The organism is Novosphingobium sp. SG720 (genome assembly GCF_012275365.1).
Lineage (GTDB): Bacteria > Pseudomonadota > Alphaproteobacteria > Sphingomonadales > Sphingomonadaceae > Novosphingobium > Novosphingobium rhizosphaerae.
On sequence record NZ_JAAZQN010000001.1, the window covers coordinates 169,844 to 223,558 of the forward strand.

General features: G+C 67.0%; 59 protein-coding genes (2 of these 59 only partly in view). 30 read left to right on the top strand and 29 right to left on the bottom strand.

The window, feature by feature from the left end; translation table 11 throughout:
• The 4 genes in view from fliG to FHW94_RS00795 are tightly spaced (at most 3 nt apart) and all read right to left on the bottom strand, a layout consistent with a single transcriptional unit that may run on beyond the window.
• On the bottom strand, positions 1-374 hold the start of the coding sequence (gene fliG, locus FHW94_RS00780; protein ID WP_168553905.1) for a flagellar motor switch protein FliG. 640 nt of this gene lie to the left of the window's left edge; only the first 374 of its 1,014 coding nucleotides appear in the window; it begins with the start codon at positions 372-374; its stop codon lies beyond the left edge, outside the window.
• A gap of 1 nt (position 375) precedes the next feature.
• Positions 376-2,115, bottom strand: a complete 1,740-nt coding sequence (gene fliF / locus FHW94_RS00785) for a flagellar basal-body MS-ring/collar protein FliF (protein WP_168553906.1) — start codon at positions 2,113-2,115, stop codon at positions 376-378.
• A 3-nt stretch (positions 2,116-2,118) separates the two neighbouring features.
• The gene (fliE, locus tag FHW94_RS00790) at positions 2,119-2,481 is read right to left on the bottom strand and encodes a flagellar hook-basal body complex protein FliE (protein WP_168553907.1); all 363 of its coding nucleotides are present in this window, start codon (positions 2,479-2,481) and stop codon (positions 2,119-2,121) included.
• Complete coding sequence (locus FHW94_RS00795) at positions 2,478-3,755, bottom strand: sigma 54-interacting transcriptional regulator (protein ID WP_246865835.1); 1,278 nt, start codon at positions 3,753-3,755, stop codon at positions 2,478-2,480. Before FHW94_RS00795 ends, fliE begins: the two co-directional genes overlap by 4 nt.
• 244 nt (positions 3,756-3,999) lie before the next feature.
• Between FHW94_RS00795 and FHW94_RS00800 the strand changes: the two genes are divergently transcribed.
• Positions 4,000-4,893, top strand: coding sequence for a flagellin (locus tag FHW94_RS00800; protein WP_168553908.1), 894 nt, complete (start codon positions 4,000-4,002; stop codon positions 4,891-4,893).
• Between the two features lie 115 nt (positions 4,894-5,008).
• On the opposite strand, the gene FHW94_RS00805 is transcribed toward FHW94_RS00800, so the two are convergent.
• Positions 5,009-5,581: a TetR/AcrR family transcriptional regulator gene (locus FHW94_RS00805; RefSeq protein ID WP_168553909.1), complete on the bottom strand. Its 573-nt coding sequence runs from the start codon at positions 5,579-5,581 to the stop codon at positions 5,009-5,011.
• A gap of 174 nt (positions 5,582-5,755) precedes the next feature.
• Between FHW94_RS00805 and FHW94_RS00810 the strand changes: the two genes are divergently transcribed.
• From FHW94_RS00810 to FHW94_RS00820, 3 genes are all read left to right on the top strand, one after another.
• Entirely contained in the window at positions 5,756-7,222 is a 1,467-nt protein-coding gene (locus FHW94_RS00810) for an efflux transporter outer membrane subunit (protein WP_210425430.1), read from the top strand.
• Between the two features lie 62 nt (positions 7,223-7,284).
• Positions 7,285-8,466 carry an HlyD family efflux transporter periplasmic adaptor subunit gene (locus tag FHW94_RS00815; RefSeq protein ID WP_168553910.1) on the top strand — a complete coding sequence of 394 codons (1,182 nt, stop codon included), beginning with the start codon at positions 7,285-7,287 and terminating at the stop codon, positions 8,464-8,466.
• Between the two features lie 19 nt (positions 8,467-8,485).
• Entirely contained in the window at positions 8,486-9,982 is a 1,497-nt protein-coding gene (locus tag FHW94_RS00820; protein WP_246865836.1) for a DHA2 family efflux MFS transporter permease subunit, read from the top strand.
• Positions 9,983-10,008: 26 nt separating this feature from the next.
• Here the strand turns inward: FHW94_RS00820 and FHW94_RS00825 are convergent, their stop codons facing one another.
• The 13 genes from FHW94_RS00825 to flgB all read right to left on the bottom strand — a co-directional run bounded on the left by FHW94_RS00825 (position 10,009) and on the right by flgB (position 20,030).
• On the bottom strand, positions 10,009-10,845 hold the full coding sequence (locus FHW94_RS00825; protein WP_168553912.1) for a flagellar motor protein MotB: 837 nt from the start codon (positions 10,843-10,845) through the stop codon (positions 10,009-10,011).
• A gap of 12 nt (positions 10,846-10,857) precedes the next feature.
• Positions 10,858-11,721 (bottom strand): flagellar motor stator protein MotA, encoded by an 864-nt coding sequence (motA, locus tag FHW94_RS00830; protein WP_168553913.1) that lies wholly within the window; start codon positions 11,719-11,721, stop codon positions 10,858-10,860.
• Positions 11,722-11,809: 88 nt separating this feature from the next.
• Positions 11,810-12,736 (bottom strand): flagellin, encoded by a 927-nt coding sequence (locus FHW94_RS00835; RefSeq protein WP_168553914.1) that lies wholly within the window; start codon positions 12,734-12,736, stop codon positions 11,810-11,812.
• A 7-nt stretch (positions 12,737-12,743) separates the two neighbouring features.
• On the bottom strand, positions 12,744-14,081 hold the full coding sequence (flgK, locus tag FHW94_RS00840) for a flagellar hook-associated protein FlgK (RefSeq protein ID WP_168553915.1): 1,338 nt from the start codon (positions 14,079-14,081) through the stop codon (positions 12,744-12,746).
• Between the two features lie 5 nt (positions 14,082-14,086).
• Positions 14,087-14,440: a rod-binding protein gene (locus tag FHW94_RS00845; RefSeq protein WP_168553916.1), complete on the bottom strand. Its 354-nt coding sequence runs from the start codon at positions 14,438-14,440 to the stop codon at positions 14,087-14,089.
• Positions 14,440-15,534 carry a flagellar basal body P-ring protein FlgI gene (locus FHW94_RS00850; RefSeq protein ID WP_179506704.1) on the bottom strand — a complete coding sequence of 365 codons (1,095 nt, stop codon included), beginning with the start codon at positions 15,532-15,534 and terminating at the stop codon, positions 14,440-14,442. Before FHW94_RS00850 ends, FHW94_RS00845 begins: the two co-directional genes overlap by 1 nt.
• Positions 15,535-15,645: 111 nt before the next feature.
• Positions 15,646-16,419: a flagellar basal body L-ring protein FlgH gene (locus FHW94_RS00855; protein WP_168553917.1), complete on the bottom strand. Its 774-nt coding sequence runs from the start codon at positions 16,417-16,419 to the stop codon at positions 15,646-15,648.
• 21 nt (positions 16,420-16,440) lie between these two features.
• Positions 16,441-17,229 carry a flagellar basal-body rod protein FlgG gene (gene flgG / locus FHW94_RS00860; RefSeq protein ID WP_168553918.1) on the bottom strand — a complete coding sequence of 263 codons (789 nt, stop codon included), beginning with the start codon at positions 17,227-17,229 and terminating at the stop codon, positions 16,441-16,443.
• 25 nt (positions 17,230-17,254) lie between these two features.
• A complete protein-coding gene (gene flgF, locus FHW94_RS00865; RefSeq protein ID WP_168553919.1) occupies positions 17,255-18,010 on the bottom strand; it encodes a flagellar basal body rod protein FlgF in 756 nt (251 codons plus the stop codon).
• 15 nt (positions 18,011-18,025) lie between these two features.
• Positions 18,026-18,838, bottom strand: coding sequence for a flagellar hook basal-body protein (locus tag FHW94_RS00870; RefSeq protein ID WP_168553920.1), 813 nt, complete (start codon positions 18,836-18,838; stop codon positions 18,026-18,028).
• Positions 18,839-18,872: 34 nt separating this feature from the next.
• Positions 18,873-19,247 (bottom strand): flagellar hook capping FlgD N-terminal domain-containing protein, encoded by a 375-nt coding sequence (locus FHW94_RS00875; RefSeq protein ID WP_168553921.1) that lies wholly within the window; start codon positions 19,245-19,247, stop codon positions 18,873-18,875.
• A 1-nt stretch (position 19,248) separates the two neighbouring features.
• A complete protein-coding gene (flgC, locus tag FHW94_RS00880) occupies positions 19,249-19,665 on the bottom strand; it encodes a flagellar basal body rod protein FlgC (protein WP_168553922.1) in 417 nt (138 codons plus the stop codon).
• Positions 19,666-19,667: 2 nt separating this feature from the next.
• Complete coding sequence (flgB, locus tag FHW94_RS00885; protein WP_168553923.1) at positions 19,668-20,030, bottom strand: flagellar basal body rod protein FlgB; 363 nt, start codon at positions 20,028-20,030, stop codon at positions 19,668-19,670.
• Between the two features lie 253 nt (positions 20,031-20,283).
• On the opposite strand from flgB, the gene FHW94_RS00890 reads away from it, so the two are divergent.
• The 8 genes from FHW94_RS00890 to FHW94_RS00925 all read left to right on the top strand — a co-directional run bounded on the left by FHW94_RS00890 (position 20,284) and on the right by FHW94_RS00925 (position 27,059).
• Positions 20,284-21,033 (top strand): MotA/TolQ/ExbB proton channel family protein, encoded by a 750-nt coding sequence (locus tag FHW94_RS00890; protein ID WP_168553924.1) that lies wholly within the window; start codon positions 20,284-20,286, stop codon positions 21,031-21,033.
• A complete protein-coding gene (locus FHW94_RS00895) occupies positions 21,030-21,497 on the top strand; it encodes a hypothetical protein (RefSeq protein ID WP_168553925.1) in 468 nt (155 codons plus the stop codon). The genes FHW94_RS00890 and FHW94_RS00895 overlap by 4 nt, the downstream gene beginning before the upstream one ends.
• A gap of 63 nt (positions 21,498-21,560) precedes the next feature.
• Positions 21,561-22,115 (top strand): flagella basal body P-ring formation protein FlgA, encoded by a 555-nt coding sequence (locus tag FHW94_RS00900; RefSeq protein WP_168553926.1) that lies wholly within the window; start codon positions 21,561-21,563, stop codon positions 22,113-22,115.
• Between the two features lie 119 nt (positions 22,116-22,234).
• Positions 22,235-22,570 carry a flagellar biosynthesis anti-sigma factor FlgM gene (gene flgM, locus FHW94_RS00905; protein ID WP_168553927.1) on the top strand — a complete coding sequence of 112 codons (336 nt, stop codon included), beginning with the start codon at positions 22,235-22,237 and terminating at the stop codon, positions 22,568-22,570.
• A complete protein-coding gene (locus FHW94_RS00910) occupies positions 22,567-22,935 on the top strand; it encodes a flagellar protein FlgN (RefSeq protein WP_168553928.1) in 369 nt (122 codons plus the stop codon). Before flgM ends, FHW94_RS00910 begins: the two co-directional genes overlap by 4 nt.
• 241 nt (positions 22,936-23,176) lie before the next feature.
• Positions 23,177-24,169, top strand: a complete 993-nt coding sequence (locus FHW94_RS00915; RefSeq protein ID WP_349237476.1) for a lytic transglycosylase domain-containing protein — start codon at positions 23,177-23,179, stop codon at positions 24,167-24,169.
• A gap of 6 nt (positions 24,170-24,175) precedes the next feature.
• Positions 24,176-26,281: a flagellar biosynthesis protein FlhA gene (locus FHW94_RS00920; RefSeq protein WP_168553929.1), complete on the top strand. Its 2,106-nt coding sequence runs from the start codon at positions 24,176-24,178 to the stop codon at positions 26,279-26,281.
• A 46-nt stretch (positions 26,282-26,327) separates the two neighbouring features.
• Positions 26,328-27,059 (top strand): sigma-70 family RNA polymerase sigma factor, encoded by a 732-nt coding sequence (locus FHW94_RS00925; protein ID WP_168553930.1) that lies wholly within the window; start codon positions 26,328-26,330, stop codon positions 27,057-27,059.
• A gap of 34 nt (positions 27,060-27,093) precedes the next feature.
• Here the strand turns inward: FHW94_RS00925 and FHW94_RS00930 are convergent, their stop codons facing one another.
• Complete coding sequence (locus FHW94_RS00930; RefSeq protein WP_210425509.1) at positions 27,094-27,717, bottom strand: L,D-transpeptidase family protein; 624 nt, start codon at positions 27,715-27,717, stop codon at positions 27,094-27,096.
• Positions 27,718-28,123: 406 nt separating this feature from the next.
• Between FHW94_RS00930 and FHW94_RS00935 the strand changes: the two genes are divergently transcribed.
• A complete protein-coding gene (locus FHW94_RS00935; protein ID WP_168553932.1) occupies positions 28,124-28,771 on the top strand; it encodes a TIGR02281 family clan AA aspartic protease in 648 nt (215 codons plus the stop codon).
• Here FHW94_RS00935 and FHW94_RS00940 read toward each other — a convergent pair.
• Both FHW94_RS00940 and FHW94_RS00945 read right to left on the bottom strand, forming a co-directional pair.
• A complete protein-coding gene (locus FHW94_RS00940; RefSeq protein WP_168553933.1) occupies positions 28,743-30,002 on the bottom strand; it encodes a DUF418 domain-containing protein in 1,260 nt (419 codons plus the stop codon). The genes FHW94_RS00935 and FHW94_RS00940 overlap by 29 nt on opposite strands.
• 46 nt (positions 30,003-30,048) lie before the next feature.
• Positions 30,049-31,266, bottom strand: a complete 1,218-nt coding sequence (locus tag FHW94_RS00945; protein ID WP_168553934.1) for an SPOR domain-containing protein — start codon at positions 31,264-31,266, stop codon at positions 30,049-30,051.
• Positions 31,267-31,539: 273 nt separating this feature from the next.
• Here FHW94_RS00945 and FHW94_RS00950 point away from each other — a divergent pair, with 273 nt between their 5' ends.
• The 3 genes from FHW94_RS00950 to FHW94_RS00960 are packed head-to-tail and all read left to right on the top strand — an operon-like array spanning position 31,540 to position 34,285.
• The gene (locus FHW94_RS00950) at positions 31,540-32,283 is read left to right on the top strand and encodes a ParA family protein (protein WP_168553935.1); all 744 of its coding nucleotides are present in this window, start codon (positions 31,540-31,542) and stop codon (positions 32,281-32,283) included.
• Positions 32,284-32,300: 17 nt separating this feature from the next.
• The gene (locus tag FHW94_RS00955) at positions 32,301-32,855 is read left to right on the top strand and encodes a hypothetical protein (RefSeq protein WP_168553936.1); all 555 of its coding nucleotides are present in this window, start codon (positions 32,301-32,303) and stop codon (positions 32,853-32,855) included.
• A gap of 20 nt (positions 32,856-32,875) precedes the next feature.
• Positions 32,876-34,285: an SPOR domain-containing protein gene (locus FHW94_RS00960; RefSeq protein WP_168553937.1), complete on the top strand. Its 1,410-nt coding sequence runs from the start codon at positions 32,876-32,878 to the stop codon at positions 34,283-34,285.
• 51 nt (positions 34,286-34,336) lie between these two features.
• Here the strand turns inward: FHW94_RS00960 and FHW94_RS00965 are convergent, their stop codons facing one another.
• The 3 genes from FHW94_RS00965 to FHW94_RS00975 form a co-directional block, all read right to left on the bottom strand.
• Complete coding sequence (locus tag FHW94_RS00965) at positions 34,337-34,822, bottom strand: DUF4440 domain-containing protein (protein WP_168553938.1); 486 nt, start codon at positions 34,820-34,822, stop codon at positions 34,337-34,339.
• 122 nt (positions 34,823-34,944) lie between these two features.
• On the bottom strand, positions 34,945-36,087 hold the full coding sequence (locus FHW94_RS00970) for an acyltransferase (protein WP_168553939.1): 1,143 nt from the start codon (positions 36,085-36,087) through the stop codon (positions 34,945-34,947).
• 163 nt (positions 36,088-36,250) lie between these two features.
• On the bottom strand, positions 36,251-37,306 hold the full coding sequence (locus FHW94_RS00975; protein ID WP_168553940.1) for a ribonucleotide-diphosphate reductase subunit beta: 1,056 nt from the start codon (positions 37,304-37,306) through the stop codon (positions 36,251-36,253).
• 252 nt (positions 37,307-37,558) lie between these two features.
• Between FHW94_RS00975 and FHW94_RS00980 the strand changes: the two genes are divergently transcribed.
• The gene (locus tag FHW94_RS00980) at positions 37,559-37,816 is read left to right on the top strand and encodes a DUF2171 domain-containing protein (RefSeq protein ID WP_168553941.1); all 258 of its coding nucleotides are present in this window, start codon (positions 37,559-37,561) and stop codon (positions 37,814-37,816) included.
• 131 nt (positions 37,817-37,947) lie between these two features.
• Here the strand turns inward: FHW94_RS00980 and FHW94_RS00985 are convergent, their stop codons facing one another.
• Together FHW94_RS00985 and FHW94_RS00990 are read right to left on the bottom strand one after the other, a co-directional pair.
• Positions 37,948-38,346 carry a PepSY-associated TM helix domain-containing protein gene (locus FHW94_RS00985; protein WP_168553942.1) on the bottom strand — a complete coding sequence of 133 codons (399 nt, stop codon included), beginning with the start codon at positions 38,344-38,346 and terminating at the stop codon, positions 37,948-37,950.
• Between the two features lie 320 nt (positions 38,347-38,666).
• Complete coding sequence (locus tag FHW94_RS00990) at positions 38,667-40,589, bottom strand: ribonucleoside-diphosphate reductase subunit alpha (RefSeq protein ID WP_246865950.1); 1,923 nt, start codon at positions 40,587-40,589, stop codon at positions 38,667-38,669.
• A gap of 849 nt (positions 40,590-41,438) precedes the next feature.
• Here FHW94_RS00990 and FHW94_RS00995 point away from each other — a divergent pair.
• Both FHW94_RS00995 and FHW94_RS01000 read left to right on the top strand, forming a co-directional pair.
• Positions 41,439-41,690 (top strand): GlsB/YeaQ/YmgE family stress response membrane protein, encoded by a 252-nt coding sequence (locus FHW94_RS00995; protein ID WP_168553943.1) that lies wholly within the window; start codon positions 41,439-41,441, stop codon positions 41,688-41,690.
• 2 nt (positions 41,691-41,692) lie between these two features.
• On the top strand, positions 41,693-42,022 hold the full coding sequence (locus FHW94_RS01000) for a YnfA family protein (RefSeq protein ID WP_168555374.1): 330 nt from the start codon (positions 41,693-41,695) through the stop codon (positions 42,020-42,022).
• A gap of 28 nt (positions 42,023-42,050) precedes the next feature.
• Here FHW94_RS01000 and nadB read toward each other — a convergent pair whose 3' ends face one another.
• Positions 42,051-43,643 carry an L-aspartate oxidase gene (gene nadB, locus FHW94_RS01005; protein ID WP_168553944.1) on the bottom strand — a complete coding sequence of 531 codons (1,593 nt, stop codon included), beginning with the start codon at positions 43,641-43,643 and terminating at the stop codon, positions 42,051-42,053.
• A gap of 554 nt (positions 43,644-44,197) precedes the next feature.
• Positions 44,198-45,169: an ABC transporter ATP-binding protein gene (locus FHW94_RS01010; RefSeq protein ID WP_168553945.1), complete on the bottom strand. Its 972-nt coding sequence runs from the start codon at positions 45,167-45,169 to the stop codon at positions 44,198-44,200.
• A 96-nt stretch (positions 45,170-45,265) separates the two neighbouring features.
• Between FHW94_RS01010 and FHW94_RS01015 the strand changes: the two genes are divergently transcribed.
• The 9 genes from FHW94_RS01015 to FHW94_RS01055 all read left to right on the top strand — a co-directional run bounded on the left by FHW94_RS01015 (position 45,266) and on the right by FHW94_RS01055 (position 51,638).
• On the top strand, positions 45,266-45,487 hold the full coding sequence (locus FHW94_RS01015) for a zinc-finger domain-containing protein (RefSeq protein ID WP_168553946.1): 222 nt from the start codon (positions 45,266-45,268) through the stop codon (positions 45,485-45,487).
• 80 nt (positions 45,488-45,567) lie between these two features.
• Positions 45,568-47,010 (top strand): metalloprotease TldD, encoded by a 1,443-nt coding sequence (gene tldD, locus FHW94_RS01020; RefSeq protein WP_168555375.1) that lies wholly within the window; start codon positions 45,568-45,570, stop codon positions 47,008-47,010.
• 83 nt (positions 47,011-47,093) lie between these two features.
• Complete coding sequence (locus FHW94_RS01025; protein WP_179506298.1) at positions 47,094-47,519, top strand: hypothetical protein; 426 nt, start codon at positions 47,094-47,096, stop codon at positions 47,517-47,519.
• A 5-nt stretch (positions 47,520-47,524) separates the two neighbouring features.
• The gene (locus FHW94_RS01030) at positions 47,525-48,073 is read left to right on the top strand and encodes a DUF924 family protein (protein WP_168553947.1); all 549 of its coding nucleotides are present in this window, start codon (positions 47,525-47,527) and stop codon (positions 48,071-48,073) included.
• Positions 48,074-48,105: 32 nt separating this feature from the next.
• Complete coding sequence (locus tag FHW94_RS01035; protein WP_168553948.1) at positions 48,106-48,639, top strand: GNAT family N-acetyltransferase; 534 nt, start codon at positions 48,106-48,108, stop codon at positions 48,637-48,639.
• 54 nt (positions 48,640-48,693) lie between these two features.
• Positions 48,694-49,833: a flavodoxin-dependent (E)-4-hydroxy-3-methylbut-2-enyl-diphosphate synthase gene (gene ispG / locus FHW94_RS01040; RefSeq protein ID WP_168553949.1), complete on the top strand. Its 1,140-nt coding sequence runs from the start codon at positions 48,694-48,696 to the stop codon at positions 49,831-49,833.
• On the top strand, positions 49,830-50,426 hold the full coding sequence (locus tag FHW94_RS01045; RefSeq protein WP_168553950.1) for a DUF4919 domain-containing protein: 597 nt from the start codon (positions 49,830-49,832) through the stop codon (positions 50,424-50,426). Before ispG ends, FHW94_RS01045 begins: the two co-directional genes overlap by 4 nt.
• The gene (locus FHW94_RS01050; RefSeq protein WP_168553951.1) at positions 50,423-50,914 is read left to right on the top strand and encodes a GNAT family N-acetyltransferase; all 492 of its coding nucleotides are present in this window, start codon (positions 50,423-50,425) and stop codon (positions 50,912-50,914) included. The genes FHW94_RS01045 and FHW94_RS01050 overlap by 4 nt, the downstream gene beginning before the upstream one ends.
• A gap of 55 nt (positions 50,915-50,969) precedes the next feature.
• Positions 50,970-51,638, top strand: a complete 669-nt coding sequence (locus tag FHW94_RS01055; RefSeq protein ID WP_246865838.1) for a murein L,D-transpeptidase catalytic domain-containing protein — start codon at positions 50,970-50,972, stop codon at positions 51,636-51,638.
• 19 nt (positions 51,639-51,657) lie between these two features.
• Here FHW94_RS01055 and FHW94_RS01060 read toward each other — a convergent pair whose 3' ends face one another.
• Positions 51,658-51,846, bottom strand: coding sequence for a DUF1674 domain-containing protein (locus FHW94_RS01060; protein ID WP_168553952.1), 189 nt, complete (start codon positions 51,844-51,846; stop codon positions 51,658-51,660).
• A gap of 72 nt (positions 51,847-51,918) precedes the next feature.
• Between FHW94_RS01060 and FHW94_RS01065 the strand changes: the two genes are divergently transcribed.
• The gene (locus FHW94_RS01065) at positions 51,919-53,181 is read left to right on the top strand and encodes a methyltransferase domain-containing protein (RefSeq protein WP_168553953.1); all 1,263 of its coding nucleotides are present in this window, start codon (positions 51,919-51,921) and stop codon (positions 53,179-53,181) included.
• An 80-nt stretch (positions 53,182-53,261) separates the two neighbouring features.
• Positions 53,262-53,715, top strand: partial view of a cation diffusion facilitator family transporter gene (locus FHW94_RS01070; RefSeq protein ID WP_168553954.1) — the start only. Its footprint extends 488 nt past the window's final position; 454 of the gene's 942 nt are visible here — the first part of the coding sequence; the start codon lies at positions 53,262-53,264; its stop codon lies beyond the right edge, outside the window.

Genomic DNA, 53,715 nt, shown 5'->3' on the forward strand with positions numbered 1-53,715 from the left:
GGGATCAGCACTTCGGGATTGAGCCAGCGCGCCAGTTCCAGCGCCGAGGTATCCTGCGCCGCTTCGGGCGCGATGCGGTGCATCAGGTTGTCGGCCTTCACCTCGCCCACGGCGCGGGTCATCAACTCGCGCACCTGGCCGACGCGATCGTGCGCGGTCAGGCCCAGGCGCTCGGTGCGTTCGACGAAACCGGCGATCGACTGGGCGATGGCAACCGGGCCGATTTCGCCCAGGGCACACATCTTTTCGCCCAGCAGGCGCAGTTCCTTGGGTTCCAGCTGGGCGAGAAGGTCGGCCGCCTGCTGGTCTTCCAGCAGCATGACCATGACCGCAGCCAGTTCGGGGTCGGTCAGGGCGTCGAGTTCGTCTTCCATGTCACTCGGCGCCTTCCTCGGTCGGTTCCTTCAGCATCTGGCGCAGAACGGCCACGGCGCTGTCGGGCTTTTCCTGGACGAGGCGCTGGGCCAGGCCCACCTGGCGGCTCAGCAACTCGGTATCGATCGCGCCGGTTTCATCCTGCGCGGGGGCGAGCATCGGCTTGATCACCCCGGTGGTGGGGCCTGGGCCGATGGTGCGGCTGGGGCGCGGGGTGTCCGGATCGTCGGCGGCGTCCTCATCCTCGTCCTCGTCGTCGTCTTCGGCGCCCTTGCGGCTGCGCGCGGCCTTGCTGCCGGCAGCGCCGGGCTCGCGGCGCAGCGCCTTGATCAGCGGGCGCACGCCCAGCAGCAGGGTGAGCAGCACGGCCAAGAGCGCCACGCCGTTGCGCACGGCCATGGCAAACCACGGCTGTTCATAGAACTGGGGCGGGGTAATGTCGGCCGGGTTAAACGCGCGCACCGCCACGGCCACCTGGTCTCCGCGTGCGGGATCGGCACCCACGGCCGCGCTGACCAACTGCTTGATCTGGTCGATCTCGGCCGGCTTGGCCTTGGCCAGCACGGCCGAAGACAGCGCCACGGCCACGGTCAGGCGACGGATCTTGCCGGGCGTGTTGTTGGTCACGGCCACTTCGCGGCCCAGTTCGTAGTTCTTGGAAGACGAGCTTTCGCCATTGCTGGGGGCCGCGCCCGATGGCGTGGGCGAGGGCGTGCCCTGCGGCGCGCCCACGGCGGCCGTGGTGGGCGCGGGTGGGGTGTTGGACAAGACGCCCGGCACACCCACCGCGCCGTTGCCGCTGGTTTGCGATGCGGACTGGGTCTCGCTGCGCACCGCGCCCTGCTTGTCATAGCTTTCGCGTGCAGACGTCACCTGGTCCATGTCGAGATCGACCTGGACTTCGCTGGAGAAGTTGCCTTCGCCCAGCATCGGGGTGAGCAGCTGGGAAACCTGTTCGCGCAGCTTGTCTTCCAGCCGGCCCTGGATTTCCAGGCGATCGGCGTCACCCGGCTTGGCGGCAGAGAGCAGCCGGCCATGCTGGTCGATCACCTTGACCGCATCGATCGAGAGTTCGGGCACCGATCCGGCCACCAGGTTGACGATGGCCGAAACCTGGCTGGTGGCCAGCTGGCGCCCCTTGGCCAGGCGCACCATGACCGAGGCCGATGGCGCCGCCGTATCGCGCACGAACACCGATTTTTCGGGCTGGGCCAGGTGCACGCGCACTGCCTCCACCCCATCGATCTGCATGATCGTCAGTTCCAGTTCGCGCTCGCGCGCGGCTTGCAACCGTTCGCCTTCCAGCGTGCGGCTGGCGCCCATCGGCAGCTTGTCGATCATCTGCTCGCCGGTTTCGGGCGTGGCGACGGCGCCATCCGAAGCGGCGACCATGCGTGCCTTGTAGAGGTCGTTCTCGCCCACGGTGATCGCGCCGGTGGAATTGTCGATGCGATAGGCGATCGCCGCCTTGTCGAGCGCGGCGGTCACTTGCGCGCGTTCGGCGTCCGACAGATCGGAATAGAGCATGCGTTGTGGCGCGGGCGCCATGGTCAGCCACAGCAGCCCGGTCAGGCCTGCGGCGGTAACGCCGCCGAACCACGGCAAGGCGCGGCGCAGCGGTGGCTGGCGCAGGAACGCGCCCATGCGGGCGGGCAAGGTGCCGCCGGCCGGATCGGTCAGCGGCGCCAGGAGCGAAGGTGGCGGGCTGCCGCCGGCCCCGGCGGGAACAAGGTCTGCCATCTATCAGACCCCCATCCGCATGATGTCCTGATAGGCGGTCAACAGCTTGTTGCGCACCTGAAGCGTGGCTTCGAACGCCACGCCGGCTTCCTGGCGGGCGAGCATGACCTTGGCGACATCGACCGTCTCGCCCTTTTCATAGGCTTGCGACAGGCCTTCGGCCTTGGTCTGGCTGGCGTTGACCGTTTCCAGCGCGGATTTGAGCGCATCGGTAAAGCCGCCCGCCGGCGTGCTGCCTTCGGCCGAGGTGCCCGGATCGGGCGTGCGGATCTGTTGCAGCAGGTTGGAACGATCGATGATCTGCTGGCGCATGGCCATGATCTGCTGGATGCCGCCGCCGGCGCCGATGGAACTGATCCCGCTCATCGCCGGCCTCCCGCAACGGCGATGCCGGCTTCACGGAAGCTGGCGAGGCGATAGCGCAACGTGCGTTCGGAAATGCCCAACTGGCGGGCCGCCGCCACGCGGCTGCCGCCGCAGGCCTCCAGCGTGGCCAGGATTGCGCGGGCTTCAGAAAGCTGCACGATGTTGGACAGCTTACCCCCCTGCGGCGCATGCACTTGCGCCAGCGCGGCGTCGCTGGCCGGGCTGCGCGCGGGGCGATCGAACACGATGTGTTCGGGCCCGATCTCGGCCTGGTTGCCGGCGAGCAGCAAGGCGCGGCGCACGACGTTTTCCAGTTCGCGCACATTGCCGGGCCAGCCATGGCAGGTCAGCATGGCCAGCGCCGCATCCGACAGCCAGGGCAGCGGCCGGTCGGCCGGGGCGTGGCGCATCATCAGGGCAAAGGCCAGCGGGGCAATATCGTCGAGCCGCTCGACCAGGGCCCGCAGGGTCAGGGGGAAGACGTTGAGGCGGTAATAGAGATCGGCGCGAAACCGGTTTTCTTCCACTTCGGCGGGCAAGTCGCGGTTGGCGCAGGCAATGATCCGCACGTCCACCTTGATCGGCTGGGTCGCGCCCAGCGGCACCACTTCGCCTTCCTGAAGCGCGCGCAGCAGCTTTGCCTGGAGCGAAAGCGGCATTTCGGCGATTTCGTCGAGCAGCAGGGTGCCGCCATCGGCCGCGCGGAAAAAGCCTTCGCCCGCGGCGCTGGCGCCGGTGAACGCGCCCTTCTGGTGGCCGAACAGCAGCGCTTCGAGCATGGTTTCGGGCATGGCGGCGCAATTGACGGCAATGAACGGCTTGTCGTGGCGCAGGCTGGCGGCGTGGATGAACCGGCTCAACACTTCCTTGCCGGTGCCAGTGGGGCCGTTGATCAGCACGGGAATGTCGCTGGCGGCCAGGCGTTCGGCCAGGGCCAGGATCGACAGGCTTTCCGGATCGGCGGCAATCGGCGCACCGGGCGCGGCAGCGCAGGCGATCACCGCCGCCAGCGCGCTTTCGGAGAGCGGATCGGCATAGCGCACCACGTGCCGCTTGCCATTGGCCATGCGGGCCAACGCCGGATGCGCGCCGCGTTCGAGCACGATGGCGGGGCGGCGCGGATCGAGCGTGGCGACATCGGCCGTATCGGCGAGCATGGGCATCGCCCCCATGCCGGGCGCGGCCAGCACCGATGCAGCGCGCGCAACCAGCGCGCCATGGCGCGCCTTTGCTTCCCCGCTGATCGGCAATCGTTCGCCGCAATCGCTGCTCATCACTTTGACCCCCGTCTTAACCATATCCACGAGGGAGGTTTTCGCGCGAAACCGTCAAATGGTGTGAAACTTTAAGATCAGCGGACCTGCTAAGGGCAAACCACTAGGTCTGGCCGCCGAAAATCCCGCAGGCGGCAAGATTTTGCCCTTAAATTGCCGCCCATCCTGCCGGTCTTTGCCGTGCAGCCGGTCAATCCCTGGACTGGCGGCGATTGGGGTCTATCCCGAAAATCGGAGAAACATCATGGCGGTAATCAATACCAACGTCAGCGCCATCAAGGCAGCCAACGCTTCCAACTCGGCAAGCAAGCTGGCTTCGACTGCGATGGAGCGCCTTTCGACCGGCAAGCGAATCAACAGCGCCAAGGACGACGCTGCGGGCCTTGCCATTTCCACGACCATGACCGCGCAGATCACTGGCATGAGCCAGGGCGTGCGCAACGCCAACGACGGCATCTCGCTGGCGCAGACGGCCGAAGGCGCGCTGAGCGAAGTGACCAACATGCTCCAGCGCGTGCGCGAACTGGCGGTCCAGGCCAAGTCGGCGACCTACCAGGATTCGGACCGTGAAGCGATGCAATCGGAAGTGGGCAACCTCAACGCCCAGATTTCCGACGTGCTCAACAACACCAAGTTCAACGGCAACGCCGTGTTCAAGGTGAACTCGGGCGACGATGTCGACACCACCGACGATGCCAACAACGCCACGTTCTCGATCCAGACCGGTGCGAACACCGGCGATACCGTGACGCTGGTGAGCAAGGGCTTCTCGGGCGACAACCTCTTCGTTGCCGGTGACACTGCCTATGATGCCACGGCCGACGTGGCAGACCAGGCGCTCAACGTGACGGACACGACGTCCGCATCCACCACGATCGACAACGTCGATGCCGCGCTCAAGGAAGTGAACGCGACTCGCGCTACGCTCGGTGCCGGCCAGAACCGTCTGGAATCGGCGGTGAACAACCTGAACGACAACATCACCAACCTGTCCGACGCGCGTTCGCGCATTCAGGACACCGACTACTCGGCCGAAACCACCCAGATGGCCAAGGCCCAGATCCTGGCCCAGGCTTCGACCGCGATGATCTCGCAGGCCAACCAGAACCAGCAGAACGTGCTGACGCTGCTGCGCTGATTGACTGCCAAGTTTTCGGTTCTCCACGTTGCCGGCGGTCCTGCAAGGGATCGCCGGCTCTTGTGTTTCCCGGGCGCTCGGCAGCGTGGATGGGGCTGGCGCAGGGCGCCGTGGTTCAGCGCGCGGGGTTCAGCAGGCCGTGGGCAAAGATCCGCGCGGCATGGGCGGCATGGTGGCGAATCGTTGCCGGATCGGGCGGCGGCATCACGCCGATCGCCACGCGCATGTGCAGCTTGCCGCGCACCATGCCCAGGAACTGGTCGGCCGCAAGGCGCGGATCGGGCAGGGGCACCCCGCGCTGGCTGGCCATGCGCGCTAGGATCGCCGCCAGCGTCGTGCCGGCGCGCTCGGGACCGCAGCGAAAGAACATTTCCGCCGCTTCGGGAAATTGCAGGCCGGCGGCATGCACCATGCGATAGACATCGAGCGAGCGCTGGCTGCACAGGCCGGTCAGGAACTGCGTGCCGAAATCGGCCAGCATCGCTTCCAGATCGTCCGAATCGCTTTGCGCCAGCGCTTCGAGCGCCCGCAGCACCACGCTGCACCCCCGCATCAGCACCGCTTCGAACAACTGCTCCTTGGACGGAAAGTATTTGTACAGCGTGGCTTTCGATCCGCCCAACTCGGCCGCGATGGCCGACATCGACGTGGCGCCAAAGCCGGTCTGGGTGAACACTTGCGTGGCCACGGTCAGGATGTTTTCCCGCCGCTCGTCGGGCGAGCACCGTTTTAGCCGGCAGTTTGACGCGCTAGTGACCATTCCGTACACATAGCTGTTGACAGGCGCAGTGCAAGAGCGCAGTTGGAAGTTAGTGACCGGTCCGTACACGGTCATCCTCTCCCGATTGCGTAAAGGCCCTGCATGACTGCCTTCCCCGCCGGTCTTTTTCGCCGCGCGTCCGTCCTGTCCCTTGCGGTGGCATCGGGCATGCTGACGGGCTGTGCCGCCACGCCCGAACTGGGCCGGACGCCGGCCATGCGCCAGGCCGCTGCCAGTGACCTTGCCGCCAGCGATCTTGTCGCCGCCAATCAGTCCGCAGGTGCCACCATCCCCGCCGATTGGCCGGCAAGCGACTGGTGGCAAAGCCTGGGCGATGCCCAGCTTTCCGCGCTAATCGCCGAAGGTATGGCCAATGCGCCCAGCCTTGCCATTGCCGATGCCCGCCTGCGGGCGGCGCGCGGGCTGGCGCAGGCCAGCGGCGCTGCCTTACTGCCGCAGGTTTCTGCAAGCGGCAGCGTGGCCGAAGCCAAGCAGAGCTACAACAACGGCATCCCCCCCGCCTTCGTGCCCAAGGGCTGGAACGATACCGGCAGCGCCTCGCTCAGCGTCAGCTACGAACTCGATTTCTTTGGCAAGAACCGCGCCGCCCTGCGGGCCGCCACGTCTGAAGCGCAGGCGGCCGGGTTCGAAGCCCAGGCCGCGCACCTGGCCATCGCCACGGGCGTGGCCGATGCCTATGCCACGCTGGCGCGCGCGGCCGCGGCGCGCGATGTGCGGGCGCAAGCGCTGCAACTGCGCGAGGATACCGCGCAATTGGTGCGCCAGCGCGTGCTCAACGGCCTCGATACCCGCGCCGAACAGCGCCAGGCCGAAGCGGCCATTCCCGTGGCCCGCGCCGATCTGGTGGCGGCCGACGAAGCAATCGCATTGGCCCGCCATGCCCTGGCCGTGCTGATCGGCGCGCCGCCTTCGCGCGGCGATGCGATTGCCCTGCCGCAGCCGGCCGCCCTGACCGCGCAGGCGCTGCCGGCCAACCTTGCACTCGACCTGGTCGGGCGCAGGCCCGACGTGGCCGCCGCCCGCGCCCGGGCAGAGGCGGCTGCCGCGCGGGTGCGCGTGGCGCGCGCCGCGTTCTATCCCAATGTCAACCTGATGGGCTTCATCGGCGTGCAGGTGCTGGGCCTGGGCAACCTGACGGCGAGCGGTTCGGAGGCGGGCTCGGTGGGCCCGGCGATCAGCCTGCCGCTGTTTTCGGGCGGGCGCATCACCGGGAACTATCGCCAGGCGCGCGCCGGCTATGACGAAGCCGTGGCCAGCTACGACGATACGCTGCTCAAGGCGCTGCGCGACGTGGCCGACGCGGCCGCATCGCGCCGTTCGGTTGATGCGCAGCTGGCGCAACTGGGCGAAGCCGTGGCCGCTTCGCAAGATGCCTGGCGCATTGCCCGGCGGCGCTATGAAGCCGGCCTTTCCCCTTATCTGTCGGTGCTTTCCGCGCAGGATGCACTGCTCGCCAACCGGCGCTTGCAAGCCGATCTCCAGGCCCGGACGCTGGCCGCCCATGTCGCGCTGGTGCGTGCGTTGGGCGGCGGCTTTCGTGCCGGTTGACGCCGTGCCCGCTGCCCAGCCGTTTTCCTTCCTCATCTCCCTGATGCCGAGACACCCCGCCCATGGCTGATATCGACCCCAAGTTCACCGGTGCTGCCGACAGCGAAGCCGATGCCGATGCGGCGCGCAAGGCCAAGCGCAAGCGTGGCTTCCTGCTCTTTGCCGGCGCGCTGGCGCTGGTGGCGGCGGGCTTTGGCCTTTACGAATGGATCGCGGGCGGGCGCTATGTCGATACCGACAACGCCTATGTCGCGGCCGAAGTGGCGCAAGTGACGCCCCTGGTTTCGGGCCCGGTGCGGCGCGTGGCGGTGAACGACACGCAAGTGGTGCGCCGGGGGGATATCCTGGTTGAGCTTGATCCCACCGACGCCAAGATCGCCCTGGCGGCGGCCGAGGCCGACTATGCCGATGCGCTGCGCAAAGTGCGCCAGACGGTGGCCACCGGCACCGCGCTTTCGGCGCAAGTGGGCGAGCGGCAGGCCGATATCGCCCGCATGGCCGCGCAGGTCCAGGTGGCCACGGCCGATTTCCAGCGCGCCGAGATCGACTTGAAGCGCCGCCAGTCGCTGGTGTCTGACGGCGCGGTGTCCGGTGAGGAACTGACCACCGCCCGCAACGCCTATGCCGCCGCCCAGGGGCAGTTGGCCGCCGCGCGCGCCAGCCTGGCTTCGGCCCAGGCGGCACGCGGCACCGCCAATGGCCAGGAAGCGGCCAATGCCGCGTTGGTGAGCGGTACCACGCCCGAAACCAACCCGCAGGTGCTGGCCGCCAAGGCGCGGCTGGACAAGGCGCGGATCGACCTGGCCCGCACCGTGATCCGCGCGCCGGTGAGCGGCGTTGTCACGCAGCGCAATGTCCAGGTGGGGCAAAGCGTGGCCGTGGGGACAGTGCTGATGACGGTGGTGCCGATCGGCCAGGCGCACGTCGACGCCAATTTCAAGGAAAGCCAGCTTGCCCATGTGCGCCCCGGCCAGCCGGTGACGCTGACGTCTGATCTCTATGGCGACGATGTGGTCTATCATGGCCGCGTGGTGGGCTTTTCGGGCGGCACGGGTTCATCGCAGGCGGTGATCCCGGCGCAGAACGCCACAGGCAACTGGATCAAGGTGGTGCAGCGCCTGCCGGTGCGCGTGGCGCTTGATCCGCACGAGCTGGGCGCGCATCCGCTGCGCATCGGCCTGTCGATGACCGCCACGATCGATACGCGGCCGGAAAAGGACCAGATCGCGCAGGGCGGCAACTGAGATGGCCGGCGGACCGCCCATGGCCTTGGGCGCAGATGGGCCGCCGCCGCTGAAAGGCGCGCGGCTGGCGCTGGGGGGATTTGCCCTGGCGCTGTCCAACTTCGTCGTGGTGCTCGACATCACCATCGCCAATGTCTCGGTGCCGCACATTTCCGGCAGCCTTGCGGTTTCGCCCACCCAAGGCACCTGGGTGCTCACGTCCTACGCCGTGGCCGAGGCGATCTGCGTGCCGCTGACGGGCTGGCTGGCGCGCACCTTTGGTGCGGTGCGCGTGTTCCTGATGGCGCTGATGGGCTTTGGCATCTTTTCCATGCTGTGCGGCATTTCGGGCAGCCTGAGCGCGTTGATCGCGTTCCGCGTCTGCCAGGGGCTGTGCGGCGGGCCGATCATGCCGATGACGCAGACCCTGCTGATGCGCATCTTCCCGCGCGACAAGGGCGGGGCGGCGCTGGGCCTGTGGGCGATGACCACGGTGGTGGCGCCCATCGCCGGGCCGATCTGCGGCGGGATCATTTCCGACAACTGGTCGTGGCACTGGCTGTTCTTCATCAACATTCCGCTGGCGGTGTTCTGCCTGGTCGTGGCGTGGCGGCTGGTGCGCCGGTTCGAAACGCCAACGCAGAAATCCCCGATCGATTTCGTCGGCCTGGGGTTGATGGTGCTGTGGGTGGGCGCGCTGCAGATCATGCTCGACAAGGGCCGCGAGGAAGACTGGTTTTCCAGTGCGTTCATCGTCACCCTCGCCGTGGTCGCGGTGGTCGGCTTCATCGCCTTCCTGATCTGGGAGCTGACCGAGAAGCACCCGATCATCGACCTGTCGGTGTTCCGCAACCGCGGCTTTACCATCGCGGTGGTGACGCAGAGCGTGGCCTATGGCGCGTTCTTCACGTTCATCGTGCTGATCCCGATGTTCCTGCAGACCAACCTCAACTACACCGCCACCTGGGCCGGCCTGGCGATGGGCTGGGTGGGCGTGCTGGCGGTGGTGTTCTCGCCCATCGTGGCAAGGCTGGTGGGCAAGGTGGATACCCGCGCGCTGATCAGCTTCGGGGTGGCCTGGCTGGGCTTTGTTGCCGCGCTGCGCACGGTGTGGGTGACAGACATGGGCTATTGGACCATCGCCTTTCCGCAGATGATCCAGGGCATGGGCATGCCGTTCTTCTTCGTGGGCTCCACGGCGCTGGCCATGGCCTCGGTCAGGCCCGACCAGACCGCGTCGGGCGCGGGGATCCAGAATTTCATGCGCACGATGGCCGGCGCCTTTGCCACATCGATGTCCACCACGCTGTGGGAGCACCAGGCCAAGGTCAACCGCGCCGAACTGGTCGGCCTGGTCCATCCGCCCATGCACACCGGCCTGCCGGTGGCCCAGGCGCGCATGGCCTTGAGCCAACTGGTCCAGACCGAAGCGGTGACGCTGGCCACGCGCCAGGTGTTCCTGTTGTGCACGGTGATCTTCTTCGTGGCGGCAGGCATGATCTGGCTGGCGCCCAAGCCGGGTAAGCGCGAGAATTGAGAGCGCGGGGGGCGGGCGCCGCGGCCTCAATCCAGCAGCAGGATCGACATGCGGCGGTTGCGCGGGTCGTTGGGGCTGTCGGGCACCAGCGGGTCGCGGTCGGCCACGCCTTCGATGCGTTGGAAGCGTTTTTCGCCCACGCCGTTGCGCATCAGGGCCAGGCGGGTGGCTTCGGCGCGGCCGGCGGAGAGTGACCAGTTGTTGGCTGGATCGCCGGGTTTCCATTGCAGCGCATCGGTGTGGCCACGCACCGTCAGGTTGCCCGGATCGGGGGCGATGGCCTGGCCGATGGCACGCACCAGTTCCAGGGCATCGGGCGTGAGGATCGTGGTGCCCAGCCGGAACATCGAGAAATTGGCATCGTCGAGCATGTCGATGCGGATGCCCTCGGGCGTCATCGTCATGTGCACCTGCTTGGCCAGCTGGCGCAGCTTTTCGTTGGCTTCCAGCTTTTCCTTGAGGCGCTGCTGCATCACGGCGGTGCGCTTGACTTTCGATCCGCCGTCCTTGGGGCCGCCGGTGGCATCGCGCGGGATGGTCATCGTGCGCGTGCCGGTCTGCCCGGCACGGTGGGCATAGTTGTCGGCATCGGTCAGCGAGGAGCCGCCAAGCAGCCCGTAAGACCCGGCGCTGCCCTTGCGGGTTTTCACCAGGGTGGGGGTGAAATAGTCGGCGATGCCCTTGCGCTGCTTTTCGGTGGTGGCGCCCAGCAGCCACATCAGCAGGAAGAACGCCATCATTGCGGTCACGAAATCGGCATAGGCCACTTTCCAGGCGCCGCCGTGGTGGCCGCCGGCCACCACGGTGATCTTCTTGACGATGATCGGCTTGGGCGCTTCCTTGCCCTTTGGCGGCTTGGCCATGGCAAACCCTCCTTAGCGGCCGCGCAGCGCGTCGAGCAGTTCCGAAAGGCCGGGACGAAAGGCGTGGCCCAGGCCCGAGCGCGCGCTTTCCACCACCAGCGGCTGCGGCCAGCCATGCAGCGAGGAGACGATCACCTGCTTGACCGCCTGGTAGATCATCGCATCCTGATCGAGCACCTGCTTGAGCCTGCCGGCCAGCGGCGCCACGATGCCATAGGCCAGCAGCACGCCCATGAACGTGCCGACCAGGGCCGAACCGATCATCGCGCCCAGCACCGTGGGCGGCTTGTCGATCGAACCCATGGTTTTCACCACGCCCAGCACGGCGGCCACGATGCCCAGCGCGGGCAGCGCGTCGGCCAGGCCCTGGAGCGCGTGCTGCGCTTCCTCTTCCTCGTGGAAATGGGTCTTCATCGCGTGGTCCATCACGTCTTCCACGGCGTGCACTTCCAGCGTGCCGGAAGACACCACGATGAGCGTGAGCGTATCGCAGATCAGCGAAACCAGCGCGCCATGGGCCAGGATGCGCGGATATTCGGCAAAGAGCGCCGAACTCTTGGGATCGGCTACGTGGCTTTCCAAGGCCACCGGGCCATCGCTGCGCAGGATCTTCATCAGCTTGGCGCACAGCACGATGGCGTCCACATGGTCCTGCTTGTTGTGCTTGGGGCCCTTGAACACCTTGCCCAGGCCCGCGCCGATGCCTTTCAACTCGTGCAGCGAGTTGCCGGTGATGGTGGCGCCCAGGGCGGCGCCGCCGATGATCAGCATTTCATGGGGAATCGCCTCGGCCACCGGGCCGATCGCGCCCCCGGTGATGATGAACCCGCCAAACACCATGGCGAGCAGGACGACGATGCCGATACCAGCGTACATGAAGCGATAACCTTGTCGATAAACCGTGAGGGCCAAAGGCGCTGTTTGCGCCGTGCTGCATTGCAGAACGGCGCAAACACGCCGGCTTTCAGGACATCATGTTGAACAGCGACAGGCCGGATATCTTGGTGAAGCTGGCCTGGCTGGCCTGGAGCACGGTGGCCAGCTCCTGCAGCCGGGTATAGGCGGTGGGAATATCGGTGGCGCCCAGCGTGCTCTGGTCCTGGCTGCGCGCCTCGCTCATCGTGGTCTGCCGCTCGGTGTTGAGGTCGATCCACGACAGGCGCGCACCCACCACGGTCTGCCCGGTGGATACCGAGGTGATCGCATCGTCGAGCGTGGTAAGCGCGGTGCTTGCCGCGCTTTGCGCGCCACTGCCGCCGGCGCTGATCGCGTCGGTGATGGCTTTGAGCGCGGCAAACACGTCGGTGCTGGTGGTGCCGGAGCTGAAATTGAGGAATTCCGGCCCGGTCAGGCTGCGCTTGACGCTTTGCCCATCGCCCAGTTCCAGGCTGCCCGCGCTGCCGCTGCCGACATAGCTGACCACCCCGGTGGTGGCGTCCACGCTATAGGCATCGCCCGAAGCATCGCCGCCGAACAGCGCATTGCCCGCGCTGTCGCGCGTGTTGGCCAGCGAAACCAGGTTGTTGCGCAGTTCGACCAGTTCGTTGCCGATGCTGGTGCGCTGGGCGTTGGACAGCGTGCCGGTGGCGGCCTGGTTGGCCAGCTGGCGTGCGCGCTGCAACGAGTTGATCATCTCGGTCATCGCCGAATCCGTGAGGTTCAGATCGGCCGTCGCGCGGTTTGCCGATCCGGCATCGACCTTGGAGATGGCGTCCTGGCGCTGCAGGTTGCGCAGGCGCGAGGCGGTCAGCGGATCGTCGGACGAAGCCGCCAGGCGGTTGCCGCTCGATATCTGGGTCTGCACCTGCTCCATCTGGGCACGCAGGCTGGTCAGGTCGAGCGAAGACCGCTCGTAAAAGGCGGAAGTCGTGGTCGAGACGCTGGTGGACATGATGGGCCTACTTGATTGCGAGGATGGTGTCGAACAGGTTGCTGGCAACCTGCATGACCCGGCCAGAGGCCTGGAACGCTTGCTGGAACCGGGTCAGGTTAATCGCTTCGGTATCGAGATCGACGCCGGCCTGGGCCGAAAGCGCGGTCTTGGCAGCATCGGAGATGGTCTTGAGCGCATCGCGCGTGGTGGTGCGCGCCTGGACCGTGGCCGAGGTCTGGTACAGCAGGTTGTCCATCGTGCCGGCCGGATCGGCGCTGGTCAGCGCGTTGCGCAAGGCGGTCAGGTTGGTGGTGTCGCGGCTGTTGGCCGTGGCGCCCGCGGCAGCAGTGGCGATGGCGCTGCCATCGGTGGTCGTCAGCGCCATGTCTGCCGCGCCGGTGCCCGAAAGCAGCGCGGCGCCGGCACTGCCGTTCAGCGCGGCGCCATTGCCCTGCGCGGTGTTGACCGTGTCGATCACGGTCTGGGCCAGATCGTCGAGCTGGCTGTGCACATCGGCCACGCGCAGCAAGACCTGCTGCTGCCCGGCGAGCGAGCCGGCCGACAGCGTCACCGCGCCGGCTGCCACGGTGAAGCTGATCGTCCCGTCGCTGGCCGTGGTCATGGCCAGGGTCTGCGCGGTGTTGCCGGTCACCAGCGGCGCGCCCGAGGTGCCGCCCAGCGTCACCCCCACCGTGCCGTCGCTGCCAAAGCTGGTGGCGATATCGGCATAGCCCGACAGCTTCTGCAGCAGCATGTCGCGCTGGTCCATCAGCCCGGTGCGATCGCTGGTGGCATCGGCCATGCGCGATAGCCGGCCATTGACCTTGGCCAGTTCGGCCGACAGCGTGTTGACCTGGGTGACGCCATCGGCCGCGCCGGTCTGCTGGCCCGTGGCCACGGCATCGAGCTGGTTCGAGGCGATGTTGAAACTGTTGGTCATGGTCTGCGCCGCCGCGATCACCGAGGCGCGCAGCGGCGTATCGGTGGGACTTTGCGCCAACTGGGTCAGTGCGGTTTCAAAGCCGGTGATGGCCGAATAGATGCCCGGGTCCTCCAGCGCGGCCTGCACGTCTTCAAGGCCGGTGACTTCGGTATCGACCCGCGCGGTATCGGCGCTGGTGCGGCGCACTTCGGCCTGGCGAAAGGAATCGGCATTGCGCTGCACCCCGGTGACGCGCACGCCCGAAAGCGACACGTCGCGATTGTTGGCGACATAGCCGGGCGTCATCACCTCTTCGGTGGAAACGCTGCGCCGGACATAGCCCTCGGTGCCCGCGTTCGCGATGTTCTGGGCCGTCACGTCGAGCTGGATGCGCGCGGCGCGGGTGGCGCTGCGGGCGATGGACAGAAGATCGGATGCCATGGCGATCAGGCTCCCTTGCCAGTGCTGGTGCCACTATTGGCGCCGGGGCCCGTGGCAGCGGCGCTCTGGCCGGCTGCCTGCGCGAGCTGGCTTTCCAGCCGGGCAGCCAGGCCCAGGGTACCGGCTTGCGCGGCGATTTCGGCAAAGCGTTCATCGCGCATCTGGGTAAAGGTATCGTCCTGTTTCTTGCCGAACAGATCGTCTCCACCCAGGTCGGTATTGCGCGCAGTGCTGAGCATCTGGCGCAGGAACATGGCTTCGAACCCCTGTGCGGCCTTGCGCAGCGCGGCCCGGTCGATCGGCGTCGATGCGGCCGAAGTGCCCGATACGGCAGCGGAATTGAGCGATTGCGCAGTCATCAGATCACCACCATTTCGGCCTTGAGGGCGCCGGCTTGCTTGAGCGCTTCAAGGATCGCCACCAGGTCGGACGGCGAAACGCCCAATTTATTAAGGGCATTGACCAGCGAAGAGAGCGAGGCGCCGGGCTTGAACAGGGCCACGTGGTTGCCTTCCTCGGTCACGCTGATCTGGCTGTTGGGCACCACGGCGGTCTGCCCGTTGGAGAACGGGCCGGGTTGCGACACGCGTGGCTTCTCGTCGATCTTCACCACCAGCTTGCCGTGGCTGATCGCGGCGGGCGACAGGCGCACCGCGCTGTTGATCACCACCGTGCCGGTGCGGCTGTTGACGATCACCTTGGCGGCGGCTTCGGCCGGGTTCACTTCGATCGCCTCGATCGCCGCCATCGCGCTGGCGCGAGCATCGGCGCCGCTGGGCAGGCGCAGGGCCAGGGTTACCCCATCCTCCACGCTCGCGGTCTTGGGAAACTTGGTGTTGATCGCATCGCGCACGCGTGCAGCGTTGAGGAAATCGGCGTCGAACAGGTTCCAGCGCAGCACGTCGGCGCTATCGAACCCGGTATCGACTGCACGTTCCACCGTGGCGCCTTCGGCGATGCGGCCGACGGTGGGCACGTTGACGGTCAGTTGCGAGCCATCCTTGGCCGTGATGCCCAGGCCGCCCACGGCCAGGTTGCCCTGGGCCATGGCATAGATCTGCCCGTCGGCACCATAAAGCGGGGCCAGCACCAGCGCGCCGCCGCGCAGCGACTTGGCCTTGCCGATGGTGGAAACCGTCACGTCGATGCGCTGGCCCGGCTTGGAAAAGGCCGGCAGATCCGCCGTGACCATCACCGCCGCAGCGTTCTTGAGCCCAGGCGCCACGCCGGCCGGCAATTGCACGCCCAGCCGCCCGGACACGCCGCGCATGGCCTGCGTCAGGTATTCCAGGTTGTCGTCCCCCGTGCCGGCCAGGCCCACGACGATGCCATAGCCGGTGAGCTGGTTCGAGCGCACGCCCTGGAATTCGCCCAGATCGCGCACGCGCTCGGCATGGGCGGCCTGGGCCAGCACCGGCAGGGTGGCCATGGCGGCCGCCAGCACCAGCAGCATCGGGCCGGGGCGAAGGATGCGGCGGCGCAACAGCGGCCGCACGGCAAGGCCGGCGAGCGCGGCAGCCGCCAGATCGGCCGCAAAGGGAAATTCCATGATCATGATGAAGGCCTAGAACGGGCTGACAAGGTTGAAGAACTTGGTGAGCCAACCCTGGCGCGCGGCGCGGCTGACATCGCCGTTGCCGGCATAAGTGATGCGCGCATCGGCCACCTGGCCCGACTGGATGCGGTTGGTGGTGTCGATATCGGCCAGGCGCACGATCCCCGAAACCTGCACCCATTCCTGGCCCTGGCTCAACGTCAGGCGCTTTTCGCCTTTGACCAGCGCGGTGCCGTTGGGGCGCAATTGCGCGATCGTCACCGAAACCTCGCCGCCCAGCGTGCTGGTCTGCGAGGCATTGCCGGTGCCGGAAAAGGCGCTGGCGCCCGAATTGTTGATGCCGTTCTGCGATAGGATCGACAGCGGCCCCTTGTTGGGCGGGGTAAACGTGAACGAGGACGACTTGGCCGTCTTGCTGGCCGCCGATTTCGACGTGGTGAGCTGTTCGGCCAGCACGATGACCAGGCTGTCTCCCACGGCATGGGCACGCGCGCCTTCCACCAGGCCGGCATAGCCATTGGCCAGGTTGAGAATGCTGCCATCGGCAGGCTTGGGCGTGCCGGCGGCCGGCAAGGTCGGGTCAAAGCCCGCGCCCGGGCGATTGCGCGCCTTGGCCGGCTGGGCCGCCACCAGCATGGCGGCGGTGATCAGCGCCGGTACGGCCAGAACGGCCAGCAGTTTGAGGCCCAGACCGGGGCGGGGCGCCAGACCGGTGCGGGAAAGTCCGCGCAGCCGTTCGGTGCGCAGGGCCTTGTCGAACAGGGCGTCGAAAGGGGAATCCATACAGATCAGCGCTTTCCCGCCTTACAGCGTCTGGTTGGCGTTCTTGAGCATGTCGTCGATGGCCGAGATCATCTTGGAATTGATCTCGTAGGCGCGCTGGCACTCGATCATGTCGACCAGCTCTTCCACGACGTTGACGTTGGACGCTTCGAGATAGCCCTGCTGGATATGGCCGCGCCCGGCATCGCCCGCATTGCCCACCTGGGCCGCGCCGCTGGCGCCGGTTTCCACCAGGAAGTTGTCGCCAATGGCCTTGAGGCCCTGCGGATTGGCAAAGCTGGCAATGGTGATCTGGCCCAGCGTGGTCGCCTCGGTGGCGCCGGGCAGCGTGGCCGTCACGGTGCCGTCCTGCGCCACGGTGATGGCGCTGGCGCCTTCGGGCACGGTGACCGCCGGCTGCAGGGCATAGCCTTGCGAAGTGACGAGCGTGCCTTCCGATGACCGGCTGAAATTGCCCGCGCGGGTATAGGCCAACTGGCCACCGGGCAGCGTCACCTGGAAAAAGCCGTCGCCATCAAGCGCCAGGTCGAGCGCATTGCCCGTGCTCTGCAACTGGCCCTGGTTTTCCATCCGCGCGGTGCCCTGAAGCGAAACCCCGGTGCCCAGGTTGAGCCCCGTGGCATAGGCGGTTTCGTTGGACGATTGCTGCCCGGCCACGCGCGTGTCCTGATAGGCGAGCGTGGCGAAATTGGCGCGATCGCGCTTGAAGCCGGTGGTGCTGACGTTGGCCAGGTTGTTGGCGATCACGCGCATCCGCGTGTCCTGGGCTTCCAGGCCGGTGCGGGCGACGTGCAGGGCGGAACTGGGCATGGCAGGGTCTCTCCGATTGGATTTTTCAGGTGTTCAGGCGCATCAGGCTGGCGGATTTCTCGTCCACCTCGCGCGCGGTGGAGGCCACTTTGGTGCGCATTTCGAACAGGCGCTGGGCTTCGACCATTTCCACGATCACCTGGGTGGGATCGACGTTGGATTGCTCCAGCGCGCCGGGGGTGAGGCGGGCTTCCTCGTCTTGCGGCAGGGTGCCCATGGTGTTGTTGGCGCCGGTCACGTGGAACAGCCCGTCCAGCCCCTTGCCCACCTGGCTGCCCGCCGTCGAAACCAGCTTGATGCGGGCAACGACCTGGGGCGGGGTGGAAGGGTTCTGCGGGTCGGCGGCCATCACGCTGCCATCGGGCGCGATGGTCACGATCGTGCCGGTGGGCACGGTGATCGGCCCCCCATCGCCGATCACCGGCCGCCCATCGCCGTTTTGCAGCACGCCATCGGCGGTGATCGTCAGATCGCCGCGACGGGTATAGGCCTCGCTGCCGTCCTCGGCCTGTACCGCCAGCATGGTGTCGCCGCTGAGCGCCACGTCGAGCGGGTTGCTGGTGGCGATCGTGGCACCTTGCTTGCTGCTGGACCCCTGCACATAGCCTTGCGTCATCGCGCGCGCTTCGAGCGCTGGGCCCTTGAGCGTGATCGGCGTGGCGCTGAGCATCTCCTGGCGGAAGCCGATAGTCTGCGCGTTGGCCATGTTGCTGGCGATCACGCGCTGGCGCACCATCGACCCGGCCATGCCGGAATAGGCGGTGTAGATCAGCCGGTCCATGGCCGGTTACCCCCCTTAGCTGCGCAGGTTGAGAATGGCCTGGGTGGCCTGGGTGGCAGTGTCGATCGCCTTGGCATTGGCCTGGTAGGCGCGCTGCGCCACGATCAGGCCGACGAGTTCGTCCGACACTTCCACGTTGGAGCGTTCGAGATAGCCCGACATCAACTTGCCGTACTGGCCGTTGGTGGGCTCGCCATAGTTGGCGAGGCCGGACAGGTTGGTGGCGGTCCAATTGGCCGAACCCTGCTGGCGCAGCCCTTGGGCGTTGAGGAACGTGGCGAGGCCGATCTTGCCGATGATGGTGTTCGAGCCATCGGCATAGCTGGCCGCGACATTGCCGTTTTCAGAAACCGTGAATCCGGCAAATTCCGATCCGGCAGCATTGGTTGTAGGCACCAGAGCGTCGGTCATCGTCGTGCTGGTCACGGCGCCGGTGGAGTCGGTGGGAAACATCTGCACGCGATTGCCCTGGGCATCGGTGACATAGCCGCCCGAATCCATCTGGAACGCGCCATTGCGGGTGTACATCGTCTGGCCGGTGGAGGGCGAAACCACGGTAAAGAACCCATCGCCGCTGACTGCCAGGTCCAGCGAAGAGCCGGTGGAATCGAGCGCGCCCTGCTTGAAGTTCTGGGTGATCGCCTCGACCTTGGCACCGATCCCTTCGATCAGGCGCGGGTTGGTAAAGGCCGTGCCGGCGACCACGTCGGCAAAGCTGACGGTGCTTTTCTTGAAGCCGTTGGTTTCCGAGTTGGCGATGTTGTTGCTGACCACGTTGAGATCGGTCTGCGCATTCTTGATGCCGTTGAGCGACGTGTAGAACGACATGGGCTGGTTTTCCTGTCGGTTGGGGGAGGGAGGGTCAGGCGGTTGCCGTGGTGGCTGCCGTGCCGGAGGTAGACGCCGCCGTCTGCGCGGCGCTGATCGCGGCGAGTTGCTGCGAAATCGTCTGCAGCGTCGCGGCGATCTGGCTGTTCGAAGCGTTGGCGGAATTGAGCTGATCGAGCTTGTCGGAAATGTCGGTGAGCGTGCTGTTCATCTCCGTCGAGTTCGACAGCGAGGAAAACTGCGCGAGTTGCGCCACCATCTGGGTGTTGTCCACCGGCGAGGTGGGGTCCTGGTTCTGCAGCTGCGCGGTCAGCATCTTGAGAAAATCGGTGGCGCCAAGGCTGGCCCAACCGGTCTTGGCCGTGTTGGAGGAACCGGTGGTTGCGCTGGTTGATGTTACGGTGGTCATGTCACTTCATCCTCATCGTATCGAGCATCAGCTGCTTGGCGGTCTGCATCGCCTCCACCACGTTCTGGTATTGGCGGCTGGCTTCCATCATCTCGACCATCTCGGCGTTCTCATCGACCGGGGCGGTCCAGACATCGCCGTTGGCGTCTGCCAGTGGATTGTCGGGATCGTGGGTGCGCACGGCGGTGGTGTCGGTGCGGTAGACGCCCTGGACCTTGACCGTGGAAAGGCCGGTACGGCGATCGAGCTCTTCGGCAAAAACGGGGCGCAGCGGGCGATAGGCCGCCGCGTCGCTGCTGGCGACGTTGCCCGCGTTGGCCAGGTTCGATGCCGCTGCGTTCATTCGCACCAGCTGGGCCGACATGGCGCGGCCGGTCACGCCGAACAGGGTGAGGGGGGAATTGCCGTTGCCCGCCATGGTCAATCACCCTTGAGCGCGCGGGTCACTTCGCCCACGCGGCCCTTGATGAATTCCAGAGTGGCCGAATAGCCCACCGCGTTTTCGGCAAAGGCGGTCTGTTCCGTGGCCAGTTCCACCGTATTGCCATCGAGGCTGGGCATCACCGGCACGCGATAGAGCGTGGCGCCCGCTTCGGCCTGGCCCTGGCTGGCGCCGGCAAGGCGTGCCTTGAGCGCGGCGCCGAAATCGATGTCGCGCGCCTTGTACCCGGGAGTGGCGGCGTTGGCGATGTTGGAGGCCAGCAGGCCCAGGCGCGTGGCGCGCAGTTCCAGCGCGGCGCCGTGGATGCCGAACAGGCCATCGGTTGATGCACTCTCGCTCATCGGTCGTGCTCTCGCTTTCCTTGGGCAAACAAACGATGCCGATGGTTTAGCAAGGGGCGTGCCAATTGCCGCAAGACCCGCAAACGCGGCGTTCCGGGGCGGCCGGCCGGCGTTGGCGCGGCAAGCCCTTGCCGATCGCGCTTGCCGATCGACGGCAGGCGCTGCCGCCCGCCCTGAAAGCGTGGCGGTCCCTGCCGTCCTTGCCGCCAAAGGTTTCGCGAAAAACCCGAGTTTCACGAAAGACAAGGCGCCGATGGATCCGACCCACCTGTTCGATGGCCAATCGGCCGTGATCGTCGTTGGCGGCACGCTGGTGGGCACCGTGCTGCGTTGCGGCTGGCGCGACAGCATGACCGCGCTGCGTGCCGTGGTGGCTTTGCTGCGCCCCGGCTTCGATGCCGATGCGATGCGCGCCGAACTGGCGCATGAAGTGGCGCTGATCCGCCAGGACGGTGTGATCCGCGCCAATCCACGCCGGCTGGCCGATCGCGAATTCGATTCCGCCACCACCGCCTTGCTGCGCACCCGGTCGCTCGATGGCTTGATCGAACAGCACGAAGCCTGGCGTCGCACGCGCCTGCGTCGCGCCACGGCGGCGGCGCGCACCCTGGCCCAGGCAGCGGATCTCTCGCCCGTGTTCGGCCTTGCCGGAACGCTTGTGGCGCTCAGCCAGCTCAAGGTGGAGAGCCTGGCCCACGGCAATTTCATCGGCGCCATTGCCATGTCGGTGCTGACCACGCTGTATGGCCTGCTGCTGGCGCATATCGTCATGGGGCCGCTGGGCCGCGCGGTGGAGCGCGCCTCTCAGGCCGAGGAAGAGGCGCGTGCCGAGGTCATGGCCTGGCTGACGCGCCAGGTCGGCCCGGCTTGCCCCGATCGGCATCGCAGCACGCCCCAGGCGCCACACGGCACCCACGCGCCTTATCCCGTGACCGCACCCCCCTTGGCCGAGGGCACGCGGCCGATCGGGTCACCCCCCCACGATCCGCGCGAAGTGGCATGATTGCGCGGCCCGGGCAGACGGGATGGCAGACCATCCTGGCCGATCTGGCGCTGATCCTGTTCATGATCTGCGCTTCGGCCCTCTCCGTGGCGGAAGGGCCGGCGCCAGCGGCGGTCAAGGCCCAGGCCGCGCCCTTGCGCGCGCCGCCGCCGCCCCCGCCGCATCCCGTGGCGCCCTCGCAGCAGGCAGAGCCGGTGGGGGTGTGGCGCGATGGCCCCGGCGCACCGCCGCTGGCGCAGTGGCTGGCCGACCAGGCCGCCGATCCGCGCCTGCGCCTGTCGATCGTGGTGCGCTATGGCGCCCGGTCAGCCAACCCGCATTCCGCGCGCGAGGCGGCGCTGGAGCAGGCCGCGCGCCTTGCCCGCACCGCCGGCCCGCGTGCCGGCAGTGCCCGCGTGGTGGTGGAACCGGGCGCACAGCCGGGCGCCAGCGTGGCGCTGGGCTATGACGAGGAAAGCCTGTGAGGCAGGAAATGGCATGGCTTTTGCTGAAATCCGGGCAATCCGCCTCGTTTCAGGAAAAGCTCCATGCCCGCTGCCCCGTTCCGGCCCGTTCTTGCCGCCAGTCTTGCCGTCCCGCTTGCCGTTTCCACCCTGGCGCAGGCCCAGGTGGCGCGCGCGCCGGCCACCCGCTTTGCCGATATGGCCGCGATCGACCAGGCCGTGGCCCAGTTTACCGGACGCGCCATCGGCGTGCCCGGTGGCGCGGCCCAGCCAGTCGACCGCCGCTTGCGCCTGGTGGCGTGCACGGCGCCGCTGGCGCTGGGTTGGCGGGCCGCTGCGCACGACAGCGTCTTGGTGCGCTGCCCCGATGCGGGCGGTTGGCGCCTGTTCGTGCCCGTGGCCGCGGCGCGGGCCGAGGCGGCCGCCACCCCCGCACCACCCGTGGTGCAGCGCGGCGAGGCGGTGACGATCGCGATGGTTGGCGATGGCTTTTCGGTGGAGCAGGGCGGCGAAGCCATGGATGTCGGCCCCTTGGGCGGCTGGATCCGCGTGCGCACCGATCCTGCCAAGGCCGGACGCAGCGATGCCCTGCGCGGACGCGTGGTGCGCCCCGGCCTGGTGGAAGTGCCGGTGGATTGAAGCCGGCCCGGCGCATGGGATCAGGCATGCCCAGCGCATCCGGCAAAATTCCGCCGCATGGCCTTAAACTCTCGGGACCGGCGCCGTTCTTCCCGGCATAACCCCCGAGGAGCTCGACCATGTCCAACATCGAAATCGGACCGTCGCGGCCGGTTGGTGCGGTCCAGGTCAAGATCGCCACTGCCGATACGGCGGCGCCCCAGGCCGTTGCCGAAGCGCCGGCCAGCCCAAGCGCCGCGGCCACTGCCGCGCCGTCTGCGCCGGCGACGATCGCCAGCGCCGCATCTGCCACCGTCGCCACCAGCGGCGCCACTCGCGCCGGCGATGTGCCGGTGAGTAGCGATCGCGTTGCCCAGATCCGCAAGGCGATCGAGGAAGGCCACTATCCGGTGATCCCCGCCCAGATCGCCGATGCCATGATTGCCGCCGGCATGCTGCTGAGGACCCCCCAATGACCGTTGACGCACCGATTTGCCATCCCAACGATCTGCGCCAGGCCCTGGGCCAGATGATTGCCGTGCTGAATGACGAACGCCTGGCCCTGGCCGGCCTGGATATGGATGCGATCATGGGGTGCGCGGTGGACAAGGCGGCCCTGTGCAGCCGTCTGGAAGCGGTGGCCACCGATGCGATCGACGAGGAATGCCGCGGCATGGTCGATGCCGCGCGTCGCCTCAATGAAGCGAACCGCCGCGTGCGCAACCTGATTGCCGCCAATGTGGCCGCCCGGCTCGATGCGTTGACCGGCGCTCCTGCGATCTATCGCGCCCGCGCTGGCGAAGTGCGGGCCCATCACGCCCGCACCGCCCGGGTGCGCTAAATCATCGGTTTGCCGGCGCGGCCAAGGGCTGTGCCGGCAAACCGGCAAATCCTCTCCGGCGCCGCGTGCCGTTGCCCTTTCAGGGCCGGCACGCGGCGCTTTTTTGCGCGGCAAATCGTTGAGAATGAGGGAATCCGTCCCAGTAACGCGAAACTGGCACAACCTTTGCTGAACCATCCTTGTCGCGGCACGCCAACCAGGGCGTGCTGCCGCCAGCACAAGGATACGGGCGTTGAGTTCAGTGCAAACTTCTGCCGCGACCCTTGCCGATCCGGCAATCGGCACGATCGCGGCCAGCGCGGCAACCGCCAGCCCGGTGCATGCCGCCATTGCCAATGCGGCCAATGCCACGGGCGTGGACTTCGGCTATCTGCTGGCCCAGGCGCGGCTGGAATCCGGGCTCGATCCCCGTGCTCGCGCCCGCACGTCGAGCGCGGCTGGCCTATACCAGTTCACCGGGCAGACCTGGCTCAAAACCCTGGCTCGCCACGGCGCCGATCATGGCCTGGATTGGGCTGGCGATGCGGTGGACGATGCCGCCGGCAATCCGGCACTGCGCAGCCAATTGCTGGCGCTGCGCCATGATCCGCAGCTTTCCGCGCTGATGGCCGGTGACCTGGCCAACGACAACCGGGCGGCCCTGGCCACCACACTGGGCCGTGATCCCGACAATGCCGAGCTCTATCTCGCGCATTTCCTGGGTGCGGATGGCGCGTCCCGGTTCCTTGCCGGCCTTGCCGGCAATCCCGAGGCCAGTGCCGCTGCGCTGCTGCCCAAGGCGGCCGCGGCCAATCGCACGATTTTCTATGACCGTAGCGGCGCGCCGCGTTCGCTGGGCGCGGTGATGGCGCTGCTGCGCAGCCGGTTGGAGGCGGCTGGCAGTGACGCTGGCGGCCTGCCGGCATTGCCTGGAATGCCGCTATCGGGGCAATGGCCGCTGGCCACCATGCCCTATGGCGATCTGTCCGGGCTGGATGGCCCCTGGGCCAGCCTGCCTTCAGGCGCACCCGATCTGGGCGCGGGGCGGCAAAGCTATACCGGCGGCCCGGTGGCGCAGGAGTTCCAGCAGGCCGCGGCTGCCGCAGGCCAGGCCAGCGGTGGTGCGGCCGGCAATGCGGGCCACACGTCGATGGCCGATACCCTGCGCGACACGTTTGTCCTGGCGGGCAGCGGCACGCCGGGCAGCGGCCACGTGGCCCGCGCCTATGGCCGGCTCAAGGCGATGGGGCTCTAACCCACCATGTTCAAGCGATTTGGCTCGCCCGGTGCCATGGCCCTTCCGGCCGGCATCCTCATGCTCATCGTGCTGATGATCGTGCCGCTTCCCTCGATGCTGCTCGACATGTTCTTCGTGCTCAACATCGCCTTGTCGGTGGCGATCCTGATGGCGGCGATGAACGCGGAAAAGCCGCTGGATTTCAGTTCTTTCCCGTCCGTCCTGCTGTTTGCCACGCTGCTACGCCTGGCGCTCAACGTGGCGTCCACCCGTATCGTGCTGGTGCGCGGGCATGAGGGCGAAGCGGCGGCCGGCCACGTGATCGAGGCGTTCGGCGCGTTCCTGGTGGGCGGCAATTTCGCCGTCGGCCTGTTCGTGTTCATGATCCTGATGATCATCAACCTGGTGGTCGTGACCAAGGGTGCGGGCCGCGTTTCGGAAGTGTCCGCCCGCTTCACCCTGGATGCCTTGCCGGGCAAGCAGATGGCGATCGATGCCGATCTGGCGGCCGGTCTGATGAGCGCCGACGAGGCCAAGTCCCGCCGCCGCGAGGTTTCGACCGAAGCGGATTTCTATGGTGCGATGGACGGCGCCAGCAAGTTCGTGAAGGGCGATGCGATCGCCGCGCTGCTGATCCTGGGCGTCAATATCCTGGCCGGCTTTTGCCTGGGCATGATCACCCATGGCTTGAGCGCGGGCGAAGCGGCGCAGCGCTATGTCACCCTGGCGGTGGGCGATGCGCTGGTGGCGCAAGTGCCCTCGCTGCTGCTGTCGATCGCGGCGGCGGTGATCGTCACCCGCGTTTCGGACACGCGCGACCTGGCCGGCCAGATCGGCCACCAGTTTGCCAACCCCTCGACCTGGCTGCCCGTGGCGGTGATCCTGGGCGCGATCGGCGCCATTCCCGCCATGCCGCAAACGGTATTCCTGCCCGCTGCGGCGGGCGCGGGCTGGCTGTGGTGGGCCCTGCGCCAGCGCGCACGCCGCCCCGAGCCGGTGCTCGAACCCGAAGCGCCGCCGAGCGACCCTGCGCGCATCACGCTGGAGGAAGTGAGCGACCATACGCTTGTCACCATCGAGCTGGGCTATGGCCTGGTGCACTTGGTCGACGAGCGGCGCGGTTCGCCGCTGGTCACCCGGATCACCGGGGTGCGCAAGCAGTTGAGCCAGGCGTTCGGCTTTGTCGTGCCGCAGTTCCGCGTGCGCGACAGCCTGGACCTTGGCCCCAACGATTATCGCATCATGCTGGGCGGGGTGCCGCTGGGCGGGGCGACCGTGCGGGCCGATCGCGTGCTGGCGATCGACGCGGGCGAGGCACGCACCGATCACGGCCTGATGGGCGAGGCGACGCGCGACCCCAGCTTTGGCTGCCCGGCGCTGTGGATCGAGAACCACTTGCGCGACCAGGCCATCGCCGAAGGCTTTTTGACGGTGGACGCCAGCACGGTGATCGCCACCCATCTCAACCAGTTGCTGAGCGAACGGCCGCAACTGCTGCTGGGACCGGACGAAGTGCGCGCGATCCTGGAGGCGGTGCGCGAGCGCGCGCCGGGCCTGGTGGAAACGCTGCATCCCCAGCCTTTGTCGCTGGCGGCGCTCACCCGCCTGCTCCACGCCTTGCTGGAAGACGGGGTGACCATTGCCCACCCGCTGCCGATCCTCTCGGCGTTGAGCCAGGCCGTGCTGCAAACCACCGAGCACGAAAAGCTGGTGGATCTGCTGCGCGCCGAACTGGGCGGGCTGATCGTGGCGCGGGTGTGCGGCCCGGCCGAGCGGCTGCCGGTGCTGACGCTTTCGGCGCAGCTGGAAGGCATGATCGTGGGCGGGATGCACGATCCCGTCACCGGTCAGCCGGTGATCGAGCCCGATCTGGCGCGCACCATCGGTGAGCGCGTCAACCTGATCATCGCGCAGCGCGGGCCAGGCGCGATTTCGCCCGCGCTGATCGTGCAGCCGCGCGCGCGGCGGGCGCTCGCCGCGCTGATGCGCCAGCGCGCCCCTGCCTGTCTGGTGCTGTCGATCGCGGAATTGCCGCCCACCCAGCCGATCGAGGTGGTGGCCGTGATCGGCGAGGAGACGCCCACCGGCCCGCCGCAATTGCCGCCGCCAGAGCCAGCGATGGCGGCCTGATCCCTGCTGCACCTGCCCCCTTCTTCAAAAAAGAAAACGAGCTTTCATGAAACACGATCACCGCAGCTTTGCCGCCTCGCGTGCCTATCGTGACGACACCGCCGACCGCATCCGCCGTTTCCTGCCGATGGTGCGACGCCTGGCCTGGCACGTTCACGGCTCTGGCCATGCGGGGGTGGATGTCGATGATCTGGTCCAGGCCGGCCTGGTGGCGCTGACCGAATGCGCGCAAAAGCATTCGGGCCCCACCGAAGATGGCTTTGCCGCCTATGCCAAGCTGCGCGTGCGCGGCGCGATGGTGGACCTGTTGCGGCGCACGATGCCGCTCTCGCGCACCTCGTCGGATCGGCGCCGCACCTTGCGGGAAAAGACCAACCAGCTGACCATGGAACTGGGCCGCATGCCCACCGAACCGGAACTGGCGCGCGCCCTGGGCCTGTCAGACACGGAGCTGGCCGAACTGCGCGCGGCGAGCGAACCGGTGCGGATAGAGGCGATCGACGATGCCTATTCCGACAGCGACGCTGCCTTTGCCGACGACCGGCCCGATGCCTTTGCCCAACTCGCCGATGCCGAAAGCCGCCAGATCGTGGCCACCGCGATCGCTGCCCTGCCCGAACGGCTGCAACTGGTGATCCAGCTCTATTTCGTGGAGGAACTCAACCTGGCGGAAATCGCGCAAGTGCTGGAAGTTTCGGTGCCGCGCGTCCACCAGTTGAAAGCCCAGGCGCTCGACAAGCTGCGTAGCGGCCTGGGCAGCGGGTTTGAAATTCTGTGATCCTCCCCGTGTCGGGGAGGAAACGCGCCGCGATTCAGCCCCCTGGGTTGATCGAACCGCCCACGCCCAGCCGCTTGCCATCAGTGATGATCACCTTATCGCCCAGGCTGGCCACCTTGAACAGGCGCTTGGCGAATTCGTTGGGCACGCCGACGCAGCCATTGGTGGCATAGCCTTTTTCCACCTTGGACCCGTGGATCGAGACGCCATCGTTGGTCAGCCGCAGCATGTAGGGCATCGGCGCGTCATAGAGGTTGGAGACGTGGGTGGCATCTTTCTGGGTGATCGGAAACACGCCCAGCGGGGTGGGCTTGTCGCCATAGCCCTTGAGAATGGCGGTGGCGCCGATCTCGTGCCCGTTGCGAAATACCGAAAGCACGCGCGCCGTCAGGTCCACCGTGATCACCACCGGGCCGGGCTCGCCCTGGCTTTCGTCCCAATAGAATTGGCCAAAGCGGATGGGGCCGTCGATCTTGAGCACGGACTTGACCACGAAGGGTGTATCGACGGCGGCTGTCTGTGCGGGCGCCGGGGCGGCAGCCGGCGTTGGCGCAGGTTGGGCCTGGGCCAGCAGCGCCGCGGGCTGGGTGGCCTGTGCGTCGTCATCGCCGGCAAGCACGCGCGCCAGGTCCTGTCCCACGTGAAAGGCCAGCAACATGGCCAGCCCGGTGGCGCTGACGCCCACGGCCAGCACCGCCAGGCGCTGCCATTGCGGCCTGCCTTTGCGCGTGGGCCACAGCGCCTTGCGCCACTGCGCCAGCTTTCCCGCCATGCCTGACGATCCTTTCATGCGTAAACGATAGCCGTTGCGCGCGTCTCGGCCAAGGCACGCAGCCACGCTGTCTCGGCTAGGGACACAGCATGGCGGTATCGTTAATCACCGTGGTTGCGAAATGGTTGCACTGCAAGATCCTCCCCGCTCTGCGGGGAGGGGAACCGCCGCGAAGCGGTGGTGGAGGGGCCTGGATCGCGCCTGACACCTCCCCAGCGGGGATGGGGAGGATCATGCGGACGGGCGGCGTGTTTCAGCTTGGGGCAAGGTTGGCTATGCCACAAGCACGGCGATGATCGATCCGGCCCCCCTGCTCGGCGCGCTCCCGCCCTGGCTCACCAGCCCGCCGCCCCTGCTGGCTGCGGCCCTGGTGGCCATGGTGCTGGTAACCCTGGCCGGATTGGGCCACGGCGTGCTGGCGCGGCTGATGCGGTTTTGCGGCAACCTGGTGCTGGTGGCGGTGCTGGCGGTGGCGTGCCTGCGCTTCGTCCATCTCGATCCCTCGTTCGCGCACTTCATGCCCAGCATCGGCATGCCCGAAGCGCAGGTTTCCGGCGGGGAAGTGCGCGTGCCGCTGGCGGCCGACGGGCATTACTGGATCGAGGCGAACGTGAACGGCACGCGCACCCGCTTTATGGTCGATACCGGGGCCACGATCACCACGCTCTGTGCCGAAGGCGCGAGCGAGGCCGGCATTGCGCCTGATCCGCTGCGCCTGCCGGTGGTGATGCACACGGCCAACGGAGACGTGGAAGCGCAGACCGCGCGCGTTGAAACGCTGAAGTTCGGCTCCATCGTGGCGCGCGACATGGACGTGATCGTGAGCGAGACCACCGGCGGCCTCAACGTGCTGGGCATGAATTTTCTCAACCGCCTGAAAGGCTGGCGGGTGGAAGAAGGCGTGCTGATCCTTACCCCGCGCCATCCGCAGAGCGTGTAACGCCGGCAAAAGTCAGCTGGCGCCACAGGGCTTCCAATGGTCCCTGGCCAAAGCGCGCCAGCCACGCCTGTGGCCAGGCCAGCATCAGCGCCCAGCCCAGTCCCACGAACAGCGGCAAGCTGCCGCGCTGCACTTCATGGGCATTGCCCCAGCCCAGCCCGGCGCCCCATCCGCAGAACAGCGCGCTCATCACCAGGCTGGTGCCCAGGTAATTGGTAAAGGCACAGCGACCGGCGGCGGCCATGGCGCGGCCCGGCGCGCGGTCGGCCAGCGCCGGCCAGGCCAAAAGAAGCGCCGCGGCATAGCCCAGCGCCATGGCCAGGCGCGGCAGGGCGGCCATGTCGGTGGTGACGGCAAAGGTCAGCTGCGGCGGCCAGCCGGCATGATCGGCCCATAGCAGCAAGGCGGCGGTGGCCGCGCCGCCCAGAGCCGTGCTGCCCAACGCAACGGCCGCCATGGCCAGGCGGGGCCAGCGCGCGGTGAAGAAACCGCTTTTGAACAGGGCCATGCCGATCAGCATCAGCGGGAAGGTTTCGCTGAACGTGTTGAGCGCGGCGGTGATTGGAAAGGCGGGCGTGCCGATCACCCGCAGCGCCACCGCCTGGCCCCAGCCGGCGTGCAGCACTTGGACGTCGGCGGCCAGCGATTGCGCCACGCGCGTGGCGATATCGGCCATGGCGGCGCGATCGGCGGGCGTGCCCAGGCCGGCCAGCACGCGCTGCTCACCCGCAATCGCGGGCAGCGCGGCCAGGGCATCGAAGGCATGGGCCAGCACGAAGACCGGCAGGGCAATCGCCAGCAGCGCGCGGGGATCGAGCCGGCGCAGCGCCAGCGCCAGAAGGCCGCACAGCGCATAGGCGAACAGGATATCGCCCCACCACAGCAGCGCATAATGCAGATAGCCGAACAACATCAGCCACAGCAGGCGGCGCACTTGCATGACATCGCTTGAAAGGCCGCGCCGCTCCACGCTTTGCGCAAACAGGACCATGCTGGCCCCGAACAGCAGCGTGAACAGGCCGCGCATCTTGCCATCGAACAGCATGAAGCTGACCACGAACCAGCCCAGCCCGGCGCCATCGGGCCGGGGCAGGGCCGGGCTCAGGCTGGCCAGCTGCGGCCCCCAGAACCCGGTGATGTTGATCGCCAGGATGCCCAGCACGGCAAAGCCGCGCAGAAAATCCAGCGCGGCGATGCGTGCAGGCGGGGAGGCAGGATCGGGCGTGGTCATCCCCGCCGCCATGCACCGGGCGCGGCTGGCGGAAAAGCCAAAACCGTCAGGGTTTCAGGGTGATGCAATCCACACCGGCGCCCTTGAGCGCGGCACAGGCGCGTGAAGCCTCTGCCTGGCTGGCAAAGCCGCCAGCCAGCACGCGGGTGACCGCGCCCTGCGCCAGATCGATGCGCGGGTGCCCGGCCATTTCCGGCCGGCCGCGCACGCGCGCCCACAGGCTGTCGGCATTGCTCTTTTGCGCAAAGGCACCCAGCTGGATGCGAAAGGCGCCCGTCGCCGGGCGCGGGGTCTTTTCCACCGCAGGAAGCGGGGCAGACGCAGGCTTGGCCTGTGCCGGCTTTGGCGCCGCCGGCTTTGGCGCGGTTACCAGCTTTGGCGCGGGTGGCGTGGGCGGGGCCGGGCGCGGCGCGGGTGTTGCGCGCGGCACTTCCACCGGATTGGCATAGCTGGCCCCGGCCATGACCGGGCCATTGCCGTCTGCCGGCGTTCCCGGCTGCGATGCCGGCAAGTCCACCCGCGTCAAAGGCGTGGGGCCGGGCCGCGGCGTGGGCGCCGTGGGCGGCGCGGCGCTCGCCACGGCAACGGGCGCAGCGGCGGGCGCGGACGGGCTGTCTGCCGCGGGCACGCTCACGCCCAATTCGGCCGCCGCCAGTTCGCGCGAGCGCTGCTCGCTGGTGCGGGTTTCCAGGTCGCTGGCAAGAGAGGCGCCCATCTGGCGCTGTTCCAGCGGGATCACCTGGTTCATCGTCTTGAGGCTGTCGATCGCCTGGGGCAGGCCCACGGCCGCCGCGCGCGTCATCAGGGCATAAGCGCGCACCCAGTCCTTCGGCTGGAAATCGCCGTTGAACGCGGCCACACCCAGCACATACATCGCGCGCGGTTCGCCCCGGTCGGCCGAGGCGTTGAGCCAGGGCAGCGCTTCGCTTTGCCGCCCGGTCTGGAACAGCAGGATGCCATAGTTGTCGGCAGCGCGGGCGTGGCCCTGGCGCGCGGCCTTGTGAAACCAGTCTTCGGCCCTGGCCATGTCCTTGGGCATGCCGCGCCCCAGCTTGGCCGCCTGGCCCATGTTGAACTGCGCGTCGGCGTCACCCTTGGCCGCCGGCCCCTGCCACTGCCTGACGGCGGCGGCATAATCGCCGCGCGACCAGGCGTTCACCCCGTCGCGCACGTCGGCCCAGGCCGCGGCGGGCAACAGCGAGGCCGCCACAGCCAGGGCCGCCACCGTGCGAAAGGAACCGGTCTTGATGCGCGAATGAGTCATGACGAATGCGAATCTCTTGCCCAGGCGGTCCATTTGCGGGTTTCCCCTCAGATGTCTTGCGTGAAAAATGGTAAACAAGTTTTCCTGCATCGTCATCGCCGGCGTGAACTTGGCGGGTCTTTCGTTCTATTTCGGAACACGATTGCGCTGATGCTGTGGCAACTTTGTGCCGTGCCGGGTGCAGGGCCTGCAAAAGCGGGGGTGTTAACCAAAATTTCAGCGCAATCTGCGAATCCCTGATGCCTGACCGCACGGCAGTTTCAGGGGGACACATTGCGCGTACTGGCCTTGGCTTCGCAAAAAGGGGGATCGGGCAAGACCACCTTGTCTGGCCACCTTGCCGTGCAGGCGCAGCGCGCCGGAGCCGGGCCCGTGGTGCTGATCGACATCGATCCGCAAGGTTCGCTGGCCGATTGGTGGAACGAGCGCGAGGCCGATTTCCCCGCCTTTGCCCAGACCACCGTGGGCCGCCTGGCCCAGGATCTTCAGGTCCTGCGCCAGCAGGGCTTCAAGTTGGCTGTGATCGATACGCCGCCGGCCATCACCATGGCGATCCAGTCGGTCATCGCGCTGGCCGAGCTCATCGTGGTGCCCACGCGCCCTTCACCGCATGACTTGCGCGCCGTGGGAGCCACGGTCGATCTGTGCGAGCGGGCGGGCAAGCCGCTCATCTTTGCCGTCAACGGCGCCACGCCCAAGGCGCGGATCACCGCCGAAGCGATCGTCGCCCTGTCGCAGCATGGCACGGTGGCGCCGATCACGCTGCACCATCGCACCGATTTTGCCGCCTCGATGATTGACGGGCGCACGGTCATGGAAGTTGATCCCACCGGCCGGTCTGCGGCCGAGATCGCCCAGCTGTGGAGCTATATTTCCGAACGCCTGGAGAAGAACTTTCGCCGCACGGTGTTTGCCGTGCCGCAGCCGGGCCAGGCGGGCATGGCCCCGGTGCGCGCCCTGGGCGGCGCCGCGCCGCGCCCGGTCGGCAGCTTCGGCCGCCGCGTGATCGGCTCGTGAGCGAGAGGGAGCCTGCCATGACCACGCCAGAAACCAAGCCTTTTGCCTCGCTTACCGGTTCGCTGCTGGCGCGCAAGGGCGCCGCGCGCCCGGCGATGCGCAGCCATGTCTCGCTCGATTGGGCGGGGGTGGAAGCCGCGCCGGACGATCCGGCGCCGCTCGACGCGCCTTGTGTGGCGCAAGCCCTGCCGCTGGCAGATGTCGTCGCCCTGGAAGAGGCTGGCGAGGAAGACAGTCGCCCTGAAGTGTTGCGCCAGATCGCGCAGCTTTCAGCCGTGATGGGCCGCAAGGTGGCCGCCAATCGCCGCGCAGCGATGGATGTGGAACAACTTCCGGGCAAGAAGGTCGCCTTTACCCTGCGCCTCGATCCGCGCCGCCATGCCTTGCTGCGCGCCTGCTGCACGGCAGAGCGGCGCAGCGCCCAATCCCTGTTGATCGAGGCGCTCGATCGCCTGGTCGATGCCACGCCGGGCTTGGACGATGTGCTGGCCCAACTGCCTGAAGCCGCAATTCCAACCGAACTTTCGCTCCCTTCGCGCTCTACTGCCGCGCACTCGCGGCAGCCGCGCTGATGACTTGTCGGGAAACGCCCATGACTGCCCATCGCATGATCCGCTCGCTTGCCACCACGGCGCTGGCCGCCGGCCTCCTGGCCGGTTGTGCCCAGGGTGCTTCCCATCCGGGGCAAACCGCCGCCCGGGCGCAATCCGCGCTGACCGGTGGGGAAGCGGTCAAGGCCGTGGCCCTGGCCGAACAGGCCGTGCTCGCCGATCCGCGCAACCCCGGTTATCGCGTGCTGCTGGGCAGCGCCTATATGCGCGCCGGCCGCTTCGCCTCGGCCCGTCAGGCCTATGACGATGCGATGGAACTGGGCCAGGATGATGGCAAGGTGGCGCTCAGCCTGGCTTTGACCGACATTGCTCTGGGGCATGGCGACGTCGCGCTCGACACGCTGAACGCCCATCGCCAGCAGATCCCCGTGGCCGATTATGGCCTGGCGCTGGCGCTGGCCGGCCGGGCGGACCAGGCGGTCGAGGTGCTGAGCGGCGCGGTGCGCAGCGCCGATGCTTCGCCCAAGCTGCGGCAGAACCTGGCCTATGCTCTGGCGATGGCCGGCCATTGGCGCGAAGCGCGCGAAATGGCGGCGCAGGATGTGCCGGCCGATCAATTGCCGGCGCGCATGGCGCAGTGGGCGCAGTTGAACGATCCGGGCAACACCCGGTTGCGCGTGGCCGGCGTTCTGGGCGTGCCGGGCGGAATCGAAGACGAAGGCCAGCCCACTGCGCTTGCCCTCGCCAATTTCCCCGCCCCCGCCACGGGCCAGCCGGCCGAGCAGGCCGCCCAGGCCGCCACGGCCCAGGCTGGTCAGGCACCGGTGCTGGCCCAGTTTGCCGCGCAGGAACTGCCCGCGATCGACAATGGCGCGGCCCAGCCGCAAGTGGCCGATGCCAGCGCTGCCCCCACGGTGGAAAAGTTGGCCACGATCGACATGCCGCCTTCTGCGGCAGCGCCCGCTGCCATTGGCGCTGCCACACCGGCCTGGGCCCTGGCGCCGCGTCCCGGTGCGATCCCGGCCTCTGCCCCGCTTGCTGCGCGCAAGCTGGCCCGCGTTTCCCAGGCCGATCGCGCTCCCGCGCTGGTGGCCAAGGCTGCCCAGGCGCGCGCCGCCACCTTCGCGCCGCGCACCGATGCCGTGCCGGTGGGCACGCATCTCGTTCAGCTTGGCGCCTTTTCCACCCAGGAAGGCGCGCACCGCGCGTGGCGCCACTATCTGGCGGTGAACCCCGCGCTCAAGGGCTATCGCCCGGTCATCACCGCCGCGACGGTGAACGGCAAGCAGTTCTGGCGCACCCAGGCCGCTGGCTTTGCCAGCGCCACCCCGGCCCGCTCGCTGTGCGGCTCGGTCAAGTCCAAGGGCGGCGTGTGCATCGTGCTGGCCAACCCCGCCAGCGGCCAACCCGGCGCCGCGCCGGCAATCCGGTTCGCCAGCAATCGCCGCTAAGGACCAAAACGGCTACAGGCGCTATGCCCCTCTCTGCCCGGCAGGGAGGAGTCAGTTTCCAGCAATATCGCCGTTGCCATCGAGCCGGAAAGTCCCGCCCCGTAGGCGTCTGATCACGGTGATTTTGCCCGCGACCACGTTGTACGCGACGGCATCATATGTCCAGCAGCAGTCAGCTGGCGGTGTCCGGCCCCAGCTAGCCAGCGAATTGAAATACTCGATGAACAAGACCCGCCCTGCCGAGGCGTAGCCTGGCGCAAGTTTGAACGAGACACCCGTTGCCAGCAGTTTCGGGGTGAACGTTTTGAGCCAGGCCGCCTTGTTCTGCGCAACGCTTCGACCGTCTTCGAACACCTGAACGTCGTCTGCGAGAAGGGCTGCATATGCATCGGCGTCCTTCGCGGCGAATGCGTGGATGAGGCGTTGGGCAATGCCGGTATCTGCCGACGGCATGGGCGGCGGTGGAACCTGCGCCCAAGCGAAGGGTGCAGGTGTCAGGAGAAGCGCGGCGGTTGCTGCGTAAGGAAGCCACGCCATGCGTCTATTCCAGCTAGTTGCGTTCTGCTTTGTGCAGTCAGCCGCGGGATCGCGCAATGGACGCCTTTGTGTGCCGCTGTGGAAGGCACTGGATTCAATGCCTGGCCATTCCCCCAATGGGGTCATCCCCTTACCGGAACTGCCGACTCATGCCGGGTTGCCGGCTCGGCCAGGCGGCGGCGGTCGGCTCTGCGCAGCCAGGCTTGCAGGGGGGCGTCGAACCAGCGGTTGGCGGCCCAGGCAATGATGATGACGGCGCCGGCCTGGGCGAGGGCAAAGGCCGGTGCGGGCAGCGGTACGTGGCGGGCCAGTTCCACACCCACGCGCAAGACCGGGCCTTGCAGGATATAGATCGGGTAGCTGAGCAGGCCGAGCCATTGGGCGACCTGGGCGGCGCGGCCGTGCAGCGGGATGGCGGCCGCCAGCCACACCAGCACGGGAAAGCCAGCCAGCGCCAGGGCGCCGTCGTAAAGCGCAGGATCGAGGCCGAAGGCTTGCGCCGGATTGGCAAGCAAGGCGGCTGCGAGCACAGCGCAAAGCGCCAGGGCCAGCAGCGGGCGGGTTGTTCTGGCCGTGCGGCGCCAGCGGAACACTAGGATGCCGGCAAAGAACGGATAGATCACCCGTGCCGCGCCAAAGGCGAAGTTCGCCTTGTCCGTCCCGCCCATCAGCCGCCCGAAGTGAGCAATATCTGCCACAACGAGCACGGCGCCAAGGCCGACGAGGCCGAGCAGGACGCGTTGCGACAGGAAGCGAGCAAGGACAGCGTAGGCGATATTCACATAGGCTTCGAATGCCAGCGACCAGGCTGCCATGTTGAGCGGAAAGGCGGTGGGCCATTGCGGGAACAGCGGGCAGGGCAGCAGCGCCAGGGCAAAGCCCAGCGCCAGCAGCGCATCGCCCAACGTCACCGTGTGGCGCAGGAACACCGCGCCCAGGAATACGGCAAAACCCAGCAGCGTGCCCAGCGCCAGCAAGGGATAGAGCCGGCGGGCCCGCGCCCGCGCAAACCCGGCGCGCGAGAGCCGCCCATCGCGCACTTGCGCATCATAGGCAAAGGCAATGACGAAGCCCGACAGCGTGTAGAAGAAGTCCACGGCCAGGCCTGCGTGGGGCAGCGCGGAAAGGCTGTGCTGCTGCATCAGGTGATAAGCCAGCACGACCAGCGCGGCGATGCCGCGCAACGCGTCGAGCATGCCAAAGCGCATGGGCGCCGTGTCTGCCGGCGTGCTGCCTTTTGCCGCGTTGCGCGGATTGCCTGCCATCTTTGCCGCCCCTGTCTGCCGTCTCATAACGGATCAGGCAGGGGCGCCGGGCGAGCAATGGCAGGTGGATCGGAATCCGAGATTTAGGGGCTGTGCGCGAACAAGCCCCCTTCGCCGGACCTGTGGCCCGGCACCTCCCCCGCCATGCGGGGGAGGATCAAGGTTACTCGGCCGCGATGCCGGCGGCGCCGAACATGTCCACGTCAACCTCGGTGGTTTCGGTGGGGGTGTTGGCGGCCTTGGCCTTGCGGCGGCCGTCGAAGTTGGACCACACTTCGTTCCAGTTGCCGCGCGTGGCGGCCTTGGAATATTCGGTGGCGCGGGTTTCGAAGAAGTTGGCATGCTCCACGCCGTTGAGCAGCGGGGTAAGCCAGGGCAGCGGGTGTTCCTCGATCATGTAGATCGGGTCGAAGCCCAGCTGGCCCAGGCGCCAATCGGCGATGTAGCGGATGTAGCGCTTGATTTCCTTGGGGCTCATCCCCGGCACCGGGCCTTGTTCGAAGGCCAGGTCGATGAAGGCGTCTTCCAGGCGCACGGTCTTCTGGCAGCAATCAAGGATGTCTTCCTTGACCGCCTTGGTCAGGCACTGGCGCTCGGCACAGAATTCCTTGAACAGGCGGGTGATGCCTTCGCAGTGCAGCGATTCATCGCGCACCGACCACGACACGATCTGGCCCATGCCCTTCATCTTGTTGAAGCGCGGGAAGTTCATCAGCATCGCGAACGAGGCGAACAGCTGCAGGCCTTCGGTGAAGCCGCCGAACATCGCCAGGGTACGGGCGATGTCTTCGTCGTTTTCCACGCCGAAGTTCTGCATGTAATCATGCTTGTCCTTCATTTCGGCGTATTCGAGGAACATGCCATATTCGCTTTCCGGCATGCCGATCGTGTCGAGCAGGTGCGAATAGGCCGCGATGTGGATCGTTTCCATGTTGGAGAACGAGGCTAGCATCATCTTCACTTCGGTGGGCTTGAACACCCGGCCATACTTTTCGTGGTAGCAATCCTGCACTTCCACGTCGGCCTGGGTGAAGAAGCGGAAAATCTGTGTCAGCAGGTTGCGTTCGTGGTCCGACAGCTTCTGCGCCCAGTCGCGGCAATCCTCGCCCAGCGGAACTTCCTCGGGCATCCAGTGAATCTGTTGCTGGCGCTTCCAGTATTCATAGGCCCAGGGATATTCGAAGGGCTTGTAGGTCTTGCGGGCTTCAAGAAGGGGCATGGCTGCTGTCCTGTTGGGATAGGGCTGATATGGGGTGCGTCAGGCGGCTGGGAAAGCCTGGCAAAAGGGGTGAGGCGCGGTTTGCGACGGTCTGGGCCGGCTTCGCTGCGAATGGCGCCGTGCATGGCGGGCGGACCAAAAATGCCCGCCGGAAAAACGGGAACGGCCCGCTTGGCGCGGCATTGTTGGGAAAGAAGCCTGCGGGTGCGCAAGACCCGCTCCCCCACTGCCATGAAAACAAGGAGGCTGGGCATGACCGGCAACGAAAGCAATCCCATCGCAAGCCAGATTCGCGAGCATATGGCCGTCATCGGCGCGGATGGTGCCCCGGTGGGCACGGTCGATCATGTCGACGGGCATCGCATCAAGCTGACCAAGGCCAAGAGCGGCGCCCATGCCGGGCACCACCACTACCTGTCGCTGGGCCTGGTGGCCGATGTGGAGGGCGATACGGTTCGCCTTTCGGCCAATGCCGATGTCGCCCTGACCTTTGAGGAAGAGGAAAAGTAAGCCTCCGCTTCCCATCTTGGGATCGAATTCAGGGAAAGCCGCGTCCCCTTCGCGGCCAGGTCGTCCCTGGCGACCGGAAGGCGCCTCGCTCCACGTCGTAAGTGGCGAGGCGCTTTTTCCGTTTTGGCGGCTTACTTCCAGAACCAGCCGGGCTTGAGCGCGCGATCCTTGCGGTTGCGCCACATCTGGATGTACATCCAGAGCCCCGAAAAGCTGAAGAAAATCATGGCAAAGCCCGACAGCGTGCTGATAGCCACGCCCACTGGCCCAAAGCTTTCGCCCGAGTGCAGATGGTGCAGCAGCCCGACGATCGATTTGCCCCCTTTGGGCTTGGGCCGGCACATATAGTCCGGCGGGCAGACGAAGGCGGGTTTGGCCGAGGCGCCGGCTGTGGCGGCTGCCGTCTTGGGCGGCCCGTCGTGATCCCCGCCGCTGGCCAGCGGCACGATCTGGCTGAGCGTGCCGGTCACGGCGATCCAAAGCAGGAAAACCCCGAAAAACACTGAAATCCAGCGATGCCACTTGCGCATTGATCGACCCCCTCAGGTTTCCTTGCCTGGTGCCAACATGCACGCCGGCCAGGCAAGACTGGCCGTGCTCGGGCCGGTTGCGCTTGTGGGGGAACGATGCCTGCCGGAGCAAGCCACGAAATGTCGCCATATGTAACACGGGGATGTGTGACATGAGCAGGGTTTCGGCTTGGTCCGGCATGGCAACGATCACTGAAAGGATGGGCAACGCGGCGTGAGTGGGGCCGGGCAGGCGATGACGCCGACGGGCCCCGACAAGGGAATGGGGGCGGGGCAGGCTGCCGGCAAAGCGGCGGACCTGCCCGGCCCGGCCAGGCCCTTTATTGGCAGGCGAGACATTCCTCGTAATCGGTCTGCTTCACATCGAGTTCGATGCGGCGGGCCTGGGCGGTGTTGTCCGCCTCCACCCCGCCGGCGAAACCGGCGCGCTGGACCGACTTGGAGCGCAAGTAATAGAGCGACTTGATGCCCTTTTCCCAGGCCTGGAAGTGGAGCATCAGCAAGTCCCACTTGTCCACGTCGGCCGGAATATAGAGGTTCAGCGACTGCGCCTGGTCGATATAGGGCGTGCGGTCGGCCGAGAATTCGAGCAGCCAGCGCTGGTCGATCTCGAAGCTGGTCTTGAACACCGCCTTCTCGTCGGCCGAGAGGAACTCGAGGTGCTGGACCGAACCGCCGCGTTCCAGGATCGAGTTCCACACGTTGGTCGAATCCTTCGACTTTTCGCGCAGCAGCTTTTCCAGGTAGGGGTTCTTCACCACGAACGAGCCCGACAGGGTCTTGTGCGTGTAGATGTTGGCCGGGATCGGCTCGATGCACGCCGAAGTGCCGCCGCAGATGATCGAGATCGACGCGGTGGGCGCGATCGCCATCTTGCACGAGAAGCGCTGCATCACGCCCATGTCCGCCGCATCGGGGCAGGGGCCGCGTTCCTGGGCCAGCAGCAGCGAGGCTTCGTCGGCCTTGGCGGCAATGTGGCGGAACATCTTGAGGTTCCACGCCTTGGCCATGGCGGATTCGAAGGCGATGCCCTTCTTCTGCAGGAAAGAGTGGAAGCCCATCACGCCCATGCCGACCGAACGCTCGCGTGCGGCGGAATACTTGGCGCGGGCCATCTCGTCGGGCGCGCGGTCGATGAAGTCCTGCAGCACATTGTCGAGGAAGCGCAGCACGTCTTCGACGAAGTGCTTGTCTCCCTGCCACTCGTCCCAGGTTTCCAGGTTGAGCGAGGAGAGGCAGCACACCGCGGTGCGATCGTTGCCGAGATGGTCGATACCCGTCGGCAGGGTGATTTCCGAGCACAGGTTCGAAGTGGAAACCTTGAGGCCCAGATCGCGGTGATGCTTGGGCATCATGCGGTTCACCGTGTCGGAGAACACGATGTAGGGCTCGCCCGTGGCCAGGCGCACTTCGACCAGCTTCTGGAACAGCGAGCGGGCATCGACCTTGCCGCGCACCGACTTGTCCTTGGGGCTGCGCAGGGCGAATTCGGTGCCATCGCGCACGGCTTCCATGAATTCGTCGGTCAGCAGCACGCCGTGGTGCAGGTTGAGCGCCTTGCGGTTGAAATCGCCCGAAGACTTGCGAATTTCGAGGAATTCCTCGATTTCCGGGTGCGAGATGTCGAGATAGCAGGCTGCCGAACCACGGCGCAGCGAGCCCTGGCTGATCGCCAGGGTGAGGCTGTCCATCACCCGCACGAACGGAATGATGCCGCTGGTCTTGCCATTGAGGCCGACGTTTTCGCCGATCCCGCGGACATTGCCCCAATAGGTGCCGATGCCGCCGCCGCGCGAAGCGAGCCAGACGTTCTCGTTCCAGGTCTTGACGATGCCTTCCAGGCTGTCTTCCACCGAATTGAGATAGCACGAGATCGGCAGGCCACGGCCGGTGCCGCCGTTCGAGAGAACGGGCGTGGCGGGCATGAACCACAGCTTGGAGATGTAGTCATAGAGCCGCTGGGCGTGGTCCTGGTCGTCGGCATAGGCATCGGCCACGCGCGCGAACAGGTCCTGATAGGTTTCGCCGGGCAGCAGGTAGCGATCGTCGAGCGTGTCCTTGCCGAAGATGGTCAGCTTGGCGTCGCGCGCGGCGTCGGTCACGATGGTGAAGCGGCGCGGGTTGACCGCCTTGGAATCGAGCGGGGCGGCCTTGGTGGCAACGGCGCCGGCCAAGGCCGCTTCGCTCACCATCGCCGCGGCGGCAGCCACGAGATCGGCGCTGCCCTTGTCGTCTGCCTGCATATCGATTGCTTTCGATTCGGTCGGTTGCGGGGTGGCGTCCTGCGGGGCGGCCGGCTTGGCAGCGGCCTTGGCGCGGGCGGCCGGTGCCGGGGCAGCGGTCGCGTCCTGCGGCTCGGCGCCGCCATCAAGGGTGGAGTCGCGTTCGAGGGTGGACACGCCACCTTCCAGTCCCAGTTCGTCCTGCGCCATCAAAGCCGTTCCATCGTTCAGTTCTCCGGTCCTGAAATTCACGTCTCATTCCCCGCTTGCACGAGGCCCGCCGCAAGCGACGGACCGGATATTCCAGACACTGCCCGGGGCCGCGCGATCCGGCTTGCGCCGGTCCTTGCAGCCCCGTTCCTGCGGCCTGCCGGGCCGCGACTCATGTCAGCGCCCCGATCATGCCATGAATTGAAACAGAACGGGAACAAATTCCTGCCCTGCCCTTTCGCGCCGCCAAAAACCCAGCGACGTCAAAGGGTCCGCCCGAGTGGGCGGACTACACGCTACCCAATGTGGGAAGCGGCCCGACGAATAACTAGGTTTGGTTGCCCTTGGCCGTTACGACCACAACCCATAGTGCTTGAAGCGGGTCTGGCAGGCAAGTGGGGCATGCCCATAAGGACGCTGCATTTCGTCGCACGCACGATTCGCTTCGTCGCTCCCACAATATGCTGCAGTGCAGCGACGCGCGAGGTTTCCAAGGCTTCAAGCGCAAAATGACAGGCCTGAAATATTTTTCGCGCCGCCGGGTTTGCTGTGGACAATAAAATGTCCAGAGGTGGTGGCAGGATATCCCCAGCCGGACTACCCCTAGTGGTTGTATCCTGGGGCCGGCATGGCTGCCCCATCTAGACGGAGACGCAGGCCTTGCGTGACATTCTCTCGATGCTGTTGTCGGGGCTCCTGGTCGGGATTGCTGCCCGGTTCCTCTATCCCGGCGCGGTGGAAATCGGCCTTGCCCGCACGATCCTGCTGGGCATTGGCGGCGCTTTGGTGGCGGGCCTGGCGTCGAGCCTGGCGGGGCGGGGCACAGTGGGCGAAGGTTTCAATCGCGCCGGTTGCCTGGCTTCGGTGCTGGGCGCGATGCTGCTGATCTACCTGGGCCGTCACTTCTGGTGACGGTGCCTGCGCCCCTTGCCTATGGCCTTGCGGCGCTTGCCGAAATTGCGGGTTGTTATGCGTTCTGGGCGTGGTTGCGCCTGGGCCGCTCGGCCGCCTGGATCATGCCCGGCATGGCCTCGCTCGCGCTGTTTGCGTGGCTGCTGACGCGGGTGGAGGCTGATGCGGCCGGGCGCGCTTATGCCGCCTATGGCGGGGTCTACATCGCGGTTGCGCTGGTGTGGCTTTGGCTGGCCGAAGGCGTCCGCCCCGACCGCTGGGACATGGGCGGCGCCGCGTTGTGCCTGGCTGGCGCGGCGGTGATCCTGCTGGGGCCGCATCGCGGCGGTTGATCGGCCGCCAGGCCGCCACGCACCGCGTTCAGTCGGGCACCAGGATCGTTTCGCGCGCGGCCGGTTGGGCCTGGGGGAAATCCTGGTTGTAATGCAGGCCCCGGCTTTCGCGCCGGGCGCGGGCGCTTTGCACGATCAGGTCTGCGGCCTGGAGCAGGTTGCGCAGTTCGATCAGGTCGGCCGTGACGCGCACGTTGCCATAGTATTCGTTGATCTCGCTTTGCAGCAAGGCGATGCGGTGGGCCGCCCGTTCCAGCCGCTTGTTGGTGCGCACGATCCCCACGTAGTTCCACATGAACCGGCGCAGTTCGGTCCAGTTCTGCTTGACCACCACGTCCTCGTCGGAATCGGCCACACGGCTTTCGTCCCAGCCGCGCACTTCGGGCGGCGGGGTGAATTCATCCCAGCGGTCGAGGATGTCGCGCGCCGCGGCATCACCGAACACGAAGCATTCGAGCAGGCTGTTCGATGCCAGGCGGTTGGCTCCGTGCAGCCCGCTTTCCGAACATTCGCCCACGGCATAGAGCCCGGCCAGGTCGGTGCGCCCGGCGAGATCCACCAGTACGCCGCCGCAGGTATAGTGCTGCGCGGGCACCACCGGGATCGGCTCGCGCGTCATGTCGATGCCCAGACCGAGCAGGCGCTCATAGATATTGGGGAAGTGGCCGCGAACGAATTCGGGGTCCTTGTGGCTGATATCGAGGTGGACATAGTCCAGCCCCAGGCGCTTGATCTCGTGGTCGATCGCGCGGGCCACCACGTCGCGCGGGGCCAGTTCCTCGCGCGGGTCGAAGCGGGGCATGAAGCGCTCGCCGCCGCCCGGGAAGCCCGGCGGGATCTTGAGGTGCCCGCCTTCGCCGCGCACCGCCTCGGTGATCAGGAAGTTCTTGACCTCCAGATTGTAGAGGCACGTGGGGTGGAACTGCATGAATTCCATGTTGGAAACGCGGCATCCCGCGCGCCAGGCCATGGCGATGCCATCACCCGTGGCGCCGCGTGGCGCCGTGCTGAATAGATAAGTGCGTCCGGCGCCCCCGGTCGCCAGGATCGTGGCGCGCGCCGTCAGGCATTCCACTTTGCCGGTGGCCGTGTTGAGCGCATAGACACCCCACACGCGGCGATCGCCCTTGGGGTGGGCACGGTGCCGGTCGGTGACCAGGTCGATCGCCACCATGTCGGGCTTCAAGGTGATGTTGGGATGGGCCGTGGCAGCGCGGATCAGCGCCTGCTGCACGGCCGCGCCCGTGGCATCGTCAACATGCACGATGCGGCGGTGCGAATGGCCGCCCTCGCGCGTGAGATGCAAGCTACCGGCCTCTTCGTTGAACGGCACGCCGATCTGGGCGAGGCGGGCGATCGCCTCGGGCGCATGCTCCACCACGTGTTCCACCGTTTCGCGGCGGTTGAGGCCGCAACCGGCGATCATCGTGTCGCGCACGTGATCCTCGAAAGTGTCACCTTCGTCGAGTACGGCGGCAATGCCGCCCTGTGCCCAGGCGGTGGAGCCACCATCGAGCCGGCCCTTGGCCAGCACGACCACGCGGCAGCGCTCGGCCAGGACCAGCGCGGCCGTGAGGCCCGCCGCGCCCGAGCCGATGATGAGAACGTCGTGCGCGCTCATGACCGGGCCTTGCGATGAAGGGGGCGATGGAGGGGGCGAACGAAGGGGGGAAGGGTGATCACGCGCGCCTCTTTGCCTCCGCCCGGGCAGTTTGAAAAGCCATTTGGCGCCAGCACGGCGATCGGCCAGGCTTTCGGGCGTGCGGTAGAGTTAACTTAAGATATAGAAAACTGATAATTTCACTTCGTGTTTTATCTACAGAATGTTATGACGCAGAAGCTCATAAAATGCCATTCGGAGTCGGGCGGAAAAAATGATATTCGGTCGCGTCCTTTGCCTGTTCAACCGCCATCGTCCCCAACGGGATAAGATCACCTGGGACGGCATTAACTATCATTCCGATTGCGCCCACTGCGGCAAGCGGATCTATCGCCGCCAAGGCGGCGGCTGGCGGGCCATGCGCGTGGCGCTGATCACTGCAAAGGACCCGCAGGCCCAATAAAGCGGCGGGGAGGCCTTAGCCCAGCAAGAAGGGGCGGGTCCTTCGTGGACCTCGCCCCTTCTTGCTGGGCGTGCGTCAATCGCCGCGCCCGGCCCACCCGTGGTGGGCGGTTTCAGGCCTGGGTCGTCAGGCTGACGAACACGTCTTCCAGATCGGCTTCGCGGGTCGACACGTCGAGGATCTGCACGCCCAGCGCCTGGACCAGGCCAAGCACCTCGCCGGCGTTGCTGCGATCCTTGTCGTAAGTGATCTCTACCTGTCTTTCGTTAAGGGTAGACTTGATGAAGGCCGGATGCTGCGGGGCCTGTTCCAGCGGCTTGTCGAGCGTCAGCACCACGACCTTCTCCCGCGCCATGCCCACCAGTTCGCGCGTGGGCTTGTTGGCGATCAGCCGGCCGTGGTTGATGATGGCGATGCGGTCGCACAGTTGCTCGGCTTCTTCCAGGTAGTGCGTGGTCAGCACCACGGTCACGCCCCCGGCGTTGAGTTCGGCAACCAGTTCCCACAGCTGGCGACGCAGTTCCACGTCCACCCCGGCGGTCGGCTCGTCGAGCACGAGGATCGGCGGGGTGTGGACCATCGCCTTGGCGATCAGCAGGCGGCGCTTCATCCCGCCCGACAGCGAGCGCGAATAAGCCTTGGCCTTGTCGGCCAGGTGCACCGCGCGCAGCAGTTCCATCGACCGGCGCAAATGCTTGGGCACGCCATAGAGCCCGGCCTGGATATCGAGCACCTCGATCGGGGTGAAGAACGGATCGAACACGATTTCCTGCGGCACGATGCCGATCGCGGCCTTGGCGTTGCGCCGGTCGGCATCGATATCGTGCCCCCAGATTTCCACCGTGCCCGAGGTTTTGAGGACAAGGCCCGCCAGCGTATTGATCAAGGTGGACTTGCCCGCGCCATTGGGACCGAGCAGGCCGAAGATCTGCCCGCGCGGCACATCGAAACTCACCCCTTCCAGCGCCAGCTTGGCCGGCGACTTGCCAGTGGCGGCATAGCGCTTGACCAGGTCGCGGATGCGGATCGCAGGTTCGGGCAGGGCGGCGGTGGAGAGTTCGGGGCTGGATGCAGGGGCGTTCATGGCGGGCTTCCTGCATCCCATTTTCGGCAAGGTAAAGGATTCAATCGGGGCAAAACGGCAATTGTGCGGCGCGGTGGCATTTGCTAGGCGGCGGGCATGATCCAGCCACCCGAAACGATCTTCACCGATGCCACCCGCGTGAGCTGCGACGGGTCGAGCGGCATCCGCACCACCGGCGCGTTCAAGCCTTCGGCGCTTGGCCATCCGCGCGTCTGGATGGAAATCGACGAAAAGGGCTACGTCGATTGCGGCTATTGCGACAAGCGCTTCGTGCTCAAGGGCGGCCCGGCCGACACCGGCGAGACCCAGGCCGCCTGATTTTGCGCGCCGCTTGATTTTCGGCGGCGATCCGCCCGCTGGTGCTGGCCAGCGGCGCGGGCGATGCCTATATCGGCAGCATGACGCTTTCTGCCGACACCCGCTCGCTGCTCTATCGCCCCGGCTTGCTCACTCCCGATGACGCGCAACGCCTTGTGCGCGGCGCGCTGGGCGCTTGCGACGATGGCGAGCTGTTCCTGCAATTCGTGGCCAGCGAAAGCTTCGGCTTTGACGACGGGCGGCTGAAAACCGCCGACTATTCGCGCGATGCCGGCTTTGGCCTGCGCGGCGTTTCGGGCGAGATGACCGGCTTTGCCCACGCCAACGAGGTTTCCGCTGCGGCCATTGCCCGCGCCGGCGAAACGCTCAAGCTGCTCGATCCCGCCAAGGGCCAGCCCGCCCCACCGCCGCGCCACAACAACCGCCACCTCTACACCGATGCTTCGCCGCTCGATGGCGTGCCGTTCGAGGCCAAGGTGCGCCTGCTCGAACAGATCGACGCCGCCGCCCGTGCCCGCGATCCGCGCGTGGTGCAGGTTTCGGCGTCGCTCGCGGGGTCGTGGTCGGTGGTGGAAGTGGTGCGCGCCGATGGCTTTGTCGCGCATGACGTGCGCCCGCTGGTCCGCCTGAACGTGAGCGTGGTGGTGGAAGAGAACGGCCGGCGCGAGACCGGCTCGTTCGGCATCGGCGGCCGCCGGCTTTACGATGACTTGTTCCTGCCCGAAACCTGGAACCGGGGGATCGACCAGGCGCTGCACCAGGCGCTGGTCAACCTTTCGGCCGTGGCTGCACCGGCCGGCGAAATGACCGTGCTGGTCGGCCCCGGCTGGCCCGGCGTGCTGCTGCACGAGGCGGTGGGCCACGGCCTTGAAGGCGATTTCAACCGCAAGGGCACCAGCGCCTTTTCCGGCCGCATCGGCCAGCGCGTGGCAGCGCCAGGCGTGACCGTGGTGGACGATGGCACGCTGCTGGGCGTGGGGCAGCAGGGGCGGCGCGGCTCGCTCTCCATCGACGATGAAGGCACGCCGACCCAGGAAAACGTGCTGATCGAGGATGGCATCCTCAAGGGCTATATCCATGATCGCCTCAACGCCCGGCTGATGGGCGTGGCGCCCACCGGCAATGGCCGGCGCGAAAGCTATGCCCATGCGCCCATGCCACGCATGACCAACACCTTCATGCGCGGCGGGAACGACGATCCGGCCGAACTGCTTTCGCGGGTCAAGGACGGCATCTTTGCCAAGTCGTTCGGCGGCGGCCAGGTGGATATCACCAGCGGCAAGTTCGTGTTCACCTGCACCGAGGCCTATCGCGTCAAGGATGGCAAGCTGGGCGATCCGATCAAGGGCGCCACCCTGATCGGCGACGGGCCCAGCGTGCTCACCCGCGTGACCGGCATCGGCAACGATTTCGCACTGGACGAAGGCGTGGGCGTGTGCGGCAAGGGCGGGCAAAGTGTGCCGGCGGGCGTTGGCCAGCCCAGCGTGCTGGTGGCAGGGCTGACCGTGGGTGGCACGGGTTGAGACCCGATTTTCAGCACGCGTTCAGCGGGGACGTGGTATTCTCCCGTCATTGAGAATCGATTTTTCGAAGCAAGAGGCGAATCATGATGAAGCAGGCAAAAATGCTGGCTCTTTCGCTCGCCGTCGGCGGCATGGTGCTGGCCGGGACCGTGGCAGACGCCAAGCCCAAGCTGACCCCGCAGCAGGAACTGGACAAGCGCCTGGAAGGCCGCGTGCCGGGCAAGCCGGTGGATTGCATCTACATGCCCACCGTTTCGGGCAGCCAGGTCTACGACAAGACGGCCATCGTCTATGATTCGGGCCGCACGCTCTATGTCCAGAAGCCGCGCACCGGCGTCGAATCGCTGCGCAGCGATGATATCCTGGTCACCCGGCTGACCGGATCGGAGCTGTGCGCGATCGACACCGTGCAGCTGCGCGATCGCACCAGTGGGTTCTGGCGCGGCTTTGTCGGCCTCGACAAGTTCGTGCCCTATACCAAGCCGGCCAAGGTCGCCCAGGCAGACTGAAGCGCATGACCCCGCGCTTGTGGGCGCAGGATCTCCTGCACTTCTGGTTTGTCGGGCTTTCGCCCCAGGCGCGCTTTGCCAGCGATCCGGCGATCGACGCGCTGATCGTGCGCCGCTTTGCGCCACTGGTGCGCGCGATGACGACGCAGCCGCTGGCCAGCCTGGCGAGAGACCGCGATACCTTGCGCGCAGCCGTGCTGCTGTTTGACCAGGTGCCGCGCAACGCCTGGCGCGGCAGCGCGCGCGCCTTTGCCCACGATGCCCGCGCTGTCGCGCTGACCCGCCTGGCGTTGCGCCGCGGGTGGGATCGCGGCCTTGACCGCGACGCGCGGCAATTCCTGCTGATGCCCCTGATGCACAGCGAACGCCGCGCGGACCAGCGCGAGAGCGTGGCCCGCTTCACCGCGCTGGGCGACAGCCGGATTCGCCGCTTTGCCTTGGCCCATGCCCGCATGGTCTTGCGCTTTGGCCGCTTTCCCCATCGCAATGCCGTGCTCGGCCGCAGCAGCACGCCGGCCGAACAGCGCGCTGTCGCCGCCGGGAACCATTGGTAGAAATTGCCGCACGGTCGCTTTATGCAGCGGGCATGACTACGCCCCATCCTGCCAAACTGCGCCTTGCCACCCCCGACGATGCCCTGCCGCTGGCGGCCCTGGCCCGCCGCGCCATTTCCGCCAAGTTCGAGCATCTCTATGCGCCCGAAGACTTTGCCGCCTTCATGGAAGAAGCACACGCCGACGAGGTGACGGCGCGGCAGATCGTCGATCCGGGCATGCGGGTGGCGGTGATCGAGGACGATGGGCAGCTGGTAGCATTCTGCAAGCTGGTCTTGGACAGCACCCTGCCGCGCGAATACAGCCATCCGCAACGGCCGCTCGAATTGAAGCAGCTCTATACCGATCCCGATCGCATCGGCGGCGGGTTGGGGCGTCAGTTGATGGATTGGGCGATCGCCACCGCGCGTGCGTCCGGGGCCGACGAGATCCAACTGACGGTCTATAGCGGCAACCCCGAGGCGCAGCGCTTTTACCACCGCTTTGGCTTTGAAAAGATTGCCGATATCGAATTCTGGGTGGGCAACCACTGTGATCCGGAATTCCTCTATGCCTGCAAACTCTGACAGCCCTTCTTGGCGGGTGGCGCTGGGGCAAGGCTGCGGGTATAAGCCCAGGCCATGAGCGAGATCCGTCCCTGGCGCACCATCGTGCGCCGCCAGAGCCGCCAGATCATGGTGGGCAGCGTGCCGGTTGGCGGCGATGCCCCGATCACCGTGCAGACCATGACCAACACCCCGACCGAAGACGCGGTGGCAACGATCGACCAGATCCGCCGCTGCGAGGATGCCGGGGCAGACCTGATCCGCGTTTCCTGCCCGGACGTGGCGAGCACGGCGGCGCTGGGCAAGATCGTGAAGGCATCGCGCATTCCGATCATCGCCGACATCCATTTCCACTACAAGCGCGCGCTCGAAGCCGCCGACGCGGGCGCGGCGTGCCTGCGCATCAACCCCGGCAACATCGGTTCGGCCGATCGCGTTGCCGAAGTGGTGCGCGCGGCCAAGGCCAATGGCTGTGCCATCCGCATCGGCGTGAACGGCGGCAGCCTGGAACGCCATCTGCTGGAAAAGTATGGCGAGCCGTGCCCCGAAGCGCTGGTGGAATCGGCGCTCGACCATATCAAGCTGCTGCAGGACCACGATTTCCACGAATACAAGGTGGCGGTGAAGGCCTCTGACGTGTTCTTGGCGGTTTCGGCCTACATGGGCCTGGCCGAAGCGGTGGATTGCCCGCTGCACCTCGGGATCACCGAGGCCGGCGGGTTGATCGGTGGCACGGTCAAATCGGCGATCGGCATCGGCAACCTGCTGTGGGCCGGCATCGGCGATACCTTGCGCGTCTCGCTTTCGGCCGAGCCGGAAGAGGAAGTGCGCGTCGGCTTTGAAATCCTCAAGAGCCTGGGCCTGCGCACGCGCGGCGTGCGCGTGGTCTCGTGCCCCAGTTGCGCCCGCCAGGGTTTCGACGTGATCCGCACGGTAGAGGCGCTGGAAGCGCGGCTGCAGCATATCAAGACGCCCATTTCGCTCTCGGTGCTGGGCTGCGTGGTCAATGGCCCGGGTGAAGCGCGCGAAACCGATATCGGCCTGACCGGCGGCGGCAATGGCAAGCACATGGTCTATCTTTCGGGCGTGACCGATCACACCATACAGTCCGAAGAGATGCTCGATCACATCGTTGCGCTGGTGGAGGCCAAAGCGGCGGAAATGGAAGCGGCAGCCGATGCGGCGGCTGCCAAAGTGGGCGAACCGGCCGAGTGAGGCAGCCGTCCGTGCTGTTCACGGCGCCGCTGGTTATCGCGGCAGCCACCGCGCCGGCGCTGGGCCAGGACGCGTTCCAGGCGGGGCTGGCGCGTTTCGAGCAGGGCGATACCAGCGTCGACGCGCGCGCCCTGCGCTGGCAGAACCGCGCGCGGCTGGGCGGCGCGGTGCCCGAATGGGACCAGGCCCAGGCCGCCTGGGCCACGATCGAGCGCGATCCGGCACGCAGCCTCGCCCTGGCGCAGGCGCAACGGCAGATCGACCCGCTCAATCTCAACGCGCTCTATCTGGAAGAGCAGGCCCTGCCGCGCCTGGGCCGCGCCGATGAAGCGCGCCTGCGCCACAGCCAGATCCTGATCCTGCTGCGCGGGATCACCGGCGGCCAGGACGGCGCCACGCGTGAAAAGGCGTGGAACGTGGTGAGCGCGGCGGAAAAGGATACCGCGCTGGCGCTACTCGGCTTTCTCGTGACGGGCGAGAACACGGTGCGCGAAGCCGGTCATGCCTATGCCGTGATTACCGCCACGCCGCCAACCGGTGGACAGCCCATGACCATCTGCATCGGCGTGGACGGCCTGGTCGGCGCGCCATGACCGCCACATCGATCCGTCCGGCCACGCGCGCCGATCTGCCGCTGATCGCCCAGTTGATCCGCGATCTGGCCGCCTATGAAAAGCTTACCCACGAAGTGCGTTTCGACGAAGCGACGCTGGGCGAGCATCTGTTCGGCCCGCGCCCCATGGCCGAAGTGCTGGTTGCCGAACGGGATGGGCAGGGCGAAGGCTTTGCCTTGTTCTTCCACAATTTCTCTACGTTCGAAGGCAAGCCCGGCATCTATCTGGAAGACCTTTACGTGCGGCCGCAAGCGCGCGGGGCTGGGCTGGGCAAGGCGCTGTTGCAGGCGCTGGCCGCCCTTGCCGTGCGGCGCGGCTGCGCGCGGCTGGAATGGTCGGTGCTGGATTGGAACGCGCCGTCTATCGCGTTCTACCGGTCACTGGGCGCGCGGATGATGGACGAATGGCGAATCATGCGGGTAGACAGTGCTGCATTGCAGCAACTGGGGGCTGTGAGGCACGGTTGACTTGTGGTAACCTTGTTCAGCTTTCACCCACGAAAACCATGGCATCATCGCGAGCATGACGCAGAATTCGGCACAGGTTTCCAGCAGCATGCCCGCCGCGGAGGTTTCCCGGCGCGGCTGGCTGCGTGGCGCGCTGGCAGCAGGTGGCGCGCTGATGGGGGCAGCCACGGCGCCGCGGGTCTTTGCCCAGGCCTGGTCGATGCCGGCGCAGCACCGTCGCGTGCTGGACGTGGCAGCCCAGCAGCGCGATCGCGTCGCCAATCTCTTGTGGCATACCGACGTGGTGGGCGTGGCGGATTTTTCGCTGCCGTCGTCGCTGCCGCGTTTCCACTTCGCCAACCTGGAAGCGGGGCGGGTCGATTCGATCCTGGTGGCCCATGGTCGCGGGTCTGATCCCGAACACGATGGCTTCCTGAAGTTCTTTTCCAACCAGCTCAACAGCCTGGCCACTTCGCGCGGCGCGTTTGTCACCAACGAGTGGTATCGTGGCAAATATGGCAGTTCGATCCGGCTGACCGGTGTGGATCCTGACAACAACATGGCCCAAGACCGGGCCATCGTTGTCCACCCGGCCTGGTACGCCAACCCCGACATGCTGGAAAAATGGGGCAAGCTGGGCCGCAGCGATGGCTGCTTCGCCATGCCGGAGACCGATTTCGCCACGGCCTTGTGGCGGCTGGCGGCCGGGCGCCTGATCTATGCCGACCGGCTGGGATTTGCTTGAGACAGGAACCGGCGAACGTTCAGAAGTCGATCGCGATCCCGTTCTTTTCCCAATCGCCATAGCGGGTTGGGTCGAGCCCGTCGGGATCGTCGCCGCGTTCGACCACGCGCGGTGGCGGGGCCGGCGCGTCGGTCCAGTGGGCGGGCTTGGCAAAAGGCGCGGGGCGCTGAGTCGCGCGCTGCCGGTTGGCGGGAAGCGGCTTGTCCATGCCGCCTGCCATGCGCTTTTGCCGCCGCGCGCGCAATTGCCAAATGGGGCATAAGGCGCGATAGGCGCGCAGATGGCCCCTACCCAGAACAACCAGGAAATCCCTGGCGTGCCCGCACGCCGCGCCGCGCTGCGCCTGCTCGATGCCGTGTTGCGGCGGGGCGATCCGCTGGACCAGATGGCGCCCCCGGTGCTGCGCGCGATCGAACGCGGCGATGATCGGGCTCTTGCCATGGCCATCGTCCAGGAAGCGTTGCGCTGGTTGCCCGACCTGGACGCGCTGATCGACAGCGCCACGCAGACCGTGCTGCCCGCCGATGCCAAGGCGCGGGCGGTGCTGCAACTGATGCTGGCGCAGGCGCTGCGCCTGGGCCTGCCGCCGCATGCGGTGATCGCCACTGGCCTGCCGTTGTTGACGGGCGGCCCGCGCCGCCTGGCCCATGGCGTGTTTTCCGCGCTGCTCAAGCGCGGCGTCACGCTGCCCGATGCGCCCACTTTGCCGCCGGCCGTGGCGCAGCGCTGGGATGCCGCCTGGCACGGCCGCACCGCCGCGATCGCCGCCGGCATCGCCACGCCGCCGCCGCTGGACCTGAGCCTGCGCGATCCGGCGCAGACCGCGCATTGGGCGCAGGAACTGGGCGGCGTTTCGCTGCTGCCCGGCCATGTGCGCCTGCCGCGCGGCCAGGCGGTGGAAAGCCTGCCGGGCTTTGGGCAAGGCGAATGGTGGGTGCAGGATCTGGCCGCCAGCCTGCCTGCGCGCCTGCTGGGCGCGGGGGATGGGCGCCGCGTGCTGGACTTGTGCGCCGCGCCCGGCGGCAAGACCATGCAACTGGCGGCAGCCGGCTGGGCCGTGACCGCGCTCGACAAGTCCGCCCGCCGGCTTGAGCGGCTTGTCGCCAACCTGGCGCGCACCAGCCTGGCCGTGCAGGTGGTGCAGGGCGATGTCCTGACCTGGCAGGGCGATGCGCCGTTCGATGCCGTGCTGCTCGATGCGCCGTGCAGCGCCACGGGCACCTGCCGCCGCCATCCCGATGTGCTGCACCGCCTGGCCGCGATCGACGATCTTACCAAGTTGCAGGCGCAGATGCTGGCCCGCGCGGCCGATTGGCTGAAGCCGGGCGGCACGCTGGTCTACGCCACCTGTTCGCTCGAACCGGCCGAGGGCGAGGGGCAGGCCGCTGCCTTTACCGCACTCTCGCCCGCGCCTATCGCGGCTGATGAACTGCCCGATGGCATTGCCCCCACCGCGCAGGGCTGGCTGCGCAGCGATCCGGGCATGCTGGCCGATGCCGGCGGGATCGACGGCTTCTTTGCTGCGCGCTGGCACAAGGCATGATCCTGCGCGCGGCCGCGGGCATGGTTTGCATGGCCGGCAATTCATTTTGCCGGCGCGCTTTTTGCCGGTAAGCGAGCCTCATGTCTGCCGGCCACCACCATCATCATCACGACCACGCCCATGGGCACCATCACCATGGGCCGGGGCATAGCCATGCTCCCGCCAGTTTCGGGCGGGCCTTTGCGCTGGGCATCGCGCTCAACACCGGTTTCGTGCTGGTGGAAGGCGGCTATGGCATCGCCAGCGGATCGATGGCGCTGGTGGCCGATGCCGGCCACAACTTGTCCGACGTGCTCAGCCTGATCATCGCCTGGGCGGCCAGCGTGCTTTCGGCGCGCCCGCCCAAGGGGCGCTTTACTTATGGTTTCAAGTCCAGCTCGATCCTGGCGGCGCTGGGCAATGCCGCGCTGCTGATGGTCGCGCTGGGCGCGATCCTGGTGGAAAGCCTGCGCCGGCTGATGCAGCCCGAAGCCGTTGCGCCCGGCCCGGTGATGATCGTGGCCGGGATCGGCATCGTCATCAACACCGCCACCG

What these genes read in the sequence shown, in the direction of transcription:
- FHW94_RS00945 (WP_168553934.1), bottom strand. Translation starts at nt 31,266, where the DNA reads ATGACTCATTCGCGCATCAAGACCGGTTCCTTTCGCACGGTGGCGGCC.
- FHW94_RS00820 (WP_246865836.1), top strand. Translation starts at nt 8,486, where the DNA reads ATGGCCTTGGGCGCAGATGGGCCGCCGCCGCTGAAAGGCGCGCGGCTG.
- fliE (WP_168553907.1), bottom strand. Translation starts at nt 2,481, where the DNA reads ATGAGCGGGATCAGTTCCATCGGCGCCGGCGGCGGCATCCAGCAGATC.
- flgM (WP_168553927.1), top strand. Translation starts at nt 22,235, where the DNA reads ATGTCCAACATCGAAATCGGACCGTCGCGGCCGGTTGGTGCGGTCCAG.
- FHW94_RS00795 (WP_246865835.1), bottom strand. Translation starts at nt 3,755, where the DNA reads ATGAGCAGCGATTGCGGCGAACGATTGCCGATCAGCGGGGAAGCAAAG.
- FHW94_RS00985 (WP_168553942.1), bottom strand. Translation starts at nt 38,346, where the DNA reads ATGCGCAAGTGGCATCGCTGGATTTCAGTGTTTTTCGGGGTTTTCCTG.
- FHW94_RS00930 (WP_210425509.1), bottom strand. Translation starts at nt 27,717, where the DNA reads ATGTTGCTGGCCTTTCACGTGGGACAGGACCTGGCGCGCGTGCTTGCC.
- FHW94_RS01015 (WP_168553946.1), top strand. Translation starts at nt 45,266, where the DNA reads ATGATCCAGCCACCCGAAACGATCTTCACCGATGCCACCCGCGTGAGC.
- nadB (WP_168553944.1), bottom strand. Translation starts at nt 43,643, where the DNA reads ATGAGCGCGCACGACGTTCTCATCATCGGCTCGGGCGCGGCGGGCCTC.
- flgG (WP_168553918.1), bottom strand. Translation starts at nt 17,229, where the DNA reads ATGCCCAGTTCCGCCCTGCACGTCGCCCGCACCGGCCTGGAAGCCCAG.
- FHW94_RS00855 (WP_168553917.1), bottom strand. Translation starts at nt 16,419, where the DNA reads ATGGATTCCCCTTTCGACGCCCTGTTCGACAAGGCCCTGCGCACCGAA.
- tldD (WP_168555375.1), top strand. Translation starts at nt 45,568, where the DNA reads ATGACGCTTTCTGCCGACACCCGCTCGCTGCTCTATCGCCCCGGCTTG.
- FHW94_RS00900 (WP_168553926.1), top strand. Translation starts at nt 21,561, where the DNA reads ATGCCCGCTGCCCCGTTCCGGCCCGTTCTTGCCGCCAGTCTTGCCGTC.
- FHW94_RS00960 (WP_168553937.1), top strand. Translation starts at nt 32,876, where the DNA reads ATGACTGCCCATCGCATGATCCGCTCGCTTGCCACCACGGCGCTGGCC.
- motA (WP_168553913.1), bottom strand. Translation starts at nt 11,721, where the DNA reads ATGTACGCTGGTATCGGCATCGTCGTCCTGCTCGCCATGGTGTTTGGC.
- FHW94_RS00890 (WP_168553924.1), top strand. Translation starts at nt 20,284, where the DNA reads ATGGATCCGACCCACCTGTTCGATGGCCAATCGGCCGTGATCGTCGTT.
- ispG (WP_168553949.1), top strand. Translation starts at nt 48,694, where the DNA reads ATGAGCGAGATCCGTCCCTGGCGCACCATCGTGCGCCGCCAGAGCCGC.
- FHW94_RS00845 (WP_168553916.1), bottom strand. Translation starts at nt 14,440, where the DNA reads ATGACTGCGCAATCGCTCAATTCCGCTGCCGTATCGGGCACTTCGGCC.
- FHW94_RS00990 (WP_246865950.1), bottom strand. Translation starts at nt 40,589, where the DNA reads ATGCAGGCAGACGACAAGGGCAGCGCCGATCTCGTGGCTGCCGCCGCG.
- FHW94_RS00920 (WP_168553929.1), top strand. Translation starts at nt 24,176, where the DNA reads ATGTTCAAGCGATTTGGCTCGCCCGGTGCCATGGCCCTTCCGGCCGGC.
- FHW94_RS00965 (WP_168553938.1), bottom strand. Translation starts at nt 34,822, where the DNA reads ATGGCGTGGCTTCCTTACGCAGCAACCGCCGCGCTTCTCCTGACACCT.
- FHW94_RS01050 (WP_168553951.1), top strand. Translation starts at nt 50,423, where the DNA reads ATGACCGCCACATCGATCCGTCCGGCCACGCGCGCCGATCTGCCGCTG.
- flgF (WP_168553919.1), bottom strand. Translation starts at nt 18,010, where the DNA reads ATGGACCGGCTGATCTACACCGCCTATTCCGGCATGGCCGGGTCGATG.
- FHW94_RS00980 (WP_168553941.1), top strand. Translation starts at nt 37,559, where the DNA reads ATGACCGGCAACGAAAGCAATCCCATCGCAAGCCAGATTCGCGAGCAT.
- FHW94_RS00810 (WP_210425430.1), top strand. Translation starts at nt 5,756, where the DNA reads ATGACTGCCTTCCCCGCCGGTCTTTTTCGCCGCGCGTCCGTCCTGTCC.
- FHW94_RS00870 (WP_168553920.1), bottom strand. Translation starts at nt 18,838, where the DNA reads ATGTCGTTCTACACGTCGCTCAACGGCATCAAGAATGCGCAGACCGAT.
- FHW94_RS00970 (WP_168553939.1), bottom strand. Translation starts at nt 36,087, where the DNA reads ATGGCAGGCAATCCGCGCAACGCGGCAAAAGGCAGCACGCCGGCAGAC.
- FHW94_RS00825 (WP_168553912.1), bottom strand. Translation starts at nt 10,845, where the DNA reads ATGGCCAAGCCGCCAAAGGGCAAGGAAGCGCCCAAGCCGATCATCGTC.
- FHW94_RS00935 (WP_168553932.1), top strand. Translation starts at nt 28,124, where the DNA reads ATGATCGATCCGGCCCCCCTGCTCGGCGCGCTCCCGCCCTGGCTCACC.
- FHW94_RS00800 (WP_168553908.1), top strand. Translation starts at nt 4,000, where the DNA reads ATGGCGGTAATCAATACCAACGTCAGCGCCATCAAGGCAGCCAACGCT.
- FHW94_RS00940 (WP_168553933.1), bottom strand. Translation starts at nt 30,002, where the DNA reads ATGACCACGCCCGATCCTGCCTCCCCGCCTGCACGCATCGCCGCGCTG.
- FHW94_RS01065 (WP_168553953.1), top strand. Translation starts at nt 51,919, where the DNA reads ATGGCCCCTACCCAGAACAACCAGGAAATCCCTGGCGTGCCCGCACGC.
- FHW94_RS00875 (WP_168553921.1), bottom strand. Translation starts at nt 19,247, where the DNA reads ATGACCACCGTAACATCAACCAGCGCAACCACCGGTTCCTCCAACACG.
- FHW94_RS01035 (WP_168553948.1), top strand. Translation starts at nt 48,106, where the DNA reads ATGACTACGCCCCATCCTGCCAAACTGCGCCTTGCCACCCCCGACGAT.
- FHW94_RS00835 (WP_168553914.1), bottom strand. Translation starts at nt 12,736, where the DNA reads ATGTCCACCAGCGTCTCGACCACGACTTCCGCCTTTTACGAGCGGTCT.
- FHW94_RS00955 (WP_168553936.1), top strand. Translation starts at nt 32,301, where the DNA reads ATGACCACGCCAGAAACCAAGCCTTTTGCCTCGCTTACCGGTTCGCTG.
- fliF (WP_168553906.1), bottom strand. Translation starts at nt 2,115, where the DNA reads ATGGCAGACCTTGTTCCCGCCGGGGCCGGCGGCAGCCCGCCACCTTCG.
- FHW94_RS01060 (WP_168553952.1), bottom strand. Translation starts at nt 51,846, where the DNA reads ATGGACAAGCCGCTTCCCGCCAACCGGCAGCGCGCGACTCAGCGCCCC.
- FHW94_RS01010 (WP_168553945.1), bottom strand. Translation starts at nt 45,169, where the DNA reads ATGAACGCCCCTGCATCCAGCCCCGAACTCTCCACCGCCGCCCTGCCC.
- flgB (WP_168553923.1), bottom strand. Translation starts at nt 20,030, where the DNA reads ATGAGCGAGAGTGCATCAACCGATGGCCTGTTCGGCATCCACGGCGCC.
- flgK (WP_168553915.1), bottom strand. Translation starts at nt 14,081, where the DNA reads ATGGCATCCGATCTTCTGTCCATCGCCCGCAGCGCCACCCGCGCCGCG.
- FHW94_RS00815 (WP_168553910.1), top strand. Translation starts at nt 7,285, where the DNA reads ATGGCTGATATCGACCCCAAGTTCACCGGTGCTGCCGACAGCGAAGCC.
- FHW94_RS01030 (WP_168553947.1), top strand. Translation starts at nt 47,525, where the DNA reads ATGACCCCGCGCTTGTGGGCGCAGGATCTCCTGCACTTCTGGTTTGTC.
- FHW94_RS00850 (WP_179506704.1), bottom strand. Translation starts at nt 15,534, where the DNA reads ATGCTGCTGGTGCTGGCGGCCGCCATGGCCACCCTGCCGGTGCTGGCC.
- FHW94_RS00975 (WP_168553940.1), bottom strand. Translation starts at nt 37,306, where the DNA reads ATGCCCCTTCTTGAAGCCCGCAAGACCTACAAGCCCTTCGAATATCCC.
- FHW94_RS00925 (WP_168553930.1), top strand. Translation starts at nt 26,328, where the DNA reads ATGAAACACGATCACCGCAGCTTTGCCGCCTCGCGTGCCTATCGTGAC.
- FHW94_RS00895 (WP_168553925.1), top strand. Translation starts at nt 21,030, where the DNA reads ATGATTGCGCGGCCCGGGCAGACGGGATGGCAGACCATCCTGGCCGAT.
- FHW94_RS00910 (WP_168553928.1), top strand. Translation starts at nt 22,567, where the DNA reads ATGACCGTTGACGCACCGATTTGCCATCCCAACGATCTGCGCCAGGCC.
- FHW94_RS01055 (WP_246865838.1), top strand. Translation starts at nt 50,970, where the DNA reads ATGACGCAGAATTCGGCACAGGTTTCCAGCAGCATGCCCGCCGCGGAG.
- flgC (WP_168553922.1), bottom strand. Translation starts at nt 19,665, where the DNA reads ATGGCGGGCAACGGCAATTCCCCCCTCACCCTGTTCGGCGTGACCGGC.
- FHW94_RS01025 (WP_179506298.1), top strand. Translation starts at nt 47,094, where the DNA reads ATGATGAAGCAGGCAAAAATGCTGGCTCTTTCGCTCGCCGTCGGCGGC.